The following is a 49050-nucleotide window of genomic DNA, read 5'->3' as shown; positions in this document are numbered from 1 at the left end:
CATCACTGGGCAGTCCTCATGGCCGTCAGCGGGTCATTCCCTGGCCACCTATGGGCAGCTTTTCATGGCCGCTTACACAGCGACGCACGGGGTCGGTCTCCCGCGCGGCGAAGCGGTTGAGCTGCTCACGCTGGGACACGGAGAACCAGAACTTGATGATGTGCACGCCGGAGTTGACGAGCATGCGCTCCAGCTCAGGGGTCTCGCGCATGAACTCGAGGTGCTGGATGTAGCGCTGGAAGTACCACTGCGGGGCCTCCTCCTCCGTGGGCTTCTCCAGGGTCACGGTCCGGGCGCCGCGGGGGTTGAGGTGCTCGTTGAAGCGCTTGATGGCGCCGCCCTTGCCGGCGGCGTCGCGGCCCTCGACGATGATCAGGACCTTCTGGCCGGTCTGCTTGACCCAGAGCTGCATCTTCAGCAGCTCGATCTGCAGCTCACGCTTGCGTCGCCCGTCGCTCTTGAGGCTGAGCTTGGGCTTGTACGGGTAGCCCTCACGCCAGGCCTGCGGGTCCGGGGTGGGGTCTTCTTCTCCCCGCCGAGCGTGCGGCCGAGCTCCCGGATCTCGTCCACCTCGGCGGCGTCGTCACGGGTCACGGCGAAGGGGTCCTGCGCGGCGTGCTCCACGCCGTGCTCGCCACGGGTGCGGGGTCAGGCGTAGGACTCATGTTCTCGGCCACGGCGGCTCCTGAGGGTGTCTTCGACCGGACCGCGCACCGGACGGGCGAGCGGCCCGTCAGGGCGTCGTCGCCATGCGTCATCGTTTTGCCTCTGGGTCAGGTGCCGCCGGCCCACGGAGACGGCGAACGCCCCGCCCCGCTCGTGAGGAGCGGGACGGGGCGTCGGCGGGGGCACGGTGGGGACACCGTGCGGCGCAGGATCAGCGCTTCGAGAACTGCGAGGCCTTGCGGGCCTTCTTGAGGCCGGCCTTCTTGCGCTCGATGACGCGGGCGTCACGGGTCAGGAAGCCGGCCTTCTTGAGCGCCGGGCGGTTGTGCTCGCGGTCGATCTCGTTGAGGGCGCGGGAGATGCCCAGGCGCAGCGCACCGGCCTGGCCGGAGGGGCCGCCGCCGTGGATGCGGGCGATCACGTCGTAGGCGCCGGTCAGCTCCAGCAGCGTGAAGGGGTCGGAGACCTCCTGCTGGTGCAGCTTGTTGGGGAAGTAGTTCTCCAGGGCGCGGCCGTTGATGGTCCACTGGCCGGAGCCGGGGACGAGGCGCACGCGGGCCACGGCCTCCTTGCGGCGGCCGACGGCGGAGCCGGGCACGGTCAGGGCCGGGCGCTCGGAGGCGACGGGGGCCTCGGCGGCGGCGGTGGACTCAGAGGTGTAGCTCGTCAGCTCCACGTCGTCGTTCTCGTTGATGCTCATGGTTCTCCTCAGGGAAGGTCTGCGTCAGTGGCCCGCCGGGGTCACTGGGCGACCTGGCCGATCTCGAAGGTCTGGGGCTGCTGGGCGGTGTGCGGGTGCTCGGCGCCCCTGTACACCTTCAGCTTGGAGAGCTGCTGGGCGGCCAGCGAGTTCTTCGGGAGCATGCCCTTGACGGCCTTCTCCACGGCGCGGACCGGGTTGGTCTCGAGCAGCTCGGCGTAGGACTGCGACTTCAGGCCGCCCGGGTAGCCCGAGTGGCGGTAGGCGCGCTTCTTCTCGAGCTTGGCGCCGGTGAGGGCGACCTTCTCGGCGTTCACGATGATGACGTAGTCGCCCATGTCCATGTGGGGGGCGAACGTCGGCTTGTGCTTGCCGCGCAGGAGGGCGGCGGTGTGGGAGGCCAGGCGGCCGAGGACGACGTCGGTGGCATCGATGATGTGCCACTGACGGTCGGCGTCACCAGGCTTGGGAGAGTACGTACGCACGTTGTCTGCCTTCAGGGTCGGTGGTGGTCCACAGCACCTGCCCGCCGGGTCGTGATTCCGGCGCGCTCGCGCTGTCAGTTCTCCGTGCGCGCCGGTCCCCCAGGTGAGGGCTGGAAGGCGTCCGGGCCCGATGCCCCGGGGGTGCGGCGCGAGCTGAAGGCCATGCAACTGAGCCACTCGCGGCACGACGCATCCGGGTGCGGGCATGCGCAACGTCCACCCATCCTACCGAACGCGGGCCCCGGAGCCAAAAGCCGTCGCCGCGGGCGACCCCGGCTCACAGGGTCCGCTTCGCCCGGGTGCCCTCGGCGCGCCGGCGCAGCTCCTCCGCCTCGTCGGGATAGCCGACGGCGAGCAGCGTCAGCCCCCCGGGCGGGGCGAGGCGCACCTCGGAGTCGCGGGCCGGCCTCGCCACCCGGTGCGCGAGCCAGCCGGGCTCGCGGGCCCCCTCCCCCACCTGCAGCAGCGCCCCGACGATCGCCCGGACCATGTTGTGGCAGAACGCGTCGGCCCGGATCCGGATGCCCACGACGCCGTCCTCATCGCGTCGCACCTCCAGGTGCTGGACCTCGCGGATGGTCGTGGCGCCCTCGCGGGGCCGGCAGAAGGACAGGAAGTCGTGCAGTCCGAGGACGGCGTCGGCCTCCAGGGCCATGAGGCGATCGTCCAGGGCGGCGCCGTGCCAGTGGGTGAAGCCCCGCGTGCGCGGATCACGCGCGGTGGGAGCGTCGTCGATCCGATACTCGTACTCGCGCCACAGCGCGCTGAACCGCGCGTCGAAGCCCGCGGGAGCCCGCCGCGCCCCGTGCACGACGACGGCCCCGCCCCACCCGGAGAGCACCCCGCCGAGGCGGCGGGTGAGGGAGGTGGCCGGCTCCAGGCCGGGCCGGCCGCGGGTCAGGCCCGCCCACTCCGTCTCGGTCAGGTCGAGGTGGACGACCTGGCCGCGCGCGTGCACCCCCGCGTCGGTGCGGCCGGCGACCACCGTGCGCACGGGCCGGCGCAGGATCCGCTCGAGCCCGTCCTCCAGCGCACCCTGGACCGAGTCGAGACCGGGCTGGCGAGCCCAGCCGTGGAAGGCGCCGCCGTCGTAGGCCAGGTCCAGGCGGACTCGCACGGATGCGGGATCCCCGGGTGCCGGCGGGACGTCCGGGCGGTGCTGCTCGCTCATGCTGCTCCTCAAGCGGGTCGGGGCGGGGCCGGGGACGGCGAAGGGCCGCCCACCGGGTGGTGGACGGCCCTCGCCGGGGCGTCGTCACGGGGACGGACGCGGACTCACGCGATGGCGTCAGGCCATCTTCTGGGCGGCCTCGCCACCGGCGGGCTCGAAGCCCGCGGCCTTGGCCTCCTCGACGGTGGAGAACCAGACCTCGGCGGTGGTCTGGTCGTACCAGCGCGAGCCGGGGACGTGGTACTTCTTCGAGCTGGCGTTGCCCTTGATGGTGGCCTCGGCCGGAGCCGAGCCGTCCTCGTTGGTGGGCACGGCGCCGTCGATCTCGGCGGCGGCCTCCTGCGACTCGGCCACGGTGACCTCCTCGGTGGCGGCCGGGTCGACGGCCTCCACCGGGGTGGACTCGGCCGGCGCGGCCGGCGCGGACGCGGCGGCCTGCTCGGCCTCACGCACCACGGCCTGCTTGCCGGAGATCGGGTCCATGATCAGCTCGATCACGGCCATGGGCGCGTTGTCGCCCTGGCGGTTGCCGATCTTGGTGATGCGGGTGTAGCCGCCGTTGCGCTCGGCCATCGCCGGGCCGATCACGGTGAACAGCTCGTGCACGACCGCCTTGTTAGTGCGGTTCTTGGCGGCGATGAGACCCTGCACCTTGCGGCGGGCCGGCAGATCGCCCTTCTTGGCGAAGGTGATCAGGCGCTCGGCGTACGGGCGCAGGCGCTTGGCGCGGGTGAGCGTCGTGGTGATCGACTTGTGCTCGAACAGCTGGGCGGACATGTTCGCCAGCATGATGCGCTCGTGGGCCGGGCTGCCGCCCAGACGCGGACCCTTGGTGGGGGTAGGCATGGTGTTTCTCCTCGGGTGGGACCCTTCAGCCGGCTGCGGCGTCGGGTCGAAGATGTCAGGTGGTGCGGAATCGGCTCAGAAGTCCGAGAACGGGTCGTCGTCCATCTGGCGCGCGTGCGCCTGCGGGTCGTAGCCGGCCGGCGAGTCCTTGAGGGACAGGCCCAGCTCCTGGAGCTTCTCCTTGACCTCGTCGATGGACTTCGCGCCGAAGTTGCGGATGTCCATCAGGTCGGCCTCGGAACGGCCCACGAGCTCGCCCACGGTGTGGATGCCCTCGCGCTTGAGGCAGTTGTACGAGCGCACGGTGAGCTCGAGCTCCTCGATCGGCTGGGCCAGGTCGGCGGAGCCCTCGACGACCTCGGGCTCGTCACCCAGGTCGATGCCCTCGGCCTCGACGTTGAGCGAGCGGGCCAGGCCGAACAGCTCGACCAGGGTGGAGCCGGCAGAGGCCACCGCGTCACGCGGCAGCATGTTCTCCTTGGTCTCCACGTCCAGGATCAGACGGTCGAAGTCGGTGCGCTGCTCCACACGGGTGGCCTCGACCTTGAAGGTCACCTTGAGGACCGGCGAGTAGATGGAGTCGACCGGGATACGGCCGATCTCCGCGTCCGCGGACTTGTTCTGGGCGGCGGTCACGTAGCCGCGACCGCGCTCGATGGTCAGCTCCATGTCGAACTTGCCCTTCGCGTTCAGGGTCGCGATGTGCAGGTCCGGGTTGTGGATCTCGACGCCGGCCGGCGCGGTGATGTCCGCGGCGGTGACGACGCCGGCCCCCTGCTTGCGCAGGTAGGCCACCACGGGCTCGTCGTTCTCCGAGGAGACGGAGAGCTTCTTGATGTTGAGGATGATCTCGGTGACATCCTCCTTGACTCCGTTGACGGAGCTGAACTCGTGCAGCACGCCGTCCACGCGGATGCTGGTCACGGCAGCACCGGGGATCGACGAGAGCAGAGTGCGGCGCAGGGAGTTGCCGAGGGTGTAGCCGAAGCCGGGCTCCAGGGGCTCGATGACGAACCGGGAACGACGGTCGGAGACGACCTCTTCGGTCAGCGTGGGGCGCTGTGCAATGAGCACGGACATTTCCTTTCGGCGAGCGTCCGCCATATGACGCACGCGGTGGGTGGAAACGAGGACGGGGTGGGGGCAGGTCCGCAGACCTGTCCGCGCCCGCCCCGGGCGGGGACGGACGCGGACACAGCGCTCAGGTCAGACGCGGCGGCGCTTCGCCGGGCGAGCGCCGTTGTGGGCCATGGGGGTGACGTCCTGGATGGACCCCACCTCGAGGCCGGCGGCCTGCAGGGAGCGGATGGCGGTCTCGCGGCCCGAGCCCGGACCCTTCACGAAGACGTCCACCTTCTTCATGCCGTGCTCCTGCGCACGCTTGGCGGCCTGCTCGGCGGCCATCTGCGCGGCGTACGGGGTCGACTTGCGCGACCCCTTGAAGCCGACCTCGCCGGACGAGGCCCAGGAGATGACGGCACCCGTGGTGTCCGTGATGGACACGATGGTGTTGTTGAACGTGCTCTTGATGTGGGCCTGGCCCACGGTGATGTTCTTGTTGGCCTTGCGACGCGGCTTGCGGGCAGCCGATGCGCGAGTCTTGGGGGGCATGTGATTCTCCTCCGGGAAAGCTGCTGGTGCTGATGCTGCGGGCGGGGCGTCCGGACGTGGACGCGGTCACCGCCGGCGCAGGATCACTTCTTCTTGCCGGCGACCGTCTTCTTGGGGCCCTTGCGGGTACGGGCGTTGGTCTTCGTGCGCTGGCCGCGCACCGGCAGGCCGCGGCGGTGGCGCAGGCCCTCGTAGGAGCCGATCTCCACCTTGCGACGGATGTCGGCGGCCACCTCGCGGCGGAGGTCGCCCTCCACCTTGTAGCTGCCCTCGATGTGGTCGCGCAGCTGCACCAGCTGCTCGTCGGAGAGGTCCTTCACGCGGATGTTCGGGTCGATGCCCGTGGCGGCGAGGGTCTCCTCAGCGCGGGTCTTGCCCACACCGTAGATGTACGTGAGTGCGATGATCACGCGCTTCTCGCGCGGAATGTCAACGCCTGCAAGACGAGCCATGTGGCCGTCCTCCTGTTCTTCTGCAGCAGGGGTCTGCACCAGGGACGTCCCGTACGACGCGGCACTGGGCCTCGCGGACCCGTCGTCGCGGCGCCGGGGAAGATCCGGCGTGCTCCGCGGCGGGCGTCCGCCGTCGTCGGTCTCCGGCCCCTGCGGCCGGAGGTGGGGGCCCTCCCCTCACGGGGTGGACCGCTGTCCCTGCTGTTCGGCCCGATGGCCGGTGGGTGGTGTGGTCAACGCGACGGCGTCGCTCCCCGGGCTCCCGGGGAGGCGATCAGCCCTGGCGCTGCTTGTGGCGCGGGTTCGAGCAGATCACCAGCACGCGGCCCTTACGGCGCACGACCTGGCACTTGTCACAAATCCGCTTCACGCTCGGCTGAACCTTCACGGCTCTTCCTCCTGCGCTCGCTTGGACGGGGGTTCTTACTTGTATCGGTACACGATCCGACCCCGGTTGAGGTCGTACGGGCTAAGCTCCACCACGACGCGATCCTCGGGGAGGATGCGGATGTAGTGCTGACGCATCTTTCCGGAGATCGTGGCGAGCACGACGTGCTCGTTCTGCAGACGGACCCGGAACATCGCGTTCGGCAATGCCTCCGACACCGTGCCCTCGACCTCGATGACACCTTCCTTCTTAGCCATGTCCTCCACAATCGTCATGCCCCGGGCACGGCCGCGGAGGGCCGGATGACGGGGCGGGAACGGGTCTGCTCGCCGGCGCACACGAGTGCGCGCACACGAACAACGTTCGATGATACCGCATTCTCGGTCTGAGAACCAGCACGGACGACGACGGCCGCCCGGCCCGCCGGACGGGCGGGACGGACGGCCGACAGCTCGGGCCCCTCACTCCCCCGGCGGGACCGGGACCACGCCGAACCGGGCGAGCTCGGAGGCGCCGCCGTCGGGAGCGGTGAGCACCCACACGCCGGCGTCGTGCCGGCAGACCGAGTGCTCCCACTGGCTGGCGCGGGCGCCGTCGAGGGTCACCACGGTCCAGTCGTCCGCGAGCACCTTCGTGTCGATGGAGCCGCGCACCAGCATCGGCTCGATGGCGAGCGCCAGACCGGGGCGGATCTTGGGCCCCCGGTGGCCGGTGCGGTAGTTGAACACGTCCGGCGGCAGGTGCATGGCCGAGCCGATGCCGTGCCCCACGTACTCCTCGAGGATGCCGAGCTCCTCGCCCGGCTGCGCGGAGACGAAGTCGTCGATGGCGTCCCCGATGTCCCCGACGTGGGTGGCGGAGGCGAAGGCCGCGATGCCGACCCAGAGTGCCTCCCGCGTGATCGCCGAGAGGCGCTCGTCGGCCGGGTCCGCGGTGCCGGCCGCGGAGGAGCCCAGGATCACCGTGCGGGCCGAGTCGGCGTGCCAGCCGTCCACGATCGCGCCCCCGTCGACCTTCAGCACGTCGCCGGTCTGCAGGACCCGGTCCCCGGGGATGCCGTGCACGACCTCGTCGTTGACCGAGGTGCAGATCGAGGCCGGGAAGTCGTAGTAGCCCAGGAAGTTGGAGGTCGCACCGCGTTCGGCCAGGACGCCCGCGAACACGGCGTCCAGCTCCGCGGTGGTGACGCCCGGCGCGGCCGCGGTCAGCGTGGCGTCCAGGGCCTCGGACAGGACCACCCCCGCGCGCTGCATGGCCTGCAGCTGGGGGGCGGTCTTGAGCTCGAGCGAGCGGCGGCCGATCACGGGGTCAGGACTCCGCGCCCGGCTGGATCACGGGCAGGGAGCCCGTGGCGGCGCGCACGGAGTACACGGCCTGCAGCAGGCGCTCGGTGACGTCGTCGATCTGCCCGGTGCCGTCCACGCGGGCGACGATGCCGCGCTCCACGTACTCCTGGATGACGGACTCGGTCTCGCGGTGGTACAGGTCCAGGCGGTGCTCGATGACCTCCTGGGTGTCGTCCGCGCGGCCCTCGATCTCGGCACGCTTGAGCAGACGCTCCACGAGCTCCTCGTCGGGCACCTCCAGCTCGACGACGGCGGACAGCGACTGGCCGGACTCGGCGAGCATGGCGTCCAGCGCCTCGACCTGGCCCTTCGTGCGCGGGTAGCCGTCCAGCAGGAAGCCGTGCTCCGCGTCGGCCTGGGCGATGCGGTCCGCGACCATGCGGTTCGTGACCTCATCGGGGACGAAGTCGCCGTTGTCGATGTACTTCTTGGCCTCGACGCCGAGCGGCGTCATCGACTTCACGTTGTGGCGGAAGATGTCACCGGTGGAGATCGGGACGATCCCCAGCTTGTCGGCGATCCGGGTGGCCTGGGTGCCCTTGCCGGAACCGGGAGGGCCCATGAGCAGCATGCGGGTCATCGTGTGTTCCTCACTGTCGATACGGACGGCGTTGCGGGATCGGGTCGGGGCTCAGCGCAGCAGGCCCTCGTAGTGGCGCTGCTCCATCTGTGCGCTGACCTGCTTCACGGTCTGGAGGCCGACGCCCACCATGATGAGGATGGACGTGCCGCCGAGCGGGAAGTTCTGGCTGGTGCCGATCACCGCGAAGGCGATCAGCGGGATCATGGCCACGATACCGAGGTAGAGGGCGCCCACGAACGTGATGCGGCTGATGACGTACTGCAGGTAACGCTCGGTGGGCCGTCCGGCGCGGACGCCGGGGATGAAGCCGCCATAGCGCTTCATGTTGTCCGAGATCTCCACCGGGTTGAACGTGATGGACACGTAGAAGTACGTGAAGCCGATGATGAGCAGGAAGTACAGTGCCATGTACACCGGGTGGTCGCCGGAGCCGAAGTACCGGCTCAGCCACGTGATCCACGGGGCCGGCGCACTGCCGTCCTGCGGCGTGTTGAACTGGATGAGGATGCCCGGGAGCATCAACACGGAGGAGGCGAAGATGACCGGGATGACGTTGGCCATGTTCACCTTGACCGGGATGTAGGTGCTCGACCCGCCCACGGTCCGCGAGCCGATCTGCCGCTTGGCGTACTGGACCGGGATCCGGCGCTGCGACTCCTCCACGAAGACGATGGCCAGCATGGTGAGCAGGCCGATCCCCATGACGATCGCGAAAACGCGCCAGCCCTGCGTCTGGACCACCTGGCCGAGGCCGGCCGGGAAGCCCGCCGCGATGGAGGTGAAGATCAGCAGGGACATGCCGTTGCCCACGCCGTTCTCGGTGATCCGCTCGCCGAACCACATGACGATGAGACATCCGGTGGTCAGGGCGATGACCACGAGCAGCACCGTGAGGATGGAGCCGTCGCGCAGCAGCGGCAGGCTGCATCCGAGCAGCGCCCCGGTGCGGGCCAGCGAGGCCATCGTGGTCGCCTGCAGCAGGGCGAGGGCGAGGGTCAGGTAACGGGTGTACTGCGTCAGCGTCGCCTGGCCCTGCGGGCCCTCCTGGTGGAGCTGCTCGAAGCGCGGGATCACCACGCGCAGCAGCTGCACGATGATCGACGCCGTGATGTAGGGCATGATGCCGAGCGCGAAGACGGACACCTGCAGGAGCGCCCCGCCCGAGAACATGTTCACGAAGGAGTACAGGCCGCCCTGGGCGTTGCCCGCCGCGAGGCACTGCTGCACCGCCGGGTAGTCCACCCCGGGGGCCGGCACGAAGGCGCCCATCCGGTAGACGGCGATGAGCCCGAGCGTGAAGGCGATCTTCCGCAACAGGTCAGGCGTCCGGACGATCCGGGCGATGGCCTTGAGCACGAGTCCTCCTGCGGTGGTCCTGTGGGGCGCGCGCCGGCCGCGGGGCGGGGCACGAGACGGCGGCCACACCGGGGCGGCCGCTGTGCGAGTCTACACGGACGGACCGAGGGCCCTGGTCCGGAGCGGCTGCTCCGGGCCAGGGCCCTCGGTCGATGGGTCGGCGTGTCAGAGGGTCTCGGTGGACCCGCCGGCGGCCTGGATCTTCTCCACGGCGGACGAGGAGAAGGCGTTCGCCTTCACCTGCACGGCCGCGGTGATCTCCCCCGTGCCCAGCACCTTCACGGGCTGGCCGCGACGGACGAGGCCCTTGGACACGAGCGCGTCCACGGTGACCTCACCGCCCTCGGGGAAGTGCGCGGAGAGCTTGTCCAGGTTCACGACCTGGTACTCCGTGCGGAACGGGTTCTTGAAGCCGCGGAGCTTCGGCAGACGCATCTGCAGGGGCAGCTGGCCGCCCTCGAAGCCCGCACGGACCTGGTAACGGGCCTTGGTGCCCTTGGTGCCGCGACCGGCGGTCTTGCCCTTCGACGCCTCACCGCGACCCACGCGGGTCTTGGCGGTCTTGGCACCGGGGGCCGGACGCAGGTCGTGGACCTTGATGGCGTCGTTGTCAGCCATTGTTGACCTCCTCCACGGACACCAGGTGCGGCACGGTGTTGACCATGCCGACCGTCACCGCGTCGGCCTTGCGGGTGACCTGGTGGCCGATCCGCTTCAGGCCCAGCGAGCGCAGGGTGTCCCGATGGTTCTGCTTGGAGCCCGTGACGCCGCGGGTCTGGGTGATGACCAGGGTGGCGTCCGAGGGCTGGATGTTCTTGCGAGTGGGCTCAAACACGGCTCACGCACCTGCCTTCGCGCTCTTCTGGGCGCGATCGTTCTCCATGGTGCGCAGCATCGCATGGGGGGCGATCTCGTCCAGGGCCTTGCCGCGGCGGGCGGCGACGGCCTGGGGCTCTTCCAGCTTCTTGAGGGCGTCCACGGTGCCGCGCACGATGTTGATCGCGTTCACGGAGCCCATGGACTTGGACAGCACGTCGTGGATGCCGGCGCACTCGAGCACGGCGCGCACCGGACCGCCGGCGATCACGCCGGTACCCGGGGAGGCCGGGCGGAGCAGCACGACGCCGGCGGCGTCCTCACCCTGCACCAGGTGCGGGATGGTGGAGCCGACGCGGGGGACGCGGAAGAAGGACTTCTTGGCCTCCTCCACGGCCTTCTGGATCGCAGCGGGGACCTCCTTCGCCTTGCCGTAGCCGACGCCGACGGTGCCGTCGCCGTCACCCACCACCACGAGGGCGGTGAAGGAGAAGCGGCGGCCGCCCTTGACGACCTTGGAGACGCGGTTGATGCCCACGACGCGCTCGAGGAACTGGTCCTTCTCGTCGTCCTGGGCGCCACGACGGTTGCGGTCGTCGCGACGGCCGCCACGACGATCGCCGTCACGGCCACCGCGGCCGCCGTCGCGACCGCCGCGGCCACCGGTGGCGCGCTCGGTGGTCTGGCTCGCCGAGCCCGACCCGGTCTCGGAGACGGTGGTCTCGGTGCTCTCGGTCACCTGAGTGTCCTTCTGGTTGATGTTCTCGGTCACAGCTGCAGCCCACCCTCTCGCGCACCGTCGGCCACGGCCGCGACGCGCCCGTGGTACTTGTTGCCGCCGCGGTCGAAGACCACGGCCTCGATGCCGGCCGCCTTGGCACGCTCGGCGACGAGCTCGCCCACGCGCTTGGCCTTGGCCGTCTTGTCACCCTCGAGCGCACGCACGTCGGCCTCCATGGTGGAGGCGTACGCGAGCGTGCGGCTCTGCGTGTCGTCCACGACCTGCACGAACATGTGCCGTGCAGAGCGGTTGACGACGAGGCGGGGACGGACGGTGGTGCCGGAGATCCGCTTGCGCACCCGGAGGTGGCGGCGGGTGCGGGCGTTGAACTTGCCCTTGCCCTTCACCTTCAGAGTAGACATCACTTACCTGCCTTTCCGGCCTTGCGGCGGATCTGCTCGCCCGCGTAGCGCACGCCCTTGCCCTTGTACGGGTCGGGGCGGCGCAGCTTGCGGATGTTGGCGGCGGTCTCGCCGACCTGCTGCTTGTCGATACCGGCGACGGTGACCCTGTTGCCCTCCACCGTGAAGGTGATGCCCTGGGGCGCCTTCACCGGGACGGGGTGGGAGTAGCCCAGGGCGAACTCGAGGTCCTGGCCCTTGGCCTGCACGCGGTAGCCGGTGCCGACGACCTCGAGCTGCTTGGAGAAGCCGTTGGTCACGCCCTCGACCATGTTGCTGATGAGGGTACGGGTCAGACCGTGCAGGGAGCGGGACTCACGCTCGTCGTCGGGGCGGGCCACGGTGACCTGCCCCTCCTCGAGGGTGGCCGTGATGGGCGTGGGCAGCGAGTGCTCGAGCTGGCCCTTGGGGCCCTTCACGGAGACGCGGTCGCCGTCGATGGTCACATCGACGCCGGCGGGGATGGTGATCGGGAGACGTCCGATTCGAGACATGTCAGTTCAGCCTTTCTTCCGTCTTGCCCGTCACCAGACGTAGGCGAGGACTTCTCCGCCCACGCCCTTCTTGGCGGCCTGCTGGTTCGTGAGGAGACCAGAGGAGGTGGACAGGATGGCGATGCCGAGGCCGCCCAGCACGTGGGGCAGGTTCGTGGACTTCGCGTACACGCGCAGGCCCGGCTTGGAGATGCGGCGCAGGCCGGCGATCGCACGCTCACGCTGCGGGCCGAACTTCAGGTCGATGGTCAGCTTCTTGCCGACCTCGGCCTCCTCCTCGCGCCAGTCCTGGATGTAGCCCTCGGCCTTAAGGATCTCGGCGACGCGAGTCTTCAGCTTCGAGGACGGCATGGACACGGTGTCGTGGTAGGCCGAGTTTGCGTTGCGCAGACGGGTCAGCATGTCTGCGACGGGATCGGTCATGGTCATGTGGGCTTCACGCCCTTTCTCGCCGTGGTTTCCGCCACCGGTTCACCGGTGGAGGACCTGTGGCGTGGAGGTCTTACTGGTCGGTCTTGAACGGGAAGCCCAGCGCCTTCAGCAGCGCGCGGCCCTCGTCGTCGTTCTTGGCGGTCGTCACCACGGTGATGTCCATGCCGCGCACGCGGTCGATCTTGTCCTGATCGATCTCGTGGAACACGGTCTGCTCGGACAGGCCGAAGGTGTAGTTGCCGTTGCCGTCGAACTGGCGGTCGGACAGGCCGCGGAAGTCACGGATGCGCGGCAGCGCGAGCGTGACCAGGCGGTCCAGGAACTCCCACATGCGGTCGCCACGGAGGGTGGCGTGCGTGCCGATGGGCATGCCCTCACGCAGCTTGAACTGCGCGATGGACTTGCGGGCCTTGGTGATCATCGGCTTCTGGCCGGTGATGGCGGTGAGGTCGGTGACCGCGCCGTCGATGATCTTGGAGTCCTTGGCGGCCTCGCCGACGCCCATGTTGACGACGACCTTCACGAGGCCCGGCACCTGCATGACGTTCCCGTACTGGAACTGCTCCTGCAGGGCGCCGCGGATCTCCTCGCGGTACTTGGTCTTCAGACGCGGGGTGACCTTCTCGGTCTGCTGCACCTCGGTCATCACAGCTCCTTCCCCGAGGCCTTGGCGAAGCGGACCTTCACGGTCTTGCTCACGCCGTCCTTCTCGACGGTCTCGAAGCGGTAGCCCACACGGGTCGGCTTCTTGGTCTCCGGGTCCACCACGGCCACGTTCGAGATGTGGATCGGGGCCTCGACGACCTGCAGGCCGCCCTCGGTGGAACCGTTGTTGTCCTGGCCGGCGCGCAGGTGCTTGGTCACGCGGTTCACGCCCTCGACGAGCACACGCTCATCCGTCGGGAACACGCGCAGGACCTTGCCCTGCTTGCCCTTGTCCTTGCCACTGATGACCTGGACGAGGTCGTCCTTCTTGATCTTGGCCATGAGGTCAGATCACCTCCGGGGCGAGCGACACGATCTTCATGAACTTCTTGTCACGCAGCTCGCGACCCACGGGGCCGAAGATGCGCGTGCCACGGGGCTCGCCGTCGGTCTTCAGGATGACCGCCGCGTTCTCGTCGAACTTGATGTACGAGCCGTCGGGACGGCGGGACTGCTTGCGGGTGCGGACCACCACGGCCTTGACGACGTCGCCCTTCTTGACGTTGCCGCCGGGGATGGCGTCCTTCACGGTGGCGACGATGGTGTCGCCGATGCCTGCGTAGCGGCGTCCGGAACCGCCGAGAACACGGATGGTCAGGATTTCCTTCGCACCGGTGTTGTCGGCGACCTTGAGCCGCGACTCCTGCTGGATCACTTGTCTCTCCTAGCGTCGCGCCGGTTCTCCCCCACGATGGGCGAGCCTTGCGGAACGGTTGAACGGGCATCCCGGGACGCTTACCCCTCCCCCGAGGCGGGCCGCCCGCCGTCGTCCCCCGGCGACGCGTGTTCAGACAGCGTCGGGAGGTCGAGAGCGGAGGGGCGCGCAGGGCAGGGCCGAGGCGGATCCGGGATCGGTGTGCGCGGCCCTCGGCACACAGGATGGATGGTCCTGCCAACGAGAGGGCGCACGAATATCAGAGTCTAACGCACAAGGCCGCCCCGTGCCAGTGCACGGGGCGGCCCTCTGCGTCGCCGACCCTCAGGGGGCCGGGTCGATCACTTGGCGCGCTCGACGACCTCCACCAGGCGCCACCGCTTGGAGGCGGACAGCGGGCGGGTCTCGGCGATGCGGACGCGGTCACCCACGCCGGCGGTGTTGTCCTCGTCGTGCGCCTTCACGCGCTTCGAGGTCTTCATCACCTTGCCGTAGAGCGAGTGCTTCTTGCGGTCCTGGACCTCGACGACGATGGTCTTGTCCATCTTGTCGGACACGACGATGCCACGGAGGGCCTTGCGGTAGCCGCGCTCCTCGGAGACGGCCGGGGTCTGCTCGGTCACTTGGCAGCCTCCTCGTTCTTCTCGGCCTGCGCCTCGGCGGCGACATCGCCGCGGATGCCCAGCTCGCGCTCGCGCAGGATCGTGTAGATGCGCGCGATGTCACGCTTGACGGACTTCAGCCGGCTGGCGTTGTCCAGCTGGCCGGTGGCGGCCTGGAAGCGCAGGTTGAACAGCTCCTCCTTGGAGGACTTCAGGGCCTCCAGCAGGCGGGCGTTGTCCATCCCGTCCAGGGACTCGACGTTCAGATCCTTGGTGCCGATCGCCATGGGATCACTCACCACCCTCTCGACGGATGATACGGGCCTTCAGCGGCAGCTTGTGGATGGCCAGGCGGAGCGCCTCACGGGCGACGTCCTCCGTGACACCCGACAGCTCGAAGAGCACGCGTCCGGGCTTGACGTTGGCGACCCACCACTCCGGCGAGCCCTTGCCGGAGCCCATGCGGGTCTCGGCGGGCTTCTTGGTGATGGGACGGTCCGGGTAGATGTTGATCCAGACCTTGCCGCCACGCTTGATGTAGCGGGTCATGGCGATACGGGCGGCCTCGATCTGACGGTTGGTCACATAGGCCGGCGTGAGCGCCTGGATGCCCCACTCGCCGAACGTCACGGTGGTGCCGCCCTTGGCGGCGCCGGAACGCTTGGGGTGGTGCTGCTTGCGGTGCTTGACGCGACGGGGGATCAGCATCAGGCGTTGCCTCCTTCAGCGGGAGCGGCGGCCGGGGTCTCGGCGCCGGCGCCGGCGTTCTCCTGGCGGGGAGCACGCTCGGCGCGATCGTTGCGACGACGACGCTCGCCGCCGCCACGGCGCTCGCCGCCACGGCCACGGCCGGAGGGCTGAGCGGCCTCCTTGGCCGCGAGCTCCTTGGCGGTCAGGTCGCCCTTGTAGATCCAGACCTTCACGCCGATGCGGCCGAAGGTGGTCTTGGCCTCGAACTTGCCGAAGTCGATGTTCGCGCGGAGGGTGTGCAGCGGCACGCGACCCTCGCGGTAGAACTCCGAGCGGCTCATCTCGGCGCCGCCGAGGCGGCCGGAGCACTGGATGCGGATGCCCTGCGCGCCGGCGCGCATGGCGGACTGGATCGCCTTCTTCATCGCACGGCGGAACGCCACGCGGGAGGCGAGCTGCTCGGCCACACCCTGCGCCACCAGCTGGGCATCGGTCTCGGGGTTCTTGACCTCGAGGATGTTCAGCTGGATCTGCTTGCCGGTGAGCTTCTCGAGCTCACCGCGGATGCGGTCGGCCTCGGCGCCGCGGCGGCCGATCACGATGCCCGGACGCGCGGTGTGGATGTCCACGCGCACGCGGTCACGGGTGCGCTCGATCTCCACCTTGGAGATGCCGGCGCGCTCCATGCCGGTGGTCATCAGCTCGCGGATCTTGACGTCCTCCTTGAGGAAGTCAGCGTAGCGCTGGCCCTCCTTGTGGGAGTCCGCGAACCAGTGCGAGACGTGGTCGGTGGTGATGCCGAGGCGGAACCCGTTGGGGTTGATCTTCTGTCCCATTGTCAGTTCCCACCCTTCTCGTCCTTGGACGCGACGACCACGGTCACGTGGCTCGTGCGCTTGTTGATGCGGTACGCGCGGCCCTGAGCACGGGGCTGGAACCGCTTCATGGTCGGGCCCTCGTCCACGAAGGCCTCGGTGATGTAGAGGGCGTCCTCGTCGAAGGCCTGGCCCTCGCGGTCCGCCTTGACACGGGCGTTCGCCACCGCGGAGGTCACCAGCTTGTACACCGGCTCCGAAGCACCCTGCTGGGCGAACTTCAGGATGGCCAGTGCTTCGGTGGCCTGCTTGCCACGGACCAGGTCGACGACGCGCCGGGCCTTCATCGGCGTCACGCGCAGGTGGCGCGCAATTGCCTTGGCTTCCATTGCTTCTCTCTTTCGATTCTCGAGAAGGTCAAGCGTGCTGTGCCCTCAGGCTCAGCGACGCTTGCCCTTCTTGTCGTCCTTCACGTGGCCGCGGTAGGTCCGGGTCGGGGCGAACTCGCCCAGCTTGTGACCCACCATGGACTCGGTGACGAACACCGGGACGTGCTTGCGTCCGTCGTGGACCGCGATGGTGTGACCCAGCATGTCCGGGATGATCATCGACCGGCGGGACCAGGTCTTGATGACGTTCTTGCTGCCCTTCTCGTTCTCGGCCAGAACCTTCAGGTAGAGGTGCTGATCGACGAAGGGGCCCTTCTTCAGGCTGCGAGGCATGTCTTCCCTGCTCCCTTATCGCTTGTTCTTGCCGGTACGACGGCGACGCACGATGAGCTTGTCGCTTTCCTTGTTCGGACGGCGCGTGCGGCCCTCGGGCTTGCCGTTCCGGTTGACGGGGTGACGACCGCCGGAGGTCTTGCCCTCGCCACCGCCGTGCGGGTGGTCGACCGGGTTCATGACGACACCGCGGACGGTCGGGCGCACGCCCTTCCAGCGCATGCGGCCGGCCTTGCCCCAGTTGATGTTCGACTGCTCGGCGTTGCCGACCTCGCCGATCGTGGCGCGGCAGCGCACGTCGACGTTGCGGATCTCCCCGGAGGGCAGGCGCAGCTGGGCGTACTTGCCCTCGCGGGCGACCAGCTGCACGGAGGCGCCGGCGGAGCGGGCCATCTTGGCGCCGCCGCCGGGGCGCAGCTCCACCGCGTGGATGGTGGTGCCCACGGGGATGTTGCGCAGCGGCAGGTTGTTGCCGGGCTTGATGTCGGCGTTCGGGCCGGCCTCGACCACGTCGCCCTGCTTCAGCTTGGCCGGGGCCAGGATGTAGCGCTTGGCGCCGTCCGCGTAGTGCAGCAGCGCGATGCGGGCGGTGCGGTTCGGGTCGTACTCGATGTGCGCGACGGTGGCGGGCACGCCGTCCTTGTCGTGGCGACGGAAGTCGACCAGGCGGTACTGGCGCTTGTGGCCGCCGCCCTTGTGACGAGTGGTGATGCGGCCGGTGTTGTTGCGGCCGCCGGTCTTGTGCAGCGGACGGAGAAGGGACTTCTCCGGCGTGGACCGGGTGATCTCTGCGAAGTCGGCCACGGACGAGCCGCGCAGGCCCGGGGTGGTCGGCTTGTACTTACGGATAGCCATGTGTCAGTTCCTCGATTAAGTGGTCTCCGCACGCCGATCAGGCGAGCGGACCTCCGAAGATGTCGATGGTCCCGTCCTTGAGCGTGACGATGGCACGCTTGGTGGACTTGCGCTGGCCCCACCCGAAGCGGGTGCGACGGCGCTTGCCGGAACGGTTCAGGGTGTTGACCGAGGCCACGTCGACGTTGAAGATGCGCTCCACCGCCTGCTTGATCTCGGACTTGTTGGAGCGGGGGTCGACCAGGAAGGTGTACTTGCCCTCGTCGATCAGACCGTAGCTCTTCTCCGACACGACGGGAGCGATGATCACGTCGCGGGGATCCTTGTTGATGGAGCCGCTCACTGGGCATCCTCCTTCTTGGCGCCGGAAGCCTGGGCCACGTACGCCTCGTAGGCCGCCTGGGTGAACACGACGTCGTCGGAGACGAGCACGTCGTAGGTGTTCAGCTGGTCGGCGTACAGGGTGTGGACCGCAGGCAGGTTGCGGGCGGACAGGGCGGCGACGTCGTCGGCCCGGTCGATCACCAGCAGCACGTTCTTGCGGCCGGTGTTCAGGGACGCGAGGCCCGCCTTGGCGGCCTTGGTGGACGGGGTGGTCCCGGACACGAGGGCCTCGATGACGTGGACGCGGCCATTGCGGGCGCGGTCCGACAGGGCACCGCGCAGGGCGGCGGCCTTCATCTTCTTGGGGGTCCGCTGCGAGTAGTCGCGCGGGGTGGGGCCGTGGACGACGCCACCGCCGGTCATGTGCGGGGCCCGGATGGAGCCCTGACGGGCGCGGCCGGTGCCCTTCTGCTTGAACGGCTTGCGACCGGCACCGGACACCTCGCCGCGGCGCTTCGTCTTGTGCGTGCCCTGGCGGGCGGCGGCGAGCTGGGCGACGACGACCTGGTGCATGAGCGGCACGTTGGACTGCACGTCGAAGAGCTCGACGGGCAGATCGACCTGGATGGTCTTCACGGAGTTCTCAGCCATGGTCTCAGGCTCCCTTCACGGCGCTGCGGACGAGCACGACCTGGCCCTTGGAGCCGGGCACCGCGCCCTTGATCAGCAGGAGGTTGTTCTCCACGTCGATGCCGTGGAGGGTCAGGTTCATGGTGGTCTGGCGCACGGCGCCCATGCGACCGGGCATGCGCTGGCCCTTGAACACGCGGCCGGGGGTGGACGCGCCGCCCACGGAGCCGGGCTTGCGGTGGTTCTTGTGCGCACCGTGCGAGGCGCCCACACCGGCGAAGCCGTGGCGCTTCATGGCGCCGGCGAAGCCCTTGCCCTTGGTGGTCCCCACGACGTCGACCTTCTGGCCGGCCTCGAAGACCTCCACGGTCACGTCCTGGCCGAGCGCGTACTCGGCGGCGTCGGCGGTGCGCAGCTCGACGAGGTGGCGACGCAGGGTCACGCCGGCCTTCTCGAAGTGACCGGCCAGGGGCTTGGTCACGCGGCGGGGATCGATCTGGCCGTAGGCGATCTGCACGGCGGTGTAGCCGTCGGTCTCCTCGGAGCGCAGCTGGGTGACGACGTTCGGGTCTGCCTTGACCACGGTCACGGGGATGAGCTTGTTGTCCTCATCCCAGACCTGGGTCATGCCGAGCTTCGTGCCCAGCAGGCCCTTGATGTTCTGGGTGTTGGTCATAGTCTCTCAGCACCTCCCTCTCAGAGCTTGATCTCGATGTTGACGTCCGCGGGCAGGTCCAGTCGCATGAGCGAGTCGACGGCCTTCGGGGTCGGGTCGATGATGTCGATGAGCCGCTTGTGGGTGCGCATCTCGAAATGCTCGCGGCTGTCCTTGTACTTGTGGGGAGAACGGATAACGCAGTACACGTTCTTCTCCGTCGGCAGCGGCACGGGGCCGACCACCGTCGCGCCTGCGCGCGTGACCGTGTCAACGATCTTGCGGGCCGACACGTCGATGACCTCGTGGTCGTACGACTTCAGCCGGATGCGGATCTTCTGTCCCGCCATGGCGTCACGCCTCTCTCGTCGGGTGTGCTGTTCCTGTCCCTGTGCGGCGGATCGGGTCCGCCTTCTTGTCCTCCACCCGCGCGGGGCGAATCCGGTCGGACCGGGTTCCTCGCCGCCGCCGGACTCCGGTCCACGCGGTCGGGCGTGTCGCATTCCTGGGAGGGCACACGCCTGCGGCGGGTCGGAGTGGTGACGTCACATCTGGGCCGAGCTGCCGCCGCGAGACACACGACGACAGCGCAATGGCGCTTGAGCAACCGAACCAGTATAGACAGAACCGGGCCCGGTCCGCCAATCGGCGGACCGGGCCCAGCGGTCACCAGGGCTCAGCGGCCCCACTCGGTGGGCGGGCCGGCGTTGAGCAGCAGCGTGAAGACGACGGCGACCACGGCGACCGCAACCAGCGCGCTGACCACCGGATGACGCAGCACCACGACGAGGAGCCGTTCGAGGGGCCTCCGCTCCCCCGGCGCACGGTCCACGACCTGCCACCGCGGGGCCGGCTCGCCGCGCCGCCGCTGGGCCCGCTCGAACGGGACCGTCATGAACGGGACGATCGTCGAGCCGAGGCCGAGGAGCCCGCGGGTCACCGACCATCGCCCGTCGATCCACACGGCGACCGTCACCACGAGATAGCAGAGGAACACGAAGCCGTGGACGCCGCCGGCGACCGGCACCACCCGCTCCGTGACTCCGCCGTACTTGAGGCCCATGGCGATCAGCAGGCCGGCCCAGGTGAACATCTCGGCCATCGCCGTGACGGCGAACAGGCGGCGCGGGCTGGGCAGGTTCATCGCTCCAGCTCCCCACCGCGGTTCGCGCGCCGGATGCGCCGGGCACGGTCGATCTCGGGACGGAAGGTCCGCAGCGCCCAGCGCACGGCCACGGCGGCCACGGCGAGCACCACGATGAGGATGAGCAGTTCAGGCATGTCCTCAGCCTAGCGGCCGCCGCCGCGCCGTCGTCGGACACGGACACGGCGACGCCCCCGCCTCCGGGAGACCCGGAGAGGGGGGCGTCGCGCGTCAGCGGCTCAACAGAGCCACGAGACGGGATGCGTCAGATCACTTGGTGATCTTGGTGACGCGGCCGGAGCCCACGGTGCGGCCACCCTCGCGGATGGCGAAGCCGAGGCCCTCCTCCATGGCGATCGGCTGGATGAGCTCGACCGACATCTCGGTGGTGTCGCCGGGCATGACCATCTCGGTGCCCTCGGGCAGCGTGATGACGCCGGTGACGTCGGTGGTGCGGAAGTAGAACTGCGGGCGGTAGTTCGAGTAGAACGGGTTGTGACGCCCACCCTCGTCCTTGGACAGGATGTAGACGTTCGCCTCGAAGTTGGTGTGCGGGGTGATGGAACCCGGCGCCACCACGACCTGGCCGCGCTCGACGTCGTCGCGCTTCAGACCGCGCAGCAGCAGACCGCAGTTCTCGCCGGCCCAGGCCTCGTCGAGCTGCTTGTGGAACATCTCGATGCCGGTGACGGTGGTCTTCTGCACGTCGCGGATGCCGACGATCTCGACCTCGGAGTTGATCTTCAGGGTGCCGCGCTCGGCGCGACCGGTCACCACGGTGCCACGGCCGGTGATGGTGAAGACGTCCTCGATCGGCATCAGGAACGGCTTGTCCTTGTCGCGGACCGGGTCCGGGATGAACTCGTCCACGGCATCCATGAGGTCCTCGACGGACTTGACCCACTGGGGGTCGCCCTCGAGGGCCTTCAGACCGGAGGTGCGGATGACCGGGGCGTCGTCGCCGTCGAACTCCTGGGAGGACAGCAGCTCGCGGACCTCCATCTCGACGAGCTCGAGGAGCTCCTCGTCCTCGACCATGTCCGACTTGTTCAGGGCCACGAGCAGGGCCGGCACGCCGACCTGGCGGGCCAGGAGCACGTGCTCGCGGGTCTGGGCCATCGGGCCGTCGGTGGCGGCGACCACGAGGATCGCACCGTCCATCTGAGCGGCGCCGGTGATCATGTTCTTGATGTAGTCGGCGTGACCGGGGGCGTCCACGTGGGCGTAGTGACGCTTCTCGGTCTGGTACTCCACGTGGGAGATGTTGATGGTGATGCCGCGCTGACGCTCCTCGGGGGCGGAGTCGATCGTCGCGAAGTCACGGGCCTCATTCAGGTCCGGGTACTTGTCGTACAGGACCTTCGAGATGGCGGCGGTCAGCGTGGTCTTGCCGTGGTCAACGTGGCCGATGGTGCCGATGTTGACGTGCGGCTTCGTCCGCTCGAACTTTGCCTTTGCCACTAGTTCCTCCTAAGAACTGGTTCATCGTCAAGAAGACTGCTCAGCCGCCTGGGACGTGCTGACAACTTGACTGAGTCTACTCGGATGGTACGGGGTTGGGGAAATCCCGCCCCCCCGGGGGCAAGCCCGGTCCGAGGCCGGGGGGCCCGCGGAGGGCGGCCCGGCCCTCCCCCCCCCTGAGCGCGGCCCGCCGCGCGGGGGGGGGCGGCCCGCCCGCCCCGGGCCGGCCGCCGCTGCGGCGGCCGACCCGGGGCAGGTCGTTCAGAGCGTGTGACCTGCGGTCACTCGCCCTGGGACTTCTGGACGATCTCGTCCGCCACGGCCTTGGGGACCTCGGCGTAGGAGTGGAAGGTCATCGAGTACACCGCGCGGCCCTGCGTCTTGGAGCGCAGGTCGCCGATGTAGCCGAACATCTCCGAGAGCGGCACGAGGGCGTTGACCACCTTCACGCCGGTCGCGTCCTCCATGGACTGGATCTGGCCGCGGCGGGAGTTCAGGTCGCCGATGACGTCGCCCATGAACTCCTCGGGGGTGCGGACCTCCACGGCCATCAGCGGCTCGAGGATGATCGGGTTGGCCTTGCGGACACCCTCCTTGAAGGCCTGGGAGCCGGCGATCTTGAACGCCATCTCCGAGGAGTCGACGTCGTGGTACGCACCGTCGAGCAGGGTGGCCTTCACGCCGACCATCGGGTAGCCGGCCAGCACGCCGAACTGCATGGCGTCCTGGATGCCCGCGTCCACCGAGGGGATGTACTCGCGGGGCACGCGACCGCCGGTGACGGCGTTCTCGAACTCGTAGACCTCGCCCTCGGCGGTGTCCAGGGGCTCGAAGGACAGCTGCACCTTGGCGAACTGGCCGGAGCCGCCGGTCTGCTTCTTGTGCGTGTAGTCGACCTTGTCGACCTTGCGCTTGATGGTCTCGCGGTACGCGACCTGGGGCTTGCCCACGTTGGCCTCGACCTTGAACTCGCGCTTCATGCGGTCCACGAACACGTCCAGGTGGAGCTCGCCCATGCCGCCGATCTCGGTCTGACCGGTCTCCTCGTTGAGGTTCACGCGGAACGTGGGGTCCTCGGCGACGAGCTTCTGGATGGCGGTGGAGAGCTTCTCCTGGTCACCCTTGGTCTTCGGCTCGATGGCCACGGAGATCACGGGCTCCGGGAAGGTCATCGACTCGAGAATGATCGGGTTCGCGGGATCGCACAGGGTGTCGCCCGTGGTGGTGTCCTTGAGGCCGATCACGGCGTAGATGTGGCCGGCGACCACCTCGTCCACCGGGTTCTCCTTGTTGGCGTGCATCTGGAACAGCTTGCCGATGCGCTCCTTCTTGCCCTTGGTGGCGTTGAGGATCTGCGCGCCGGACTCCAGGCGGCCGGAGTACACGCGGATGAAGGTCAGCGTGCCGAAGAAGGGGTGCGTGGCGATCTTGAAGGCCAGGGCCGAGAACGGGGCCTCCTTCGACGCCTCGCGCTCCAGCACCTGCTCCTCGTCGTTCACGGCGTGGCCCTTGACGGCGCCGGCGTCCAGCGGGTTCGGCAGGTAGGCGACCACGGCGTCCAGCATCGGCTGCACGCCACGGTTCTTGAACGCGGAGCCGCAGAACACCGGGTAGGCCTCGGCGTTCACGGTCAGCTGGCGCACGCCGGCCTGGATCTCCTCGACGGTGAGCTCCTCGCCCTCGAGGTACTTCTCCATGAGCTCCTCGGAGCTCTCGGCGACGGCCTCGACGAGCTGGTTGCGGTACTCCTCGGCCTTCTCCTGGAGCTCGGCGGGGATCTCGCGGGTCTCGTAGGAGGCGCCCATGGTGACGTCGCCCTTGGCGTCGCCCGGCCACACGAAGGCCTTCATGGAGATCAGGTCGACGACGCCCACGAAGTCGTTCTCGGCGCCGATCGGCAGCTGCATCACGAGCGGACGCGCGCCGAGGCGCTTCACGATGGTGTCGACGGTGAAGTAGAAGTCCGCGCCCAGCTTGTCCATCTTGTTGACGAAGCAGATGCGGGGGACGTCGTACTTGTCCGCCTGGCGCCACACGGTCTCCGACTGGGGCTCCACGCCCTCCTTGCCGTCGAACACGGCGACGGCGCCGTCGAGCACGCGCAGCGAGCGCTCCACCTCGACCGTGAAGTCCACGTGGCCGGGGGTGTCGATGATGTTGATCTGGTGGTCGTTCCAGAAGCAGGTCACCGCGGCGGAGGTGATGGTGATGCCGCGCTCCTTCTCCTGCTCCATCCAGTCCGTCGTCGCGCCGCCGTCGTGGGTCTCGCCCAGCTTGTGGTTGACACCCGTGTAGAACAGGATGCGCTCGGTGGTGGTGGTCTTGCCGGCATCGATGTGGGCCATGATGCCGATGTTGCGGACCTTGTGCAGGTCGGTCAGCACGTCCTGTGCCACGGTGTCTCCCTTGGTCGGGTGGAATGGGGGGCTCGTGAGGTGGATGCGGTGGGTGGCCCGTCCGAAGAGGACGCACCTGCGGCCCGAGGCGCGGATCGCGCGCCCCGGGCCACACGGATCACCAGCGGTAGTGGGCGAAGGCCTTGTTGGCCTCGGCCATCTTGTGGGTGTCCTCGCGACGCTTCACGGCGCCGCCCAGGCCGTTCGAGGCGTCCAGGATCTCGTTCATCAGACGCTCGGTCATGGTCTTCTCACGGCGGGCCTTGGAGAAGCCGACCAGCCAGCGCAGGGCCAGGGCCGTGGAGCGGCCCGGCTTGACCTCGACGGGCACCTGGTAGGTGGCGCCGCCGACGCGGCGGGAGCGCACCTCGAGGGCCGGCTTGATGTTGTCCATGGCCTTCTTGAGGGTGGCCACGGGATCGGCGCCGTTCTTGGCACGGGCGCCCTCGAGCGCACCGTACACGATGCGCTCGGCGGTGGACTTCTTGCCGTCGATGAGCACCTTGTTGATCAGCTGCGTGACCAGCGGTGAGCCGTAGACGGGATCGACGACGAGGGGGCGCTTCGGCGCAGGACCCTTACGAGGCATTACTTCTTCTCCTTCTTGGCGCCGTAGCGGGAGCGGGCCTGGCCGCGGTTCTTCACGCCCTGGGTGTCGAGGGCGCCGCGCACGATCTTGTAGCGCACGCCGGGCAGGTCCATCACACGACCGCCGCGGACGAGCACGATCGAGTGCTCCTGCAGGTTGTGGCCCTCGCCGGGGATGTAGGCGGTGACCTCGATGCCGCCGTTCAGGCGCACACGGGCGACCTTGCGCAGCGCCGAGTTCGGCTTCCTGGGCGTGGTGGTGTACACGCGGGTGCACACGCCACGACGCATGGGGTTCCCCTGCAGCGCAGGGGCCTTCGTATTGACGACCTTGGGTGAGCGGCCCTTGCGGACCAGCTGCTGAATCGTAGGCACTCTTCAGCCTTCCTGTGTTTCGGTGATCGCTGACGTGATCGACCGGCGCCCGGGGCGCCGGCTGCTCGTTCCTCTGCTCTGCCTCTCCCTGGGGGCTCGCAACGAGCAGACGTCCGCAGGCGTGCAAAAGTGTGGCATCTGCCGCGCAATGACCCCGCGACCCGGACAGCGTCCAATTTGCCACACGAAAAACAATCCTTGACAGCATAGCACGCCCCGGCGTCATCGACGAGCCGGCCCCGCACGGCCAAGGGGCCCGCCCCTCCCCCGCGTGAGCGGAGGAGCAGCGGGCCCCCTGGGGGACGCGGATCAGGCGCGGAAGTCGCCCCCGCGGCCGTAGTCGTCCAGCGAGACGGCGTGGAAGTCGTTCTCGCCGAGCGACTGGTCCAGGCCCGGGTAGTCGAAGTCCGCGAACCCGGCCGGCGAGGCGAACAGGTTGGCCTTCGCCTCCTCCGTCGGCTCCACGACGGTCTTCGTGTAGCGATCCAGGCCCGTGCCGGCCGGGATCAGCTTGCCGATGATCACGTTCTCCTTCAGGCCCAGCAGCGGGTCGGACTTGCCCTCCATGGCCGCCTGCGTCAGGACGCGGGTCGTCTCCTGGAAGGACGCGGCCGACAGCCACGAGTCCGTGGCCAGCGAGGCCTTCGTGATGCCCATCAGCTCGTCGCGGCCGGAGGCCGGCTGGCGGCCCTCGGCGACGGCGGCGCGATTGGCGGCCACGAAGCGCGCCCGGTCCGTGAGCTCACCCGGCAGCAGGTCGGTGTCACCGGACTCGATGACGGTGATGCGACGCAGCATCTGCCGGACGATGACCTCCACGTGCTTGTCGTGGATGCCCACGCCCTGGGACTGGTACACGTTCTGCACCTCGTCCACGAGGAACCGCTGCGCGGCCCGCGGGCCGAGCACGCGCAGGACCTGCTTCGGGTCCACGGCGCCGGCCACGAGCTGCGTGCCCACCGGCACGTGCTCGCCGTCCGCCACGAGGATGCGTGCACGGCGCAGCACCGGGTAGGCGATCTCCTCGGAGCCGTCGTCCGGGGTGAGCAGCAGGCGCACGGACGCCTCGGTGTCCTCGATGGTCACGCGGCCGGCGACCTCGGAGATCGGGGCGACGCCCTTCGGGGTCCGGGCCTCGAAGAGCTCCTGGATGCGGGGCAGACCCTGCGTGATGTCGTCGGCCGAGGCCACACCGCCGGTGTGGAACGTGCGCATGGTGAGCTGGGTGCCCGGCTCACCGATCGACTGGGCCGCGATGATGCCGACGGCCTCGCCGATGTCCACCAGCTGGCCGGTGGCCATCGAGCGGCCGTAGCACTTCGCGCAGGTGCCCACGGCGGACTCGCAGGTCAGGACCGAGCGGACCTTGATCTCCGTGACGCCGGCAGCCACCAGCTCGCCGATCAGCACGTCGCCCACGTCCGCGCCGGCCGAGGCCAGCACCGTGCCGTCCTCGCCCGTGACGTCCTGGGCCAGCGTGCGGGCGAAGGCCGAGTTCTCGACCTGCTCGTGGGCCACCAGCTCGCCGTCGGCGTTCGGCGCGGCGATCGTCACGGACAGGCCGCGCTCGGTGCCGCAGTCATCCTCGCGGACGATGACGTCCTGGGACACATCGACGAGACGACGGGTCAGGTAGCCCGAGTTCGCGGTCTTCAGCGCGGTGTCCGCGAGGCCCTTGCGGGCGCCGTGGGTGGCGGAGAAGTACTCGAGCACGGACAGGCCCTCGCGGTACGAGGACTTGATCGGACGCGGGATGATCTCACCCTTCGGGTTGGCCACCAGGCCGCGGATGCCCGCGATCTGGCGCACCTGGAGCCAGTTGCCTCGCGCACCGGAGGACACCATGCGGTTGATGGTGTTGAGCTCCGGCAGGCCGTCCTTCATGGCCGCGGCGACCTCGTCGGTGGCCTTGTTCCAGATGTCGATCAGCTCGGAGCGACGCTCGTCGTCCGCGATCAGGCCCTTGTCGTACTGCTGCTGCACGCGCTGGGCCTGCTCCTCGTAGCCCTCCATGATGGCGGCCTTGTCGAAGTCGGAGGTGATGTCCGAGATCGCCACGGTCACACCCGACCAGGTGCCCCAGTGGAAGCCGGCGTCCTTGAGGTTGTCCAGCGTCTGGGCGGTGACGACCATCGGGTAGCGCTCGGCCAGGTCGTTGACCAGCTGACCGAGGGTGCCCTTGGTCGCCTGCCTGTCCAGCCACGGGTAGTCGTCCGGCAGCAGCTCGTTGAACAGCACCTTGCCCAGGGTGGTCTCGATGAGGGCGATCTCGCCCTCGGACCAGCCCTCGGGGGCAGGCACGGCCGCCGACGGCACGAAGCCCTCGACGCCGATCCGTGCGGGCGCGTTCAGGTGCAGGTCGCCGCCGTCGAACGCCATGATGGCCTCGGCGACGGTCGCGTACAGGTTGCCCGCGCCGACCTCGTCCGGACGCACCGTGGTGAGGTGGTTCAGGCCGATGATCATGTCCTGGGCCGGCACGGCGACCGCGCGGCCGTCCGAGGGCTTCAGGATGTTGTGGCTCGAGAGCATGAGCAGGCGCGCCTCGGCCTGGGCCTCCGGCGACAGGGGCAGGTGGACCGCCATCTGGTCGCCGTCGAAGTCCGCGTTGAACGCGGAGCAGACCAGCGGGTGCAGCTGCAGGGCCTTGCCCTCCACGAGCTGCGGCTCGAAGGCCTGGATGCCCAGACGGTGCAGGGTGGGGGCGCGGTTCAGCAGGACCGGGTGCTCGGTGATGACCTCCTCGAGCACGTCCCAGACCTGCGGACGGAAGCGCTCCACCATGCGCTTGGCGGACTTGATGTTCTGCGCGTGGTTCAGGTCCACGAGACGCTTCATCACGAACGGCTTGAACAGCTCCAGCGCCATCTGCTTGGGCAGGCCGCACTGGTGCAGCTTGAGCTGGGGACCCACCACGATGACCGAGCGGCCCGAGTAGTCCACGCGCTTGCCGAGCAGGTTCTGACGGAAGCGGCCCTGCTTGCCCTTGAGCATGTCGGAGAGCGACTTGAGCGGGCGGTTGCCCGGGCCGGTCACCGGCCGGCCGCGGCGGCCGTTGTCGAACAGCGAGTCCACGGCCTCCTGCAGCATGCGCTTCTCGTTGTTGACGATGATCTCGGGCGCGCCGAGGTCGAGCAGCCGCTTCAGGCGGTTGTTGCGGTTGATCACGCGACGGTACAGGTCGTTGAGGTCGGAGGTCGCGAAGCGGCCGCCGTCCAGCTGCACCATCGGACGCAGCTCCGGCGGGATCACCGGGACGGCGTCCAGGACCATGCCCTCGGGCGAGTTGTCCGTGGTCAGGAACGCGTTGACGACCTTCAGGCGCTTCAGGGCGCGGGTCTTGCGCTGGCCCTTGCCCGTCTTGATGGTCTCACGCAGCATCTCGGACTCGGCCTCGAGGTCGAAGGTCTGCAGGCGACGCTGGATCGCCTCCGCGCCCATCGAGCCCTCGAAGTACTGGCCGTACTTGTCCCGCATGGCCCGGTACAGGCCCTCGTCGCCCTCGAGGTCGGCGACCTTGAGGTTCTTGAAGCGGTCCCAGACCTGCTCCTTGCGGTCCAGCTCCGCGTCCGCGCGCTTGCGGATCTGCCCCATGGTCTTGTCCGCGGCGTCGCGGGCCTTCTTCTTCTCGGCGGCCTTGGCGCCCTCGGACTCCAGCTTGGCCAGGTCCTTCTCGAGGTCGGCGGCCACCGCGGCGATGTCGGAGTCGCGCTGGTCGGCCAGGACACGGGTCTCCTGGTCGTACTCGGCCTGGAGGTTGGCCAGGTCGCGGTGCCGGGCCTCCTCGTCCACCGAGGTGATCATGTAGGCCGCGAAGTAGATGACCTTCTCGAGGTCCTTCGGCGCCAGGTCCAGCAGGTAGCCCAGGCGCGAGGGCACGCCCTTGAAGTACCAGATGTGGGTGACCGGCGCGGCGAGCTCGATGTGGCCCATGCGGTCGCGGCGCACCTTCGAGCGGGTCACCTCGACGCCGCAGCGCTCACAGATGATGCCCTTGAAGCGCACGCGCTTGTACTTGCCGCACGCGCACTCCCAGTCGCGGGTGGGGCCGAAGATCTTCTCGCAGAAGAGTCCGTCCTTCTCCGGCTTCAGGGTGCGGTAGTTGATGGTCTCCGGCTTCTTGACCTCGCCGTAGGACCAGCGGCGGATGTCCTCCGCCGTGGCCAGGCCGATGCGCATCAGGCCGAAAGAGTTGTCAGTGGACATGCTGTTCACGCTCATGCTCCGGTGAACTCCCTTGGTTCAGTGGTTCTCAGGTGACGTCTTGTGGATGCGGATCGGGCCCGGCTCAGACTTCCTCCACCGAGCTCGGCTCGGCGTGGGAGAGGTCGATGCCCAGCTCCTCGGCGGCGCGGTAGACCTCGTCCTCCGCGTCACGCATCTCGATGGCCTGGCCGTCGGCGGAGAGGACCTCCACGTTCAGGCAGAGGGACTGCATCTCCTTGATGAGCACCTTGAAGGACTCGGGAACACCCGGCTCCGGGATGTTCTCGCCCTTGACGATGGCCTCGTAGACCTTCACGCGGCCGTGGATGTCGTCCGACTTGATGGTCAGCAGCTCCTGGAGGGTGAACGCCGCGCCGTACGCCTCCAGCGCCCACACCTCCATCTCGCCGAAGCGCTGGCCGCCGAACTGGGCCTTACCGCCCAGCGGCTGCTGCGTGATCATCGAGTACGGGCCCGTGGAACGGGCGTGGATCTTGTCGTCCACCAGGTGGTGCAGCTTGAGCATGTACATGTAGCCCACGGACACCGGGTCCGGGAACGGCTCGCCGGTGCGGCCGTCGAACAGCTGCGCCTTGCCGCTGTCGCTCATGAGACGGTCGCCGTCGCGGGTCACGTTCACGTGGCCGAGCAGGCCCGTGATCTCGTACGCCTCGGCGCCGTCGAACACCGGGGTGGCCACGTTGACCGGACCGGACTGGCGCGGGAAGTTCGGCAGGTCCTTGATCCACTCCGGCTCGCCCTGGATGTCCCACCCGCGCGAGGCGGCCCAGCCCAGGTGCAGCTCCATGACCTGGCCGAGGTTCATGCGGCCGGGGACGCCGAGCGGGTTCAGCACGATGTCCACCGGGGTGCCGTCCGCCAGGAACGGCATGTCCTCCAGCGGCAGGATCTTGGAGATGACGCCCTTGTTGCCGTGGCGGCCGGCCATCTTGTCGCCGTCGGTGATCTTGCGCTTCTGCGCCACGTAGACGCGCACCAGCTGGTTCACGCCCGGGGGCAGGTCGTCGTCCTCGTCGCGGTCGAAGATGCGCACGCCGATGACGGTGCCGGACTCGCCGTGCGGCACCTTCAGGGACGTGTCGCGGACCTCGCGGGACTTCTCGCCGAAGATCGCGCGCAGCAGGCGCTCCTCCGGGGTCAGCTCGGTCTCGCCCTTCGGGGTCACGCGGCCGACCAGGATGTCGCCGGCCTCCACCTCCGCGCCGATGTGGATGATGCCGCGCTCGTCGAGCTGCGACAGCACCTCCTCGGACACGTTGGGGATGTCGCGCGTGATCTCCTCGGCGCCCAGCTTGGTGTCGCGGGCGTCGACCTCGTGCTCCTCGATGTGGATCGAGGTGAGGACGTCCTCCGAGACCATGCGCTGGGACAGGATGATCGCGTCCTCGTAGTTCAGGCCCTCCCAGGGCATGAACGCGACGAGGAGGTTCTTGCCGAGCGCGAGCTCGCCGTTGTCCGTGGCGGGGCCGTCGGCGATGATGCTCAGCGGCTCCACCCGCTCGCCCTCGGACACGCGCACGCGCTGGTTGTAGGCGTTGCCCTGGTTCGAGCGGGCGAACTTCATGATCGGGTAGTGCGTGGTGGTGCCGTCGTCGTTCATGACGGTCACCAGGTCCGCGGCCACCTCGGTCACGACGCCGCCCTGGGTGGCCGTCACGGAGTCGCCCGCGTCCACGGCCACGTACTTCTCCATGCCGGTGCCCACGTAGGGGGCCTCGGAGCGGAGCAGCGGCACGGCCTGACGCTGCATGTTCGCGCCCATGAGCGCGCGGTTGGCGTCGTCGTGCTCGAGGAACGGGATGAGGGCGGTGGCCGCCGACACCATCTGGCGCGGGGACACGTCCATGTAGTCGATCTCGTCCACGGTCGAGAGCACGGGCTCGCCGTCGCCGCCGCGCTGGCGGCAGAGCACGAGCTCCTCCACGAACCGGCCGTCCTCGTCCACCGGGGCGTTCGCCTGGGCGATCTGGAAGGCCAGCTCGTCGTCGGCGGTCAGGTAGTCCACGGTGTCCGTGACCCGGCCGTCGACCACGCGGCGGTACGGGGTCTCGATGAAGCCGAAGGAGTTGATCCGGCCGAAGGTCGCCAGCGAGCCGATGAGGCCGATGTTCGGGCCTTCCGGGGTCTCGATGGGGCACATGCGGCCGTAGTGCGACGGGTGGACGTCACGGACCTCCATGCCGGCACGGTCGCGGGACAGGCCGCCCGGGCCGAGCGCGGACAGGCGGCGCTTGTGCGTCAGGCCGGCCAGCGGGTTGTTCTGATCCATGAACTGGGACAGCTGCGAGGTGCCGAAGAACTCCTTGATCGCCGCCACCACGGGGCGGATGTTGATCAGGGTCTGCGGGGTGATCGCCTCGACGTCCTGGGTGGTCATGCGCTCGCGCACGACGCGCTCCATGCGGGACAGGCCGGTGCGGATCTGGTTCTCGATCAGCTCGCCCACCGCGCGGATGCGACGGTTGCCGAAGTGGTCGATGTCGTCGATCTCCACGCGCACGTCCACCGGCTCGCCGTCGCGCGTGCCCTTGATGGCGGTCTCGCCGGCGTGCAGCGCGGCGATGAAGTGCACCATCTGGACGATGTCGTCCTCGGTGAGCACGGACGCGTTGGGGTCGCCGAGGTGCACGTCCACGCCGAGCTTGCGGTTGAGCTTGTAGCGGCCCACCTTGGCGAGGTCGTAGCGCTTCGGGGTGAAGTACAGGTTGTTCAGCAGCGACTGCGCGGCGTCGACGGCGGCCGGCTCGCCCGGGCGCAGCTTGCGGTAGATGTCGAGCAGGGCCTCGTCCTGGTCCGCGGTGCCGTCCTTCTCGAGGGTGGCGCGGATGGAGTCGTAGTGTCCGAACTCCTCCAGGATGCGGGACTCGGTCCAGCCCATGGCCTTGAGCAGCACCGTCACGGGCTGCTTGCGCTTGCGGTCGAGGCGGACGCCGACCTGGTCGCGCTTGTCCACCTCGAGCTCGAACCAGGCGCCGCGCGAGGGGATGATCTTGGCCGAGAAGATCTCCTTGTCCGAGGTCTTGTCCGGAGTGCGCTCGAAGTAGGCGCCCGGGGAGCGGACGAGCTGGGAGACGACGACGCGCTCGGTGCCGTTGATGATGAACGTGCCGTTGCGGGTCATCAGCGGGAAGTCGCCCATGAAGACGGTCTGCTGCTTGATCTCGCCGGTCGTGTTGTTCATGAACTCGGCCTTGACGTACAGCGGGGCGGAGAAGGTCGCGTCGCGATCCTTGCACTCCTCCTCCGTCATCTTCGCGTCGGCGAACTCCGGCTCGGCGAAGGACAGGGACATGGTGCCCTGGAAGTCCTCGATCGGGGAGATCTCCTCGAAGATGTCCGTCAGTCCCGAGGTGACGGGCACGGAGTGGTCGTCGGCGGCCAGGGCGGCGTCGACGCGCGCGGCCCACCGCTCATTGCCGATCAGGCGGTCGAACGACTCGGTCTGCAGCGCCAGAAGGTCCGGCACGTCCAGCGGCTCGGAGATCTTGGCGAAGGAGACGCGTCCGGCGGAGGCGCCGGATCGCGGGGAGACGGTAGCGGTTTCGTTGGAGGTGCTCGAGGCGACCACGTAGGATCCTTCCACAGGCCTTCTGGGTTCCGTTCGCTCCCCTGCCGCGAGACGGCGGCGCCGGCCCACCGCTATATGAAGGCCGTGCGGAACCGTGCGGGCCACGGCGGGACGCGGGGTCCTGCGGGCGGCACGGAACAGGGGAGATGCAAAGATCCATCCTATCCGCGCCCGTCGCCCCTGTCCAGTCGCGGGTGCGTGACCTGGGACGCCACGAGGCCCCCGGTCCGCAGTGCGGGTCCGGGGGCCTCGTGAGGAAGCGTGATGCGGCTCAGGCCGCGATCATCACTTGAGGGTGACGGTGGCGCCGGCGCCCTCGAGCTGCTCCTTGGCCTTCTCGGCGGCCTCCTTGTTGACGCCCTCGAGGACGGGCTTGGGGGCGCCGTCCACCAGGTCCTTGGCCTCCTTCAGGCCGAGGGAGGTGAGGGCGCGCACCTCCTTGATGACGCCGATCTTCTTGTCGCCGGCGGCCTCGAGGATGACGTCGAACTCGTCCTTCTCCTCGGTGGCGGCCTCGGCACCACCGGCGGCACCGCCGGCGGCGGCCACGGCCACGGGGGCGGCGGCGGTGACGTCGAACTTCTCCTCGAACGCCTTGATGAACTCGGACAGCTCGATGAGGGTCAGCTCCTCGAACGCGGCGAGCAGCTCTTCGGTGGTCAGCTTGGCCATGATGGCTCCTTTACGGGTACGTCTTGACTACGTGTGAAGTGGTGGGCCGTGCAGCCCGGGGCGGACTGCTCAGGCAGCCTCGCCCTGCGCGGCGCGCAGCGCCTCGACCGTGCGGACGGTCTTGGACAGCGGCGCCTGGAACAGGGCGGCAGCCTTGGAGATGCTGCCCTTCATCGCGCCGGCGAACTTGGCCAGCAGCACCTCGCGGGACTCGAGGTCCGCGAGCTTCTTGATGCCGGCCTCGTCCAGGGGCTGGCCATCCATGTAGCCGCCCTTGAGCACGAGCTTCTCGTGATCCTTGGCAAAGTCACGCAGGGCCTTCGCGACGTTGACCGGGTCCCCGGTCACGAACGCGATCGCGGTGGGACCGGACAGGTGAGCCTCGAGGCCCTCCAGACCGGCGTCCTTGGCCGCGATCTCGGCCAGCGTGTTCTTCGCCACGGCGTAGGTCGCGTCCTGACGGATGGAGTCACGCAGCTGCTTGAGCTCCGTCACCGTCAGGCCACGGTATTCCGTCAGAACAGCAGCGCTGGACTCACGGAACAGGTCCGTGAGCTCAGCCACCGCCGACTCCTTCGCGGACGTCGCCATGGCACTCCTCTCGATGATGCGTGGGAACCGCCACCCCGAGACGAGAAAACGCCCCGTGCAGATGCACGGGGCGCGGCAGGAGCATCGACGCGATCGGACCCAGAGGATCGACGAGCGGATGCGAGCGTGGCTCACGTTCACCTGCGCGGGCCGTCTCCGTCAGGGAGATCCTTCGGTGGGCTCTGCCCGGAGGCAGAGCACCACGACCGGCGGTCTTCGGTAGGCACCAGCGTACACGTCCGGGGCGGGCCCGCAAAATCGACCCGGGACGACGTCGGCCGGCCGCCCCCGCTGCGGGGACGACCGGCCGGCGTCGTGGGCCCCGGTCACCGGGGCCGCGTGGCTCAGAGCTCCGAGGAGTCCACCGAGGTCACGTTCGGGTCCATGGGCACGCCCGGGCCGAAGGTGGTGGCCACGGTGGCCTTGGAGATGTAGCGGCCCTTGGAGGAGGACGGCTTCAGACGAAGGACCTCCTCGAGGGCCGCGGCGTAGTTCTCCACCAGGGCCTTGGCCTCGAAGGAGGTCTTGCCGATGATGAAGTGCAGGTTGGAGTGCTTGTCGACGCGGAAGTCGATCTTGCCGCCCTTGATGTCGGCCACGGCCTTGGCCACGTCCGGGGTCACGGTGCCGGTCTTGGGGTTCGGCATCAGGTTGCGGGGGCCGAGCACCTTGCCCAGACGGCCGACCTTGCCCATGAGCTCCGGGGAGGCCACGGCGGCGTCGAAGTCCACCCAGCCCTCGGCGATCCGGGCGATCAGGTCGTCGTCGCCCACGACGTCAGCGCCGGCGGCGCGGGCGGCCTCGGCGCGGTCACCGGTGGCGAACACGACGACGCGGGCGGTCTTGCCGGTGCCGTGGGGCAGGCTCACGGAGCCGCGGACCATCTGGTCGGCCTTGCGGGGGTCGACCGAGAGGCGGAGGGCCACCTCCACGGTGGCGTCGGTCTTGGAGGGGTTGGTCTCCTTGGCGAGGCGGATCGCCTCCACCGGCGAGTACAGATCCTCGCCGATCGCGGCCTTGGCCGCCTTGTATGCCTTGCTGCGCTGTGCCATCTGCGTTCTTCTCCTTGTGCAGTCGTGGTCTGCGGACCGCGCTCGGCCCTGCCACTGGAAGGGGGTGGGGGTGGGCGTCAGCCCTCGACGGTGATGCCCATCGAGCGGGCGGTGCCCGCGATGATCTTGGCGGCGGCCTGCACGTCGTTGGCGTTCAGGTCCTCCATCTTGGTCTGGGCGATCTCCTCGCACTGGGCCTGGGTCAGCGTGCCGACCTTGGCCGTGTGCGGGGTGGCGGAGCCCTTGGCGACGCCGGCGGCCTTCTTGATGAGCTCGGCGGCCGGCGGGGTCTTGGTCACGAAGGTGAACGAGCGGTCCTCGTACACGGTGATCTCGACCGGGATCACGTTGCCGCGCTGCGACTCGGTGGCGGCGTTGTACGCCTTGCAGAACTCCATGATGTTCACGCCGTGCTGACCCAGGGCGGGGCCGATGGGCGGGGCCGGGTTGGCGGCGCCGGCCTGGATCTGAAGCTTGATCAGACCGGTGACCTTCTTCTTGGGAGCCATGAGTGGATCCTTCTCTCACTGGGGGACCCTCGGCGCAGGAGCGCACCGGGGGCGGTGGCCGCCGTGGCGCGGCGGCCGGTGCCGCGTCCGGGCCGGCAGGCGGCCGGCCCGGTGCGGAAGCGTCGGGTGTCCTCAGATGGCCTTGGTCACCTGGTTGAAGGACAGCGTCACGGGGGTCTCGCGCTCGAAGATCGAGACGAGCACCACGAGCTGCTGGGCCTCCGGCTTGATCTCGGAGATCGTGGCCGGGAGGGTCTCGAACGGGCCGTCGTTGACGGTGACCGACTCGCCGACCTCGAAGTCCACGTGGATCGCGGGGGCGGCGGGCGCACCGGACTCGGCCGAGGCGGGGACGGCCAGGCCGGCCTTCTCGGCGGCGCGGGCGGCCTCCTGGATCACGGACGGGGCGAGCATGTCGTACACCTCGTCCAGGCTGAGCGGCTGCGGGTGGTGGGCGTCGTTGCCCACGAAGCCCGTGACGCCCGGGGTGTGCCGCACGACGCCCCACGAGGCGTCGTCGAGGTCCATGCGGACGAGCACGTAGCCCGGGATGCGCACGCGCGAGACGATCTTGCGCGTGGTGTTCTTGATCTCCACGACCTCCTCCATGGGGACCTCGATCTCGTAGATCGAGTCCTCCATGTCCTGGGTCAGGATGCGGGCCTCGAGGTTCGTCTTCACGCGCTTCTCGTAGCCGGCGTAGGTGTGGACGACGTACCAGTCGCCGGGCTGGCGGCGCAGGCGGGTGCGCAGCTCCTCGGCGGGGTCCACGGCGGGCTCGTCGTCGGCCTGCTCCTCGACGGGGGTCGGCGCGTCCTCGCCCTCGGCGACGGCCAGGTCGGCCTCCTGCACGGTGGCCTCGGCGGTCTCGTCACCGCTGCCGGCGGCCTCGTCCAGGGCGTCCTCGACGGGCGTCCCGGCGTCCTGCGCGGTCTCGGCGGTCTCCTCGGCCACGGCGTCCTCCGACATCGGGACGGACTCCTCGGCGGGCTGACGATCCAGTTCCTGCTCGGACACGGTTCCTGCTTTCTGCTGACGGACGGCGGGCCCTGCCGTCGGGGAGGGCCCTCACGGGCGTGCGGGGGACGCGTCCTGCGACGTCGGGACCGTCCGCGCCGGGCTCAGAGGCCGCCGGCGCCGAACAGGAGACCCGCCACGGTGCCGAACACCCAGTCCAGCCCCATGACCAGCAGGATCATGAACGCCACGAAGGCGAGCACCACTCCGGTCGTGCGCAGCAGCTCCTCGCTCGTGGGGGTGACGACCTTGCGGAGCTCGTCCACCACCTGGCGCAGGAACAGCGCGATCCGCGCGAACAGCCCGCGACGCTGCCTGCTCGGCGTGGGGGTGGGTCCCCCGCCGTTCGCCGCCATCTCAGTCACGTGGCCTCACTCGTCGGATCGCCGAATCGCTTTCTACACGTCCGATGCCGAGCACGAGGCCCGGCATCGAGCAGGGCAGACAGGACTCGAACCTGCAACCTGCGGTTTTGGAGACCGCTGCGCTACCAATTGCGCCACTACCCTTCGGACCGACGGAACCGGCCGAACCCTCGCGGGATCGACCGTGATCGCGGTACCGGAGATCCAGGATACGCCATCGGGCGGCGGGAGTCGAACGGGCCCCGGGCAGTCAGTACCCTGGCAGGACGGAGTCCCGCTCCGCCCCGCCCTCCCCGTCGAGCTCGAAGAAGGTCCCCATGGCCGCGCCCGCCCGCCGCGTCTCCGCCCGTCTGTCCGCCATCGCGCCCTCCGCCACCCTCGCCGTCGACGCCCGCGCCAAGGAGCTCAAGGCCGCCGGGCGCCCGGTGATCGGCTTCGGCGCCGGCGAGCCCGACTTCCCCACCCCGGACTACGTCGTGGAGGCCGCCGTCGCCGCGGCCCGGGACCCGAAGAACCACCGCTACTCCCCCGCCGCCGGCCTGCCCGAGCTGCGGGAGGCGATCGCGGCCAAGACGCTGCGCGACTCCGGCGTGTCCCTCGAGGCCGCCCAGGTGCTCGTGACCAACGGCGGGAAGCAGGCCGTGTACAACGCCTTCGCCGCCCTGCTGGACCCGCAGGACGAGGTGCTCGTCCCCGCCCCCTACTGGACCACCTACCCGGAGGCGATCCGCCTGGCCGGCGGCGTGCCGGTGGAGGTGTTCGCCGGCCCCGAGCAGGGCTACAAGGTCACCGTGGACCAGCTCGACGAGGCCGTCACGGACCGCACCAAGGTGCTCCTGTTCGTCTCCCCCTCCAACCCCACCGGCGCCGTCTACTCCCCCGAGGAGACGGCGGCGATCGGCCAGTGGGCGCAGGAGCGGGGGCTGTGGGTGGTCACCGACGAGATCTACGAGCACCTGACCTACGACGGCATGCCGTTCACCTCGATCGTCCGCGCCGTGCCCGAGCTGGCGGAGCAGTCCGTGATCCTCAACGGCGTCGCCAAGACCTACGCCATGACGGGCTGGCGCGTCGGGTGGATGGCCGGCCCGCTGGACGTGGTCAAGGCCGCCACGAACCTGCAGTCCCACGCCACCTCGAACGTGGCCAACGTGTCGCAGCGGGCCGCCCTGGCCGCCGTCGCCGGCCCGTTGGACGCCGTGGCGGAGATGAAGACGGCGTTCGACCGTCGGCGCCGGGCCATGGTCGAAGCCATGGACGCCGTGGCGGGCTTCCACTGCCCCACCCCGCAGGGCGCGTTCTACGCGTACGTGGACGTGCGGGAGGCGCTCGGGAAGACCTACCGCGGCGGCGTCACCCCCACGACGTCGGCCGAGCTGGCCGCCTTCATCCTCGACGAGGCGGAGGTCGCCGTGGTCCCCGGCGAGGCGTTCGGCCCGTCCGGCTACCTGCGACTGTCCTACGCGCTGGGCGATGCGGACCTCGCCGAGGGCGTCGAGCGCATCCGCGCCCTGCTCAGCGCCTGAGCCGCCCACCCCGCCCCTGAGCCCCGCGACACCGCGCGCCGCGGGGCTCAGGCGTATCCGCGGCGCGCGGCCCAGCGGGTCAGCTCGTGGCGGTTGGACAGCTGGAGCTTGCGCAGCACGGAGGACACGTGGGTCTCGACCGTGCGGTCCGAGATGAACAGCTCCGCCCCGGCCTCCCGGTAGGTGTAACCGCGGGCGATCAGCCGCATGACCTCCCGCTCCCGTGCCGAGAGCCGGTCGAGGTCCTCGCCGGGGGCCGCAGCCCCGCTCGCCGCCGCGGCGGTGACGGGCGGAGGCGCGGGCGCCGTGCCGCGGAAGGCGTCGAGGACGAACCCGGCCAGCCGGGGCGAGAACACCGCGTCGCCGTCGGCCACGCGGACCGCCGCGTCCGCCACCTCCGCGCCGGAGGCCGTCTTGGTGATGTAGCCGCGGGCCCCCGCACGGATCACGGCGACGACGTCCTCGGCCGCGTCCGAGACGGACAGGGCCAGGAACCGCTGCGCGGGTCGGCGCGCGAGGACGCGCTCGGCCACCTCCGCTCCCCCGCCGCCGGCCCCGCCGGGCAGGTGCACGTCCAGCAGCACCACATCCGGCGCCAGGTCCAGCACGGTGCGGACGGCCTCGTCCACGTCCCCGGCCTCGCCGACGATGGCCAGTCGGTCCGGGTCCAGGTCGGCGCGCAGGCCGGAGCGGAAGATCGCGTGGTCGTCCACGATGACGGCCGTGCGCGGGGCGGGGTCGGTCATGGGTGCTCCTGTCCGGTGCGCGCTCGCGCACCCTCGGGCTCGGTCAGGGTCAGGTGGACCTCGGTGCCGCCCGGGCCGGACCGGATGCGGGCGGTCCCGCCGGCACGCTCCATGCGGCCGACGATCGACTCCCGCACGCCGAGCCGGTCGGCCGGGACCGTGTGCAGGTCGAAGCCGGGGCCGCGGTCCCGGACGAACACCTCCGCGACGGTGCGGCCGCGCTCGTCCTCACCGGCCTCCGCGAAGACCTGCGCGTCGCCGGCGTGCCGGGCCGCGTTCTGCATGGCCTCGCGCGCCGCGGCCGCGAGCGGCTCGAGCCACGCCCCCGCGGCCCGCCCCACGGCCACGACCTCCACCCGGACCCCGTGAGCGTCCTCGACGGCGGCGGCGTGCTGTTCGAGCGCCTCCGCCAGGGAGTGCGGGCCGCCACGGGAGTCCAGGGCGAGGAACTGACGCAGCTCACGCTCCTGGGCGCGGGCCACCCGGGCCACCACGTCCGCGTCCTGGGCGCGCCGCTGGATGAGGGCGAGGGACTGCAGCACCGAGTCGTGCAGGTGCGCCGCGATCTCGGCACGCTGGGCCTGCACCGCGAACGCGGTCCGCTCCGCGTCCCGTCGGCGCAGCCAGGCCAGGACGTAGGGCATGGCCACCAGCGCCGCGCCGGCGAGCATCGCGACGGCGGCCAGCAGAGCCCGCCACAGCTCGCCCGAGCTCACGGCGCCCAGGACGATGGCCAGCACCGCCAGCAGCACGAGGGCCGTGCCGAGCACGAGGCGGACCAGTCGTCCGCTCCGCCCGGCCCGGGACCCGCCCGCCAGGTCGAGCTGCATCCAGGCCAGGCCGAGGCCGATCACGAGGACGGCCACCGGGCCCACGAGCGCCCAGTCAACGGTGAGGCCGAGGCCGTCCGCGACGGTCAGCACGCCCACGCCGAGCACCACGGCGGCCAGCAGCACCGGCCAGCCGCCCTCGCGCACCCGCTCGAGCACCTCGGGGGCGCGACCACGCAGGGTGGGGGCGTCGGCGGCGGGGGCGCCGTCCGGACCCTCCTCCGGCATGAGCAGCCAGAGCCACACGTACAGGGCCAGGCCCGCGCCGCCCAGCAGGCTCAGCAGCGCCAGGGCCGCGCGGACGCGGCCGGCGGGCATCCCGAGGTGCCGGGCGAGCCCCGCGGCGACGCCGGACACCGGGCGGTCGGCCCCGTGCCGCATCAACGGCGGACGCGGGGCCGGCGCGGGCACGGACGGGGTGGGCATGCCCCCATCCTGCCGTGTCGGACGGGGCGGCACATCCGGGGAGGATTCCGGGAGTTCCCGGATGGGCGGGGGCCGCAGGCGGACGAGGATGGAGACATGACGAGCACACCCGACCCGTTCACCGGCCCCGGCCCCCACGTCGCCCCCGACGGAGCCGCCTCGGGCGAGACCGGCCCCGACGGACTGGACGCCCTGCCGGGCTGGCTGCGCCGCGCCGTCCTGAGCTGGGGCGTGCGCCGCTCGCCGGCCTCGTGGGTCGGCGGGGTGCTCAGCGGGGTGGCCGAGCGCTACCGCATCGACCCGCTGCTCGCCCGCGGCGTGTTCGTCGCCGTGTGCATGGTCTCCGCGGGCCTGGGCCTGCTGGCCTACGCGGCCGCCTGGGCCGTGCTCCCCGACGCCGACGGACGCGTGCAGTTCGGCCGCCTGCGCCGCGGGGAGTGGCAGGACGCCACCGTGGCCATCGGCGTGATCGGGGCGATCGGCGCCCTCAACCTGCTGCTCGGCGCCGGGTTCACCCTCATCGCCCCGGCCGTGGGCGGCCCCGGCTCCCTCGTGGGCCTGGGCGCGCTGGCCGTGCTCGTCTGGTGGCTCGTGACCCGCTGGGACGGCCGGGCGCAGGCCCGCGTGGCCCCGGGCCGTGCCCCCGACGCCGACCAGCCCGCCCACGCCGTGCCGCGCCCGGCCTGGTACGTCGGCGGGGGTCCGCGCGAGCGGGCGGCCGAGGTCACCGACCCGCACGGCTTCCGCCCCGAGTGGATCGACCCCGCGACCGGCACCTGGCGCGACCACGTCCACTCCCGCGAGCGGCGAGCCGCGGCGCGCCTGGCCGAGGAGGCCCCCCGGGCGGCCACCGCCCCGGCCGGCTCGGGGTCCGCAGCCACGGCCGCGAAGCCGCGCCTCGGGCCGATCGCGCAGGCCGCCACCTACGCCGGGGCCGTCCTCGCCGCGCTCGCCGCCCTCGGGATCAGCCTGCTGCTCGGCGTCGGTCCGACCCCCACGCTGCTGGCGGTGCCCATGCTCGTCGCCGCTCTCGCGGTGATCGCCCCCGTCCTGTTGGGCGCTCTGCTCAGCGGCCGTCGTCCCGGCACCCTCGGCCCGGCGAGCGGCATCCTCGCGGGTGCGACGGCCCTCCAGGTCGCCGTCCTCGTGGCCCTCGGCTGACCCGCCGCCCGTCGCCCGTCCCCTGACGCGACGGGGCGGGCGCGCCTAGGGTGGTGCCGACCCCCCGCACGAGAACGCCCGAGAGGACCCCCATGCGCGTCGGAATGCTCACCTCCGGAGGCGACTGCCCCGGCCTCAACGCCGTCATCCGCTCCGCCGTCCTGCACGGCATCAAGTCGTACGACATGGAGATGGTGGGCATCCGCAACGGGTGGTCCGGCCTGATCGAGAAGGACGTCGAGGACCTGCCCCGCTCCCGCGTGCGCGGCCTGGCCCGCACGGGCGGCACCATCCTCGGCACCTCCCGCACGCACCCCTACAACGCGGAGGGCGGCGGCCCGGAGAACATGCTCCGCAACCTGCGCGAGCTGGACATCGACGCCGTCATCGCGATCGGCGGCGAGGGCACCCTGGCCGGCGCGAACCGCCTGGCCGCGGACGGGCTGCCGATCGTGGGCGTGCCCAAGACGATCGACAACGACCTGCAGGGCACCGACTACACGTTCGGCTTCGACACGGCCGTGCAGATCGCCACGGACGCCATGGACCGGCTGCGCACCACGGGCGAGTCCCACCACCGCTGCATGGTCGCCGAGGTCATGGGCCGCCACGTCGGCTGGATCGCCCTGCACTCGGGCATGGCCGCCGGCGCCCACGCGATCCTCATCCCCGAGGTCCGCACCCCGATGTCCCAGGTCGCCGAGTGGGTGCAGCAGGTCCACGACCGCGGTCGCTCCCCGCTGGTCGTGGTGGCGGAGGGCTTCGTCCCCGAGGGCCACGACGACCCGCTGGCCGAGGCCGGCGTCGAGGCGTCCGGCCGGCCGCGTCTGGGCGGCATCGGCGAGTGGGTGACCCGCGAGATCGAGGAGATGACGGGCATCGAGACGCGCAGCACCATCCTGGGCCACATCCAGCGCGGCGGCGCCCCCACCGCCACGGACCGCGTGCTCTCCACGCGCTTCGGCATGGGCGCCGTCGACCTCGTCGCGCAGCGCCGCTGGGGACAGATGGTGGCGGCCAACGGCACGGAGATCATCTCCATCCCCATGAGCGCCGCCCTCAAGGGCCTCAAGAAGGTGCCGGTCTCGCGCTACGACGAGGCGAAGATCCTGTTCGGCCGGTGAGACCCGACCACCCCGCCGTCGGCGTGCTGGCCCTCGGGCTGGCGCGTCGGCTCGGCCTGCCCGACACCGCGCTGCTGCCCGACGACGCCCCGGCGGCGGGCGCCGAGCCGCGCCGCATCGAGGTGGCCCGGCAGGGCGTGGCCGAGGCGGAGGTGCTGGCCCTGCCCTGGGCCACCGTCGTGGCGGGGCCGGCGTGGTTCACGCGTGCCTGCCGCGGCGTGCCCGCCGAGGCGCTGGGCGTGGAGTCGGCCCTGCTGCGGACGGCGGTGCGCGCCGCCGCCGGGGAGGCCGTGCGCTCGCGCGGCGAGTTCACGCTCTACGCCGCCGAGGAACCGCCGCCGGTCGACCCCTCGCGCACCGTCGCCGTGTCCGACGACCCCGCCCACGTCCACGCCGTGGTCGCGCAGGCCCCCGCAGACGACGTGGCCGAGGCGGGTGTCCCCTCCTGGGAGTCCTCGGTCGCGCTCGTTCCCGACGACGGCGCAGGACGGGCGATCGAAGCCGCGGTGGCGGCGGCGGGGCATCGCGTGACGGGCGGCGTGCTGGCCTCGCTGGGCACCCTCACCCCACCGCGGCTGCGCGGTCGTGGGCTCGGCCGCTACGCGGTGGCCGTGGCGATGGACCGGGCGGCGCTGGAGGGGCTGCTGCCGTTCGCCGAGGTGCCGGCGGGCCACACAGCCGCGCACCACGTGGCGATCGCCGTCGGGCTGGAGGCGGCGGGCACGCGGACCGTCCTCGCGCTGGACTGAGCCGGCGAGTCGGTCAGCGCAGGCGGCCCACGCCGCGCGGTCGGCCGACGACCTGCCCGGCGTCCGGGGACACGAGCGGCTCCTGGCTCGCGGCGATCCAGCCGCCCTCGGCGACACCGTCCTCGCCGGGAGCGTCCTCGCGGACCAGCAGCTCGGCGTCCACGGGCACCGTGCGCTTGAGCAGCGCCAGGGCAACGGCGCCCGCCTCATGGTGCTGGGCCGCGGCGGTGACCGTCCCCACCGGACGGGCGGCGGCGCGGGCCTCGGGCGTGTCCTCGGCCGGCCGGAGGATCACGGGGGCACCGTGCTCGGGGAGCGCGTGGACGGAGCCGTCCAGGAGCAGGCGGGTGAGGCGGCGGGGCGGGCGGCCCAGGTTGTGCACGCGCGCCACGGTCTCCTGACCGCGGTAGCAGCCCTTCTCGAGGTGCACGGCGGTGCGCAGCAGGTCCAGCTCGTGCGGGATCGCGCGGTCGTCCACGTCGAGGGCCCGGCGGGGGCGGCCGGCCTCGATGCGCAGCGCCTCGGCCGCCGTCGTGCCCGCCAGGGACCAGCCCGCGAGCACGCCCGTGCCGAGCGCGCGGACGGTGGCCTCGAGGTCGGCCCGGGTGACGAGGTACTCGCGCCAGGACCAGTCCGCGCCCGGGTGGGCCGCGGGATCCGGATCGGCCGTGTAGGCCCAGCCGCCCGCCCCGACGCGCGGCCACGGGTCCAGCCACACGGTGCGGTCCTCCCAGCCGGGCACGGGCGCGGTGGCGCCCACGACGGCGACCGCCCCGGTGTGGTCCCGCAGGGTGACGTCGTGGGAGAAGCGCATCGAGGTGAGCCACGCGGCGAGGCCCGGGCCGTCCTCGCGGTCCGTGACGAGCCAGGCCGCGGCGCCGTCCTCGAGCAGGTGGGCGGCGTGCTCGATCCGCCCCTGCACGTCGAGGAAGAGGATCTCGGTGCTCGTGCCGGGGGGCAGCGTCTCGACGTGCTGCGTGCCGAGCGTGTGCAGCCAGCTCAGCCGGTCCGGGCCGGACACGGAGAGCACGGCCCGGTGGGAGAGGTCCACCAGGGCGCGGCCCCGGGCGAGGGCGCGCTGCTCGGGCAGGGGGCGACCGTAGTGCGCGGCGACGCCGGCGTCCGGGCCGAGGCCCTCGACGGCGCCGCCGGCCGGCCCCTGCGGCTCGGCCACGGCCAGGTCCAACAGCGGGCTGCGGGAGGCTGTCACGACTGCTCCCCGCGAGCCCCGCGAGGACGCTCGGCCCCCGGGGCGAGCCGACCCTCGGCCGCGCTCGGCATGCGGTCCAGGATGGCGGAGGCGTGCGCCTCGAGCTCGGCGCCCGCGGCGTCCGCGACGTCCCAGCGCCAGAACAGCTGCCCGTTCACGAGACCGGCCATGCGGGTGGCCCGGTGGTACGGGCCGGCGGCGGAGCCACTCAGGACCGCGTCCGTGGCCAGCTGCAGCTGCGGGCCCTTGATGCGGCCGTAGTACAGCTCGGACAGCGAGCCCGGATGCGTGATGGTGGCGGTCAGGCCGAAGCCCTCGTCGCCGGCGCGCAGCCGCTCGACGTCCTCGGCGGAGCGGAACGCGGGGACGATGTCCGCCGGGCGCATGCCGGGGCCGACGTCGCCGTCGCGCCGCGCCCGGTCCACCTGCCAGAAGCCGGACTCCACGGTCAGCGGACGCAGCAACGTGCCGTCCGCCTCGCACAGCCACGACTCCGCGCGGTACTCGACGAACGGCAGACCGTGCTCGGTGAAGTCCACCCGCTGGTAGAAGATCTCGGTGCCGGCGGAGCCGTCGCCGAGGCGACCCTGGCCCTCCCAGCTGCCGATGAGCCAGGACAGGGGCGCGAGCTCGGGGGTGAGGTCATAGGGGAGTTCAGTCGCCATGGCAGATCACGGCGCGGCCCGACAGCGGGCCGCGCGTCCTCAGCGCTGGCCCTTGAAGAGGCCGCTGATGACGACCGCGGCGACGGCGGCCATGCCCAGGCCGGCCAGGACCACGAGGGCCAGGAAGAAGATCTCGAGCGCAAGAAGGGTATCCATGCGGGACATCCTACCGAGCGGGCCCGACCTGTCAGGCCAGGAAGCCCACCATGACGTGCGCCACGACGCCGGCCGCGCCCACGGGCGCCAACGCGAGGGCGTAGCCCGCCCGGCGCGGGCGCAGGGTGGTGCCCACCGGCCGGTCCTCGGGTCGCGGCCGCGACGACGGCGCCGTGGCGGCGGTCAGGGACACCAGCACGGCCACCGCGAGCGCCGCGGCCGTGACGGCCGGCCGGTCCCGGGCGCCCACGCCGGCCAGCGCCGAGACGGGCCAGGCGAGCACCGTGCCGAGGGGGATGACGACGAGCGCCAGGACTCCCGGCCGGCCCTGCATCCACGGGGTGAGGCCGACGAGGGAGACCGCGGCCACCGTGACCGCCAGCGTGATGACCAGCCCGGCGACCGCGGGGGTGTCGGTCCAGCGTGAGACGGCCACCCAGCACGCCGTCACGACGGCCATGAACGCCCCTCCCATCGTGGCGACAGTGGACTCGAGGCGCAGCGGCCGGCCGGTCCCGCGCACCAGCTGGACGACAAACGAGGCCATGGTGCTCCAGGCGACGACGACGGCGAGCGGCTCGAAGAGCGTCCAGGCCCCGCTGTGGCCGTCCTCGAGCGGCGGCCACAGCAGCATGAGCAGCACCGCGGCGCCCCCGGCGACGGCCAGGGTGACGCTGAGCGAGAGGCGCGCGGGCGCCCCCATCTGCCGCGGCCAGCCCCAGGCGATGACCAGGATCACGACGGCGGCGGCGAGGGCGGCGGGGACCGGGCCCAGCAACGCGGCACCGCCCAGGACGAGGGCGGCGACGGCCGCACTCAGGGCCATGGACAAGCGCATCACCTGCCCCATCCTGCCAGGTGCGCACCGGCTCGGCCCTGGGCGGGCGACGGCGGGGCGCACCTCGCGGGCCACCGTCCTCCTTCCGTAGGGTGGCCGGCATGGCCGAACACCCCACCCCCACGACCTCCGACGCCGACGGCATGCCGCGCGTCGTCACCCCGCGCCCGGAGGAGGCGAGCGCCGTCCTGGACCTGGCCGACCGCGCCGGGGCGGCGGACGGTCATCCCCCGCTGTCGGACCAGACGCGCGTGCTGCTCGCCCGCGGCGGCCAGCTCTGGTGGGGGGCCACCCAGGGTCCGGACGGGGCGATCGACGGGGCGGCCGTGCTCGTGCCCGAGGGCGCGGCGGCCGTGCTCGAGCTCGTCGTCGACCCGGCGGCACGCCGCACCGGCCGGGGGACGGCCCTGGCCGACGCCGCGGCCGCCGCGGTCCGAGACCTGGCGCGGGAGGACACCACGAGCGTCTGGGCCCACGGCATGCTCCCGGGCGCGGTCCGGCTCGCCCGGAGGCACGGCCTCGAGCCCGTCCGCGAGCTGCGCCGGATGCGCCTGTCGCACGCGGCGCTCGCCGCCCTGCCGGAGGTGCGGCTCGCCGACGGGGTGGCCCTGCGCGGCTTCGTCCCCGGCCAGGACGAGCAGGCCTGGCTGGATGTGAACGCCGCCGCCTTCACGGACCACCCCGAACAGGGCAGCCTGACCCGCGCCGACCTCGAGGACCGCATGGCGGAGGACTGGTTCGACCCCGACGGCCTCCTGCTCGCCGCCCGCGAGGCGGACGGGCGGCTGCTCGGCTTCCACTGGACGAAGGTGGAGCCGGATGTCGGAGCCGACGGCCCGCGCGTCGGGGAGGTGTACGCCGTGGGTGTCTCCCCCGAGGCCCAGGGCCTCGGCCTCGGCCGGGCCCTGACCCTGGCGGGGCTGCACCGGATGGCGGAGCAGGGGGTCGACGTCGTGGACCTGTACGTGGACGCGGACAACACGGCCGCCGTCGCGCTCTACACGTCCCTCGGCTTCGAGCTGTTCGCCGCCGACGCCCAGTACCGCCGCCCCTGAGACCCCCGGGCGGGGACCGACCGGGCACATTCCCGCGGCCTCGTATCCTGGTGGGGCCGGCCCCGTGGGGCCGACCACGCCCCGTGCCCTGCCCCAGCAGTCGTCGCGGCCGCCGCACCCGAGAGGAACCCGCCCCATGCCCTCGTCCCACGCCGACCGCGTCGCCCGCTGGTCCACGGAGGACCGTGTTTCGGAAGGCCCCCGCGCCGAGGTGCTGGCCGCCGGCATGCTGCCGTGGCGCCGCGTGCCCGGCGGCCTCGAGGTGATGGTGATCCACCGGCCCCGCTACGACGACTGGTCGTGGCCCAAGGGCAAGCTCGATCCGGGTGAGACGCTGCCGGAGTGCGCGGTGCGCGAGCTGCGCGAGGAGGTCGGCCTCGAGCTGAGGCCGGGCATCCCGCTGTGCGTGACCGAGTACGAGGTGCCCGGCAAGCGGGGCGCCCGTCGGAGCAAGGAGGTCTGGTACTGGGCCGCCGAGGTCGACGGCCAGCGCGCCCTGCCCGACGGCGACGAGGTGGACGAGGTCCGCTGGGTCGGTCCGGACGAGGCCCGGCGGCTGCTGACGAACGACTCGGATCGCGAACCGCTCGACCTGCTGCTGCGTGCCGCCTCCCGGGGGCGCCTGCGGACCGTGCCGCTGCTGGTGCTGCGCCACGCCAAGGCCAAGCCCCGCTCCTCGTGGTCGCGCGCCGAGCAGGAGCGTCCGCTGGCGGCGACGGGCCGGCGGCAGGCGCTCGCCGTCGAGGGCCTCGTGGCGGCCTGGCGGCCGGAGCGGCTGGTCTCCTCCCCGTGGCGCCGCTGCGTGGAGACGCTGGCCCCGCTCGTGAAGTCCAGCAGGCTGCCGCTGAAGACCAAGGGCGCCTTCACGGAGACCACGGCCCGGGAGAAGCCCAAGAAGACCCGCAAGGTGATGGCCGAGCTCATGGGCCGCTCCCGGCCCCTGGTCGTGTGCACGCACCGGCCGGTGCTGCCGACGCTGTTCGAGGTGGTCGAGGACGCGGCCGCCGGCCAGGCGGACCGCGTGCTGCGGGCCTTGCCCACCGAGGATCCGTGGCTGCGGCCCGGCGCTGTGCTCGTGGTGCACCGCGCCCTCGACCTCGACGGCGACGTGGTGGCCGTCGAGGTCTACGACCCCTGGGACGACTGAGCCGCCCGCACAGGCCTCGGCCCGCACGACCGGGCCACCGTTGAGCAGGCCCGCCCCCGGCCCTAGGCTCGGGTCATGGAGAACACCGCCGCCCAGAGCCAGCCCGAGAAGATCGTCCATGAGCGCCTCACGGTGACCCGGGACCCGGACCGACAGCGCTTCGAGCTGCGCCAGGACGGGACGTTCATCGGGTTCCTCGGCTACGACCAGGAGACCGTGCGCGGCGAGGACGGTGAGGACACCGTGGTCCTGCGCCTGCAGCACACCATCA

58 protein-coding genes, 1 tRNA gene and 1 pseudogene (1 of these 60 only partly in view) are annotated in these 49050 nt (G+C 70.9%); 7 read left to right on the top strand and 53 right to left on the bottom strand.

What is annotated here, in order from left to right; genetic code table 11:
* Positions 1 to 79: 79 nt before the first annotated feature.
* The 48 genes and pseudogenes from KVS67_RS03615 to KVS67_RS03380 form a co-directional block, all read right to left on the bottom strand.
* Positions 80 to 677 (bottom strand): annotated as a pseudogene (locus tag KVS67_RS03615) (polyphosphate kinase 2); the annotation flags it as partial.
* Positions 678 to 877: 200 nt separating this feature from the next.
* On the bottom strand, positions 878 to 1366 hold the full coding sequence (rpsI, locus tag KVS67_RS03610) for a 30S ribosomal protein S9 (protein ID WP_036317791.1): 489 nt from the start codon (positions 1364 to 1366) through the stop codon (positions 878 to 880).
* Between the two features lie 41 nt (positions 1367 to 1407).
* Complete coding sequence (rplM, locus tag KVS67_RS03605; RefSeq protein ID WP_063188721.1) at positions 1408 to 1851, bottom strand: 50S ribosomal protein L13; 444 nt, start codon at positions 1849 to 1851, stop codon at positions 1408 to 1410.
* A 277-nt stretch (positions 1852 to 2128) separates the two neighbouring features.
* Positions 2129 to 3022 carry a tRNA pseudouridine(38-40) synthase TruA gene (locus tag KVS67_RS03600; protein ID WP_063188719.1) on the bottom strand — a complete coding sequence of 298 codons (894 nt, stop codon included), beginning with the start codon at positions 3020 to 3022 and terminating at the stop codon, positions 2129 to 2131.
* Between the two features lie 117 nt (positions 3023 to 3139).
* Positions 3140 to 3868, bottom strand: coding sequence for a 50S ribosomal protein L17 (gene rplQ, locus KVS67_RS03595; protein ID WP_041103274.1), 729 nt, complete (start codon positions 3866 to 3868; stop codon positions 3140 to 3142).
* Between the two features lie 75 nt (positions 3869 to 3943).
* Complete coding sequence (locus tag KVS67_RS03590) at positions 3944 to 4942, bottom strand: DNA-directed RNA polymerase subunit alpha (protein WP_063188724.1); 999 nt, start codon at positions 4940 to 4942, stop codon at positions 3944 to 3946.
* Between the two features lie 132 nt (positions 4943 to 5074).
* On the bottom strand, positions 5075 to 5479 hold the full coding sequence (gene rpsK / locus KVS67_RS03585) for a 30S ribosomal protein S11 (protein WP_002857513.1): 405 nt from the start codon (positions 5477 to 5479) through the stop codon (positions 5075 to 5077).
* Positions 5480 to 5562: 83 nt separating this feature from the next.
* On the bottom strand, positions 5563 to 5931 hold the full coding sequence (rpsM, locus tag KVS67_RS03580; protein WP_017487821.1) for a 30S ribosomal protein S13: 369 nt from the start codon (positions 5929 to 5931) through the stop codon (positions 5563 to 5565).
* A gap of 274 nt (positions 5932 to 6205) precedes the next feature.
* Positions 6206 to 6319: a 50S ribosomal protein L36 gene (rpmJ, locus tag KVS67_RS03575; RefSeq protein WP_002857509.1), complete on the bottom strand. Its 114-nt coding sequence runs from the start codon at positions 6317 to 6319 to the stop codon at positions 6206 to 6208.
* A gap of 35 nt (positions 6320 to 6354) precedes the next feature.
* Positions 6355 to 6576: a translation initiation factor IF-1 gene (gene infA, locus KVS67_RS03570; protein ID WP_010080397.1), complete on the bottom strand. Its 222-nt coding sequence runs from the start codon at positions 6574 to 6576 to the stop codon at positions 6355 to 6357.
* 204 nt (positions 6577 to 6780) lie between these two features.
* Positions 6781 to 7623: a type I methionyl aminopeptidase gene (gene map, locus KVS67_RS03565; RefSeq protein ID WP_036337962.1), complete on the bottom strand. Its 843-nt coding sequence runs from the start codon at positions 7621 to 7623 to the stop codon at positions 6781 to 6783.
* Between the two features lie 4 nt (positions 7624 to 7627).
* Positions 7628 to 8245, bottom strand: coding sequence for an adenylate kinase (locus KVS67_RS03560; RefSeq protein ID WP_063188717.1), 618 nt, complete (start codon positions 8243 to 8245; stop codon positions 7628 to 7630).
* 51 nt (positions 8246 to 8296) lie between these two features.
* Positions 8297 to 9604, bottom strand: coding sequence for a preprotein translocase subunit SecY (gene secY / locus KVS67_RS03555; RefSeq protein WP_012751035.1), 1308 nt, complete (start codon positions 9602 to 9604; stop codon positions 8297 to 8299).
* Between the two features lie 165 nt (positions 9605 to 9769).
* The gene (gene rplO / locus KVS67_RS03550; RefSeq protein WP_002857504.1) at positions 9770 to 10222 is read right to left on the bottom strand and encodes a 50S ribosomal protein L15; all 453 of its coding nucleotides are present in this window, start codon (positions 10220 to 10222) and stop codon (positions 9770 to 9772) included.
* Positions 10215 to 10439: a 50S ribosomal protein L30 gene (gene rpmD, locus KVS67_RS03545; RefSeq protein WP_002857502.1), complete on the bottom strand. Its 225-nt coding sequence runs from the start codon at positions 10437 to 10439 to the stop codon at positions 10215 to 10217. Before rpmD ends, rplO begins: the two co-directional genes overlap by 8 nt.
* A 3-nt stretch (positions 10440 to 10442) precedes the next feature.
* Positions 10443 to 11192 (bottom strand): 30S ribosomal protein S5, encoded by a 750-nt coding sequence (rpsE, locus tag KVS67_RS03540; RefSeq protein ID WP_002857500.1) that lies wholly within the window; start codon positions 11190 to 11192, stop codon positions 10443 to 10445.
* Positions 11189 to 11563, bottom strand: a complete 375-nt coding sequence (rplR, locus tag KVS67_RS03535; protein WP_002857498.1) for a 50S ribosomal protein L18 — start codon at positions 11561 to 11563, stop codon at positions 11189 to 11191. Before rplR ends, rpsE begins: the two co-directional genes overlap by 4 nt.
* Entirely contained in the window at positions 11563 to 12096 is a 534-nt protein-coding gene (rplF, locus tag KVS67_RS03530; protein ID WP_002857496.1) for a 50S ribosomal protein L6, read from the bottom strand. Before rplF ends, rplR begins: the two co-directional genes overlap by 1 nt.
* 30 nt (positions 12097 to 12126) lie before the next feature.
* On the bottom strand, positions 12127 to 12525 hold the full coding sequence (rpsH, locus tag KVS67_RS03525; RefSeq protein WP_002857494.1) for a 30S ribosomal protein S8: 399 nt from the start codon (positions 12523 to 12525) through the stop codon (positions 12127 to 12129).
* A gap of 73 nt (positions 12526 to 12598) precedes the next feature.
* Positions 12599 to 13174: a 50S ribosomal protein L5 gene (rplE, locus tag KVS67_RS03520; RefSeq protein ID WP_002857492.1), complete on the bottom strand. Its 576-nt coding sequence runs from the start codon at positions 13172 to 13174 to the stop codon at positions 12599 to 12601.
* Positions 13174 to 13515: a 50S ribosomal protein L24 gene (rplX, locus tag KVS67_RS03515; protein WP_002857489.1), complete on the bottom strand. Its 342-nt coding sequence runs from the start codon at positions 13513 to 13515 to the stop codon at positions 13174 to 13176. Before rplX ends, rplE begins: the two co-directional genes overlap by 1 nt.
* A 4-nt stretch (positions 13516 to 13519) precedes the next feature.
* Positions 13520 to 13888 carry a 50S ribosomal protein L14 gene (gene rplN, locus KVS67_RS03510; protein ID WP_002857487.1) on the bottom strand — a complete coding sequence of 123 codons (369 nt, stop codon included), beginning with the start codon at positions 13886 to 13888 and terminating at the stop codon, positions 13520 to 13522.
* A 341-nt stretch (positions 13889 to 14229) separates the two neighbouring features.
* Positions 14230 to 14511 carry a 30S ribosomal protein S17 gene (gene rpsQ, locus KVS67_RS03505; protein WP_002857485.1) on the bottom strand — a complete coding sequence of 94 codons (282 nt, stop codon included), beginning with the start codon at positions 14509 to 14511 and terminating at the stop codon, positions 14230 to 14232.
* Positions 14508 to 14777, bottom strand: a complete 270-nt coding sequence (gene rpmC, locus KVS67_RS03500; protein ID WP_002857484.1) for a 50S ribosomal protein L29 — start codon at positions 14775 to 14777, stop codon at positions 14508 to 14510. The genes rpsQ and rpmC overlap by 4 nt, the downstream gene beginning before the upstream one ends.
* 4 nt (positions 14778 to 14781) lie before the next feature.
* Positions 14782 to 15198, bottom strand: a complete 417-nt coding sequence (rplP, locus tag KVS67_RS03495; RefSeq protein ID WP_002857481.1) for a 50S ribosomal protein L16 — start codon at positions 15196 to 15198, stop codon at positions 14782 to 14784.
* Positions 15198 to 16016: a 30S ribosomal protein S3 gene (rpsC, locus tag KVS67_RS03490; RefSeq protein WP_002857479.1), complete on the bottom strand. Its 819-nt coding sequence runs from the start codon at positions 16014 to 16016 to the stop codon at positions 15198 to 15200. The genes rplP and rpsC overlap by 1 nt, the downstream gene beginning before the upstream one ends.
* 2 nt (positions 16017 to 16018) lie before the next feature.
* Entirely contained in the window at positions 16019 to 16384 is a 366-nt protein-coding gene (rplV, locus tag KVS67_RS03485; protein WP_002857477.1) for a 50S ribosomal protein L22, read from the bottom strand.
* A 51-nt stretch (positions 16385 to 16435) separates the two neighbouring features.
* The gene (rpsS, locus tag KVS67_RS03480) at positions 16436 to 16717 is read right to left on the bottom strand and encodes a 30S ribosomal protein S19 (RefSeq protein ID WP_002857475.1); all 282 of its coding nucleotides are present in this window, start codon (positions 16715 to 16717) and stop codon (positions 16436 to 16438) included.
* A 15-nt stretch (positions 16718 to 16732) separates the two neighbouring features.
* Positions 16733 to 17572 carry a 50S ribosomal protein L2 gene (gene rplB, locus KVS67_RS03475; protein WP_002857473.1) on the bottom strand — a complete coding sequence of 280 codons (840 nt, stop codon included), beginning with the start codon at positions 17570 to 17572 and terminating at the stop codon, positions 16733 to 16735.
* Positions 17573 to 17609: 37 nt separating this feature from the next.
* On the bottom strand, positions 17610 to 17915 hold the full coding sequence (gene rplW, locus KVS67_RS03470) for a 50S ribosomal protein L23 (RefSeq protein ID WP_002857471.1): 306 nt from the start codon (positions 17913 to 17915) through the stop codon (positions 17610 to 17612).
* Positions 17912 to 18547: a 50S ribosomal protein L4 gene (gene rplD / locus KVS67_RS03465; protein WP_002857469.1), complete on the bottom strand. Its 636-nt coding sequence runs from the start codon at positions 18545 to 18547 to the stop codon at positions 17912 to 17914. Before rplD ends, rplW begins: the two co-directional genes overlap by 4 nt.
* A 4-nt stretch (positions 18548 to 18551) precedes the next feature.
* Positions 18552 to 19202: a 50S ribosomal protein L3 gene (gene rplC / locus KVS67_RS03460; protein WP_063188714.1), complete on the bottom strand. Its 651-nt coding sequence runs from the start codon at positions 19200 to 19202 to the stop codon at positions 18552 to 18554.
* 20 nt (positions 19203 to 19222) lie between these two features.
* Positions 19223 to 19531 carry a 30S ribosomal protein S10 gene (gene rpsJ, locus KVS67_RS03455; RefSeq protein WP_002857463.1) on the bottom strand — a complete coding sequence of 103 codons (309 nt, stop codon included), beginning with the start codon at positions 19529 to 19531 and terminating at the stop codon, positions 19223 to 19225.
* 326 nt (positions 19532 to 19857) lie between these two features.
* Positions 19858 to 20325, bottom strand: a complete 468-nt coding sequence (locus tag KVS67_RS03450; RefSeq protein WP_049161598.1) for a DUF3817 domain-containing protein — start codon at positions 20323 to 20325, stop codon at positions 19858 to 19860.
* Positions 20322 to 20462 (bottom strand): hypothetical protein, encoded by a 141-nt coding sequence (locus KVS67_RS03445; protein ID WP_162838057.1) that lies wholly within the window; start codon positions 20460 to 20462, stop codon positions 20322 to 20324. The genes KVS67_RS03450 and KVS67_RS03445 overlap by 4 nt, the downstream gene beginning before the upstream one ends.
* 133 nt (positions 20463 to 20595) lie before the next feature.
* Positions 20596 to 21786 carry an elongation factor Tu gene (gene tuf / locus KVS67_RS03440; protein WP_002857459.1) on the bottom strand — a complete coding sequence of 397 codons (1191 nt, stop codon included), beginning with the start codon at positions 21784 to 21786 and terminating at the stop codon, positions 20596 to 20598.
* A gap of 281 nt (positions 21787 to 22067) precedes the next feature.
* On the bottom strand, positions 22068 to 24182 hold the full coding sequence (fusA, locus tag KVS67_RS03435; protein WP_049161600.1) for an elongation factor G: 2115 nt from the start codon (positions 24180 to 24182) through the stop codon (positions 22068 to 22070).
* A gap of 118 nt (positions 24183 to 24300) precedes the next feature.
* On the bottom strand, positions 24301 to 24771 hold the full coding sequence (gene rpsG / locus KVS67_RS03430; RefSeq protein WP_002854788.1) for a 30S ribosomal protein S7: 471 nt from the start codon (positions 24769 to 24771) through the stop codon (positions 24301 to 24303).
* Complete coding sequence (gene rpsL, locus KVS67_RS03425; RefSeq protein WP_063188712.1) at positions 24771 to 25145, bottom strand: 30S ribosomal protein S12; 375 nt, start codon at positions 25143 to 25145, stop codon at positions 24771 to 24773. Before rpsL ends, rpsG begins: the two co-directional genes overlap by 1 nt.
* 309 nt (positions 25146 to 25454) lie before the next feature.
* The gene (locus KVS67_RS03420) at positions 25455 to 29351 is read right to left on the bottom strand and encodes a DNA-directed RNA polymerase subunit beta' (RefSeq protein WP_063188710.1); all 3897 of its coding nucleotides are present in this window, start codon (positions 29349 to 29351) and stop codon (positions 25455 to 25457) included.
* A gap of 82 nt (positions 29352 to 29433) precedes the next feature.
* Positions 29434 to 32940 (bottom strand): DNA-directed RNA polymerase subunit beta, encoded by a 3507-nt coding sequence (gene rpoB, locus KVS67_RS03415; RefSeq protein ID WP_002854785.1) that lies wholly within the window; start codon positions 32938 to 32940, stop codon positions 29434 to 29436.
* Positions 32941 to 33225: 285 nt separating this feature from the next.
* Positions 33226 to 33612: a 50S ribosomal protein L7/L12 gene (rplL, locus tag KVS67_RS03410; RefSeq protein WP_063188708.1), complete on the bottom strand. Its 387-nt coding sequence runs from the start codon at positions 33610 to 33612 to the stop codon at positions 33226 to 33228.
* 69 nt (positions 33613 to 33681) lie between these two features.
* Positions 33682 to 34203 carry a 50S ribosomal protein L10 gene (gene rplJ, locus KVS67_RS03405; protein WP_063188706.1) on the bottom strand — a complete coding sequence of 174 codons (522 nt, stop codon included), beginning with the start codon at positions 34201 to 34203 and terminating at the stop codon, positions 33682 to 33684.
* A gap of 344 nt (positions 34204 to 34547) precedes the next feature.
* A complete protein-coding gene (rplA, locus tag KVS67_RS03400; RefSeq protein ID WP_049161605.1) occupies positions 34548 to 35255 on the bottom strand; it encodes a 50S ribosomal protein L1 in 708 nt (235 codons plus the stop codon).
* Between the two features lie 77 nt (positions 35256 to 35332).
* Positions 35333 to 35764, bottom strand: coding sequence for a 50S ribosomal protein L11 (gene rplK, locus KVS67_RS03395; protein ID WP_002854778.1), 432 nt, complete (start codon positions 35762 to 35764; stop codon positions 35333 to 35335).
* 132 nt (positions 35765 to 35896) lie between these two features.
* Entirely contained in the window at positions 35897 to 36781 is an 885-nt protein-coding gene (gene nusG, locus KVS67_RS03390) for a transcription termination/antitermination protein NusG (RefSeq protein WP_063188704.1), read from the bottom strand.
* A 104-nt stretch (positions 36782 to 36885) separates the two neighbouring features.
* The gene (secE, locus tag KVS67_RS03385) at positions 36886 to 37137 is read right to left on the bottom strand and encodes a preprotein translocase subunit SecE (RefSeq protein ID WP_002854774.1); all 252 of its coding nucleotides are present in this window, start codon (positions 37135 to 37137) and stop codon (positions 36886 to 36888) included.
* Between the two features lie 80 nt (positions 37138 to 37217).
* Positions 37218 to 37290 (bottom strand) — tRNA-Trp (locus KVS67_RS03380).
* 173 nt (positions 37291 to 37463) lie between these two features.
* On the opposite strand from KVS67_RS03380, the gene KVS67_RS03375 reads away from it, so the two are divergent.
* Positions 37464 to 38672 carry a pyridoxal phosphate-dependent aminotransferase gene (locus KVS67_RS03375; RefSeq protein WP_063188701.1) on the top strand — a complete coding sequence of 403 codons (1209 nt, stop codon included), beginning with the start codon at positions 37464 to 37466 and terminating at the stop codon, positions 38670 to 38672.
* Between the two features lie 47 nt (positions 38673 to 38719).
* On the opposite strand, the gene KVS67_RS03370 is transcribed toward KVS67_RS03375, so the two are convergent.
* Both KVS67_RS03370 and KVS67_RS03365 read right to left on the bottom strand, forming a co-directional pair.
* Positions 38720 to 39418, bottom strand: a complete 699-nt coding sequence (locus KVS67_RS03370) for a response regulator transcription factor (RefSeq protein ID WP_063188700.1) — start codon at positions 39416 to 39418, stop codon at positions 38720 to 38722.
* Positions 39415 to 40674, bottom strand: coding sequence for an ATP-binding protein (locus KVS67_RS03365; protein ID WP_063188698.1), 1260 nt, complete (start codon positions 40672 to 40674; stop codon positions 39415 to 39417). Before KVS67_RS03365 ends, KVS67_RS03370 begins: the two co-directional genes overlap by 4 nt.
* A gap of 96 nt (positions 40675 to 40770) precedes the next feature.
* Between KVS67_RS03365 and KVS67_RS03360 the strand changes: the two genes are divergently transcribed.
* From KVS67_RS03360 to KVS67_RS03350, 3 genes are all read left to right on the top strand, one after another.
* The gene (locus KVS67_RS03360) at positions 40771 to 41835 is read left to right on the top strand and encodes a PspC domain-containing protein (RefSeq protein ID WP_063188696.1); all 1065 of its coding nucleotides are present in this window, start codon (positions 40771 to 40773) and stop codon (positions 41833 to 41835) included.
* A 92-nt stretch (positions 41836 to 41927) separates the two neighbouring features.
* The gene (locus tag KVS67_RS03355) at positions 41928 to 42959 is read left to right on the top strand and encodes a 6-phosphofructokinase (RefSeq protein WP_036317733.1); all 1032 of its coding nucleotides are present in this window, start codon (positions 41928 to 41930) and stop codon (positions 42957 to 42959) included.
* A complete protein-coding gene (locus KVS67_RS03350; RefSeq protein ID WP_063188694.1) occupies positions 42956 to 43708 on the top strand; it encodes a hypothetical protein in 753 nt (250 codons plus the stop codon). Before KVS67_RS03355 ends, KVS67_RS03350 begins: the two co-directional genes overlap by 4 nt.
* A 13-nt stretch (positions 43709 to 43721) precedes the next feature.
* Here KVS67_RS03350 and KVS67_RS03345 read toward each other — a convergent pair whose 3' ends face one another.
* From KVS67_RS03345 to KVS67_RS03335, 3 genes are all read right to left on the bottom strand, one after another.
* Complete coding sequence (locus KVS67_RS03345) at positions 43722 to 44918, bottom strand: folate-binding protein YgfZ (protein ID WP_063188692.1); 1197 nt, start codon at positions 44916 to 44918, stop codon at positions 43722 to 43724.
* Positions 44915 to 45583, bottom strand: a complete 669-nt coding sequence (locus KVS67_RS03340; RefSeq protein WP_063188690.1) for an FABP family protein — start codon at positions 45581 to 45583, stop codon at positions 44915 to 44917. The genes KVS67_RS03345 and KVS67_RS03340 overlap by 4 nt, the downstream gene beginning before the upstream one ends.
* Before the next feature lie 187 nt (positions 45584 to 45770).
* Positions 45771 to 46577, bottom strand: coding sequence for a hypothetical protein (locus KVS67_RS03335; RefSeq protein WP_223247462.1), 807 nt, complete (start codon positions 46575 to 46577; stop codon positions 45771 to 45773).
* A gap of 101 nt (positions 46578 to 46678) precedes the next feature.
* Here KVS67_RS03335 and mshD point away from each other — a divergent pair, with 101 nt between their 5' ends.
* The 3 genes from mshD to KVS67_RS03320 form a co-directional block, all read left to right on the top strand.
* Positions 46679 to 47632 carry a mycothiol synthase gene (mshD, locus tag KVS67_RS03330; RefSeq protein WP_063188688.1) on the top strand — a complete coding sequence of 318 codons (954 nt, stop codon included), beginning with the start codon at positions 46679 to 46681 and terminating at the stop codon, positions 47630 to 47632.
* A gap of 136 nt (positions 47633 to 47768) precedes the next feature.
* A complete protein-coding gene (locus tag KVS67_RS03325; RefSeq protein ID WP_063188686.1) occupies positions 47769 to 48779 on the top strand; it encodes an NUDIX domain-containing protein in 1011 nt (336 codons plus the stop codon).
* Between the two features lie 75 nt (positions 48780 to 48854).
* Positions 48855 to 49050: the 5' portion of a GNAT family N-acetyltransferase gene (locus tag KVS67_RS03320; RefSeq protein WP_002854752.1), read on the top strand. The gene runs 161 nt beyond the window's last position; the window shows 196 of its 357 coding nt (coding positions 1-196); the start codon lies at positions 48855 to 48857; the stop codon falls past the right edge of the window.

It is taken from the genome of Micrococcus sp. GbtcB5, assembly GCF_019091605.1.
In the GTDB taxonomy this organism is placed as follows: Bacteria; Actinomycetota; Actinomycetes; order Actinomycetales; family Micrococcaceae; genus Micrococcus; species Micrococcus luteus.
This window is presented reverse-complemented; position numbering and strand designations above follow the sequence as displayed.

Excerpts from the sequence above, each read along its gene's own strand:
- rpsI (WP_036317791.1), bottom strand. The coding sequence starts at position 1,366 with ATGAGCATCAACGAGAACGACGACGTGGAGCTGACGAGCTACACCTCT.
- KVS67_RS03600 (WP_063188719.1), bottom strand. The coding sequence starts at position 3,022 with ATGAGCGAGCAGCACCGCCCGGACGTCCCGCCGGCACCCGGGGATCCC.
- rplQ (WP_041103274.1), bottom strand. The coding sequence starts at position 3,868 with ATGCCTACCCCCACCAAGGGTCCGCGTCTGGGCGGCAGCCCGGCCCAC.
- rpsK (WP_002857513.1), bottom strand. The coding sequence starts at position 5,479 with ATGCCCCCCAAGACTCGCGCATCGGCTGCCCGCAAGCCGCGTCGCAAG.
- rpsM (WP_017487821.1), bottom strand. The coding sequence starts at position 5,931 with ATGGCTCGTCTTGCAGGCGTTGACATTCCGCGCGAGAAGCGCGTGATC.
- infA (WP_010080397.1), bottom strand. The coding sequence starts at position 6,576 with ATGGCTAAGAAGGAAGGTGTCATCGAGGTCGAGGGCACGGTGTCGGAG.
- KVS67_RS03560 (WP_063188717.1), bottom strand. The coding sequence starts at position 8,245 with ATGACCCGCATGCTGCTCATGGGCCCTCCCGGTTCCGGCAAGGGCACC.
- rplO (WP_002857504.1), bottom strand. The coding sequence starts at position 10,222 with ATGGCTGACAACGACGCCATCAAGGTCCACGACCTGCGTCCGGCCCCC.
- rplR (WP_002857498.1), bottom strand. The coding sequence starts at position 11,563 with ATGTCTACTCTGAAGGTGAAGGGCAAGGGCAAGTTCAACGCCCGCACC.
- rplF (WP_002857496.1), bottom strand. The coding sequence starts at position 12,096 with ATGTCTCGAATCGGACGTCTCCCGATCACCATCCCCGCCGGCGTCGAT.
- rpsH (WP_002857494.1), bottom strand. The coding sequence starts at position 12,525 with ATGACCATGACCGATCCCGTCGCAGACATGCTGACCCGTCTGCGCAAC.
- rplE (WP_002857492.1), bottom strand. The coding sequence starts at position 13,174 with ATGACCGAGGTGCAGCAGACCGAGAAGGTCACCCCGCGTCTGAAGACC.
- rplX (WP_002857489.1), bottom strand. The coding sequence starts at position 13,515 with ATGGCCAAGATCAAGAAGGACGACCTCGTCCAGGTCATCAGTGGCAAG.
- rpmC (WP_002857484.1), bottom strand. The coding sequence starts at position 14,777 with ATGGCGATCGGCACCAAGGATCTGAACGTCGAGTCCCTGGACGGGATG.
- rplP (WP_002857481.1), bottom strand. The coding sequence starts at position 15,198 with ATGCTGATCCCCCGTCGCGTCAAGCACCGCAAGCAGCACCACCCCAAG.
- rpsC (WP_002857479.1), bottom strand. The coding sequence starts at position 16,016 with ATGGGACAGAAGATCAACCCCAACGGGTTCCGCCTCGGCATCACCACC.
- rplV (WP_002857477.1), bottom strand. The coding sequence starts at position 16,384 with ATGGAAGCCAAGGCAATTGCGCGCCACCTGCGCGTGACGCCGATGAAG.
- rpsS (WP_002857475.1), bottom strand. The coding sequence starts at position 16,717 with ATGCCTCGCAGCCTGAAGAAGGGCCCCTTCGTCGATCAGCACCTCTAC.
- rplB (WP_002857473.1), bottom strand. The coding sequence starts at position 17,572 with ATGGCTATCCGTAAGTACAAGCCGACCACCCCGGGCCTGCGCGGCTCG.
- rplD (WP_002857469.1), bottom strand. The coding sequence starts at position 18,547 with ATGGCTGAGAACTCCGTGAAGACCATCCAGGTCGATCTGCCCGTCGAG.
- rplC (WP_063188714.1), bottom strand. The coding sequence starts at position 19,202 with ATGACCAACACCCAGAACATCAAGGGCCTGCTGGGCACGAAGCTCGGC.
- rpsJ (WP_002857463.1), bottom strand. The coding sequence starts at position 19,531 with ATGGCGGGACAGAAGATCCGCATCCGGCTGAAGTCGTACGACCACGAG.
- KVS67_RS03450 (WP_049161598.1), bottom strand. The coding sequence starts at position 20,325 with ATGAACCTGCCCAGCCCGCGCCGCCTGTTCGCCGTCACGGCGATGGCC.
- KVS67_RS03445 (WP_162838057.1), bottom strand. The coding sequence starts at position 20,462 with ATGCCTGAACTGCTCATCCTCATCGTGGTGCTCGCCGTGGCCGCCGTG.
- rpsG (WP_002854788.1), bottom strand. The coding sequence starts at position 24,771 with ATGCCTCGTAAGGGTCCTGCGCCGAAGCGCCCCCTCGTCGTCGATCCC.
- KVS67_RS03420 (WP_063188710.1), bottom strand. The coding sequence starts at position 29,351 with ATGTCCACTGACAACTCTTTCGGCCTGATGCGCATCGGCCTGGCCACG.
- rplL (WP_063188708.1), bottom strand. The coding sequence starts at position 33,612 with ATGGCCAAGCTGACCACCGAAGAGCTGCTCGCCGCGTTCGAGGAGCTG.
- rplJ (WP_063188706.1), bottom strand. The coding sequence starts at position 34,203 with ATGGCGACGTCCGCGAAGGAGTCGGCGGTGGCTGAGCTCACGGACCTG.
- rplA (WP_049161605.1), bottom strand. The coding sequence starts at position 35,255 with ATGGCACAGCGCAGCAAGGCATACAAGGCGGCCAAGGCCGCGATCGGC.
- rplK (WP_002854778.1), bottom strand. The coding sequence starts at position 35,764 with ATGGCTCCCAAGAAGAAGGTCACCGGTCTGATCAAGCTTCAGATCCAG.
- secE (WP_002854774.1), bottom strand. The coding sequence starts at position 37,137 with ATGGCGGCGAACGGCGGGGGACCCACCCCCACGCCGAGCAGGCAGCGT.
- KVS67_RS03375 (WP_063188701.1), top strand. The coding sequence starts at position 37,464 with ATGGCCGCGCCCGCCCGCCGCGTCTCCGCCCGTCTGTCCGCCATCGCG.
- KVS67_RS03370 (WP_063188700.1), bottom strand. The coding sequence starts at position 39,418 with ATGACCGACCCCGCCCCGCGCACGGCCGTCATCGTGGACGACCACGCG.
- KVS67_RS03365 (WP_063188698.1), bottom strand. The coding sequence starts at position 40,674 with ATGCCCACCCCGTCCGTGCCCGCGCCGGCCCCGCGTCCGCCGTTGATG.
- KVS67_RS03360 (WP_063188696.1), top strand. The coding sequence starts at position 40,771 with ATGACGAGCACACCCGACCCGTTCACCGGCCCCGGCCCCCACGTCGCC.
- KVS67_RS03355 (WP_036317733.1), top strand. The coding sequence starts at position 41,928 with ATGCGCGTCGGAATGCTCACCTCCGGAGGCGACTGCCCCGGCCTCAAC.
- KVS67_RS03340 (WP_063188690.1), bottom strand. The coding sequence starts at position 45,583 with ATGGCGACTGAACTCCCCTATGACCTCACCCCCGAGCTCGCGCCCCTG.
- KVS67_RS03335 (WP_223247462.1), bottom strand. The coding sequence starts at position 46,577 with ATGCGCTTGTCCATGGCCCTGAGTGCGGCCGTCGCCGCCCTCGTCCTG.
- mshD (WP_063188688.1), top strand. The coding sequence starts at position 46,679 with ATGGCCGAACACCCCACCCCCACGACCTCCGACGCCGACGGCATGCCG.
- KVS67_RS03325 (WP_063188686.1), top strand. The coding sequence starts at position 47,769 with ATGCCCTCGTCCCACGCCGACCGCGTCGCCCGCTGGTCCACGGAGGAC.